Annotated in this window: 54 protein-coding genes and 2 pseudogenes (2 of these 56 only partly in view); 27 read left to right on the top strand and 29 right to left on the bottom strand. The window is 73.4% G+C overall.

The features are described from left to right. A protein-coding gene (locus LG395_RS22215; protein ID WP_225810958.1) for a DUF8017 domain-containing protein crosses the window boundary here: on the top strand, window positions 1–430 show its 3' portion. 656 nt of this gene lie to the left of the window's left edge; only the last 430 of its 1,086 coding nucleotides appear in the window; the start codon falls outside the window, past its left edge; the stop codon is at window positions 428–430. A gap of 81 nt (window positions 431–511) precedes the next feature. Continuing rightward, window positions 512–1,801: pseudogene (locus tag LG395_RS22220) on the top strand (MFS transporter); the annotation flags it as partial. A 282-nt stretch (window positions 1,802–2,083) separates the two neighbouring features. On the opposite strand, the gene LG395_RS22225 reads toward LG395_RS22220, so the two are convergent. After that, window positions 2,084–2,929, bottom strand: a complete 846-nt coding sequence (locus tag LG395_RS22225) for a spermidine synthase (RefSeq protein ID WP_225810959.1) — start codon at window positions 2,927–2,929, stop codon at window positions 2,084–2,086. Between the two features lie 32 nt (window positions 2,930–2,961). Continuing rightward, a complete protein-coding gene (tuf, locus tag LG395_RS22230; protein WP_225810960.1) occupies window positions 2,962–4,131 on the bottom strand; it encodes an elongation factor Tu in 1,170 nt (389 codons plus the stop codon). Between the two features lie 376 nt (window positions 4,132–4,507). On the opposite strand from tuf, the gene LG395_RS22235 reads away from it, so the two are divergent. From LG395_RS22235 to kilB, 3 genes are all read left to right on the top strand, one after another. Next, window positions 4,508–5,659 carry a glutathione-independent formaldehyde dehydrogenase gene (locus LG395_RS22235; RefSeq protein ID WP_225810961.1) on the top strand — a complete coding sequence of 384 codons (1,152 nt, stop codon included), beginning with the start codon at window positions 4,508–4,510 and terminating at the stop codon, window positions 5,657–5,659. A 198-nt stretch (window positions 5,660–5,857) separates the two neighbouring features. Next, the gene (locus LG395_RS22240; protein WP_171158404.1) at window positions 5,858–6,625 is read left to right on the top strand and encodes a TVP38/TMEM64 family protein; all 768 of its coding nucleotides are present in this window, start codon (window positions 5,858–5,860) and stop codon (window positions 6,623–6,625) included. Window positions 6,626–6,658: 33 nt separating this feature from the next. Continuing rightward, complete coding sequence (gene kilB, locus LG395_RS22245) at window positions 6,659–7,102, top strand: plasmid transfer protein KilB (protein ID WP_225810962.1); 444 nt, start codon at window positions 6,659–6,661, stop codon at window positions 7,100–7,102. A gap of 52 nt (window positions 7,103–7,154) precedes the next feature. Here kilB and LG395_RS22250 read toward each other — a convergent pair whose 3' ends face one another. Further along, entirely contained in the window at window positions 7,155–8,324 is a 1,170-nt protein-coding gene (locus LG395_RS22250) for a thiolase family protein (protein WP_225810963.1), read from the bottom strand. Between the two features lie 106 nt (window positions 8,325–8,430). Here LG395_RS22250 and LG395_RS22255 point away from each other — a divergent pair, with 106 nt between their 5' ends. The 3 genes from LG395_RS22255 to LG395_RS22265 all read left to right on the top strand — a co-directional run bounded on the left by LG395_RS22255 (window position 8,431) and on the right by LG395_RS22265 (window position 10,271). Further along, window positions 8,431–8,901: a winged helix-turn-helix transcriptional regulator gene (locus LG395_RS22255; RefSeq protein WP_171158398.1), complete on the top strand. Its 471-nt coding sequence runs from the start codon at window positions 8,431–8,433 to the stop codon at window positions 8,899–8,901. A 118-nt stretch (window positions 8,902–9,019) separates the two neighbouring features. Beyond that, complete coding sequence (locus LG395_RS22260; RefSeq protein WP_225810964.1) at window positions 9,020–9,895, top strand: undecaprenyl-diphosphate phosphatase; 876 nt, start codon at window positions 9,020–9,022, stop codon at window positions 9,893–9,895. A gap of 196 nt (window positions 9,896–10,091) precedes the next feature. Continuing rightward, window positions 10,092–10,271, top strand: coding sequence for a hypothetical protein (locus LG395_RS22265; RefSeq protein WP_171158395.1), 180 nt, complete (start codon window positions 10,092–10,094; stop codon window positions 10,269–10,271). A gap of 57 nt (window positions 10,272–10,328) precedes the next feature. Here LG395_RS22265 and LG395_RS22270 read toward each other — a convergent pair whose 3' ends face one another. Further along, window positions 10,329–10,949 (bottom strand): DUF4291 domain-containing protein, encoded by a 621-nt coding sequence (locus LG395_RS22270; protein WP_171158393.1) that lies wholly within the window; start codon window positions 10,947–10,949, stop codon window positions 10,329–10,331. Window positions 10,950–11,044: 95 nt separating this feature from the next. On the opposite strand from LG395_RS22270, the gene LG395_RS22275 reads away from it, so the two are divergent. Together LG395_RS22275 and lnt are read left to right on the top strand one after the other, a co-directional pair. Then, window positions 11,045–11,509, top strand: a complete 465-nt coding sequence (locus LG395_RS22275) for a nuclear transport factor 2 family protein (protein ID WP_225810965.1) — start codon at window positions 11,045–11,047, stop codon at window positions 11,507–11,509. A gap of 158 nt (window positions 11,510–11,667) precedes the next feature. Next, window positions 11,668–13,242, top strand: a complete 1,575-nt coding sequence (gene lnt, locus LG395_RS22280; protein ID WP_225810966.1) for an apolipoprotein N-acyltransferase — start codon at window positions 11,668–11,670, stop codon at window positions 13,240–13,242. Here the strand turns inward: lnt and LG395_RS22285 are convergent. The 11 genes from LG395_RS22285 to LG395_RS22340 all read right to left on the bottom strand — a co-directional run bounded on the left by LG395_RS22285 (window position 13,160) and on the right by LG395_RS22340 (window position 24,340). Then, window positions 13,160–14,071, bottom strand: a complete 912-nt coding sequence (locus tag LG395_RS22285; RefSeq protein WP_225810967.1) for a Gfo/Idh/MocA family protein — start codon at window positions 14,069–14,071, stop codon at window positions 13,160–13,162. The genes lnt and LG395_RS22285 overlap by 83 nt on opposite strands. Window positions 14,072–15,002: 931 nt before the next feature. Further along, window positions 15,003–15,515 carry a hypothetical protein gene (locus LG395_RS22295; protein WP_225810969.1) on the bottom strand — a complete coding sequence of 171 codons (513 nt, stop codon included), beginning with the start codon at window positions 15,513–15,515 and terminating at the stop codon, window positions 15,003–15,005. Window positions 15,516–15,678: 163 nt separating this feature from the next. Continuing rightward, window positions 15,679–16,362 (bottom strand): uracil-DNA glycosylase, encoded by a 684-nt coding sequence (gene ung, locus LG395_RS22300; protein WP_103817045.1) that lies wholly within the window; start codon window positions 16,360–16,362, stop codon window positions 15,679–15,681. Window positions 16,363–16,482: 120 nt separating this feature from the next. Next, window positions 16,483–18,060, bottom strand: coding sequence for an ABC transporter substrate-binding protein (locus tag LG395_RS22305; protein ID WP_225810970.1), 1,578 nt, complete (start codon window positions 18,058–18,060; stop codon window positions 16,483–16,485). Between the two features lie 193 nt (window positions 18,061–18,253). Continuing rightward, window positions 18,254–19,015, bottom strand: coding sequence for an SDR family oxidoreductase (locus LG395_RS22310; RefSeq protein ID WP_171158381.1), 762 nt, complete (start codon window positions 19,013–19,015; stop codon window positions 18,254–18,256). Window positions 19,016–19,036: 21 nt separating this feature from the next. Next, entirely contained in the window at window positions 19,037–19,798 is a 762-nt protein-coding gene (fabG, locus tag LG395_RS22315) for a 3-oxoacyl-ACP reductase FabG (RefSeq protein WP_225810971.1), read from the bottom strand. Between the two features lie 148 nt (window positions 19,799–19,946). After that, a complete protein-coding gene (locus tag LG395_RS22320) occupies window positions 19,947–20,375 on the bottom strand; it encodes a DUF3037 domain-containing protein (protein ID WP_225811013.1) in 429 nt (142 codons plus the stop codon). A gap of 17 nt (window positions 20,376–20,392) precedes the next feature. Then, the gene (locus tag LG395_RS22325) at window positions 20,393–21,181 is read right to left on the bottom strand and encodes a HipA family kinase (RefSeq protein ID WP_171160171.1); all 789 of its coding nucleotides are present in this window, start codon (window positions 21,179–21,181) and stop codon (window positions 20,393–20,395) included. Window positions 21,182–21,314: 133 nt separating this feature from the next. Next, window positions 21,315–22,289, bottom strand: coding sequence for a magnesium transporter CorA family protein (locus LG395_RS22330; protein ID WP_225810972.1), 975 nt, complete (start codon window positions 22,287–22,289; stop codon window positions 21,315–21,317). A 43-nt stretch (window positions 22,290–22,332) separates the two neighbouring features. Next, window positions 22,333–22,758 (bottom strand): DUF7144 family membrane protein, encoded by a 426-nt coding sequence (locus tag LG395_RS22335; RefSeq protein WP_225810973.1) that lies wholly within the window; start codon window positions 22,756–22,758, stop codon window positions 22,333–22,335. A 235-nt stretch (window positions 22,759–22,993) separates the two neighbouring features. Further along, window positions 22,994–24,340 carry a hypothetical protein gene (locus tag LG395_RS22340; protein WP_225810974.1) on the bottom strand — a complete coding sequence of 449 codons (1,347 nt, stop codon included), beginning with the start codon at window positions 24,338–24,340 and terminating at the stop codon, window positions 22,994–22,996. 589 nt (window positions 24,341–24,929) lie between these two features. On the opposite strand from LG395_RS22340, the gene LG395_RS22345 reads away from it, so the two are divergent. Next, a complete protein-coding gene (locus tag LG395_RS22345; protein ID WP_225810975.1) occupies window positions 24,930–25,505 on the top strand; it encodes an ion channel in 576 nt (191 codons plus the stop codon). 13 nt (window positions 25,506–25,518) lie between these two features. Here LG395_RS22345 and LG395_RS22350 read toward each other — a convergent pair whose 3' ends face one another. The 3 genes from LG395_RS22350 to LG395_RS22360 form a co-directional block, all read right to left on the bottom strand. Then, window positions 25,519–25,716, bottom strand: coding sequence for a DUF8691 family protein (locus tag LG395_RS22350; RefSeq protein WP_225810976.1), 198 nt, complete (start codon window positions 25,714–25,716; stop codon window positions 25,519–25,521). A gap of 160 nt (window positions 25,717–25,876) precedes the next feature. Continuing rightward, window positions 25,877–28,555, bottom strand: a complete 2,679-nt coding sequence (locus LG395_RS22355; protein ID WP_225810977.1) for a winged helix-turn-helix domain-containing protein — start codon at window positions 28,553–28,555, stop codon at window positions 25,877–25,879. 138 nt (window positions 28,556–28,693) lie between these two features. Continuing rightward, window positions 28,694–29,257, bottom strand: a complete 564-nt coding sequence (locus tag LG395_RS22360) for a hypothetical protein (RefSeq protein WP_225810978.1) — start codon at window positions 29,255–29,257, stop codon at window positions 28,694–28,696. A gap of 363 nt (window positions 29,258–29,620) precedes the next feature. Between LG395_RS22360 and LG395_RS22365 the strand changes: the two genes are divergently transcribed. Together LG395_RS22365 and LG395_RS22370 are read left to right on the top strand one after the other, a co-directional pair. Further along, on the top strand, window positions 29,621–30,199 hold the full coding sequence (locus LG395_RS22365; protein ID WP_308071291.1) for a fasciclin domain-containing protein: 579 nt from the start codon (window positions 29,621–29,623) through the stop codon (window positions 30,197–30,199). Between the two features lie 184 nt (window positions 30,200–30,383). Beyond that, complete coding sequence (locus LG395_RS22370) at window positions 30,384–30,854, top strand: Rieske (2Fe-2S) protein (protein ID WP_171158366.1); 471 nt, start codon at window positions 30,384–30,386, stop codon at window positions 30,852–30,854. A gap of 60 nt (window positions 30,855–30,914) precedes the next feature. On the opposite strand, the pseudogene LG395_RS22375 reads toward LG395_RS22370, so the two are convergent. Then, window positions 30,915–31,140 (bottom strand): annotated as a pseudogene (locus tag LG395_RS22375) (hypothetical protein); the annotation flags it as partial. A 107-nt stretch (window positions 31,141–31,247) separates the two neighbouring features. Between LG395_RS22375 and LG395_RS22380 the strand changes: the two are divergent. After that, window positions 31,248–31,718 (top strand): pyridoxamine 5'-phosphate oxidase family protein, encoded by a 471-nt coding sequence (locus LG395_RS22380; RefSeq protein ID WP_225810980.1) that lies wholly within the window; start codon window positions 31,248–31,250, stop codon window positions 31,716–31,718. Window positions 31,719–31,736: 18 nt separating this feature from the next. On the opposite strand, the gene LG395_RS22385 is transcribed toward LG395_RS22380, so the two are convergent. Further along, window positions 31,737–32,639 carry a LysR family transcriptional regulator gene (locus LG395_RS22385; RefSeq protein WP_171158362.1) on the bottom strand — a complete coding sequence of 301 codons (903 nt, stop codon included), beginning with the start codon at window positions 32,637–32,639 and terminating at the stop codon, window positions 31,737–31,739. 74 nt (window positions 32,640–32,713) lie between these two features. Here LG395_RS22385 and LG395_RS22390 point away from each other — a divergent pair, with 74 nt between their 5' ends. Then, window positions 32,714–33,655, top strand: coding sequence for a DMT family transporter (locus LG395_RS22390; RefSeq protein ID WP_225810981.1), 942 nt, complete (start codon window positions 32,714–32,716; stop codon window positions 33,653–33,655). 662 nt (window positions 33,656–34,317) lie between these two features. Here the strand turns inward: LG395_RS22390 and LG395_RS22395 are convergent. Next, entirely contained in the window at window positions 34,318–35,649 is a 1,332-nt protein-coding gene (locus tag LG395_RS22395) for an aminotransferase class I/II-fold pyridoxal phosphate-dependent enzyme (protein WP_225810982.1), read from the bottom strand. A gap of 49 nt (window positions 35,650–35,698) precedes the next feature. Here LG395_RS22395 and LG395_RS22400 point away from each other — a divergent pair, with 49 nt between their 5' ends. Beyond that, window positions 35,699–36,379: a pyridoxamine 5'-phosphate oxidase family protein gene (locus tag LG395_RS22400; protein ID WP_225810983.1), complete on the top strand. Its 681-nt coding sequence runs from the start codon at window positions 35,699–35,701 to the stop codon at window positions 36,377–36,379. A gap of 10 nt (window positions 36,380–36,389) precedes the next feature. Here LG395_RS22400 and LG395_RS22405 read toward each other — a convergent pair whose 3' ends face one another. From LG395_RS22405 to LG395_RS22420, 4 genes are all read right to left on the bottom strand, one after another. Continuing rightward, the gene (locus tag LG395_RS22405) at window positions 36,390–37,337 is read right to left on the bottom strand and encodes a DMT family transporter (RefSeq protein WP_171160163.1); all 948 of its coding nucleotides are present in this window, start codon (window positions 37,335–37,337) and stop codon (window positions 36,390–36,392) included. A gap of 200 nt (window positions 37,338–37,537) precedes the next feature. Beyond that, on the bottom strand, window positions 37,538–38,542 hold the full coding sequence (locus tag LG395_RS22410) for an EamA family transporter (RefSeq protein WP_171158357.1): 1,005 nt from the start codon (window positions 38,540–38,542) through the stop codon (window positions 37,538–37,540). A gap of 83 nt (window positions 38,543–38,625) precedes the next feature. Beyond that, window positions 38,626–39,237 carry a Clp protease N-terminal domain-containing protein gene (locus LG395_RS22415; RefSeq protein WP_225810984.1) on the bottom strand — a complete coding sequence of 204 codons (612 nt, stop codon included), beginning with the start codon at window positions 39,235–39,237 and terminating at the stop codon, window positions 38,626–38,628. Window positions 39,238–39,606: 369 nt separating this feature from the next. Next, window positions 39,607–40,242 carry a PadR family transcriptional regulator gene (locus LG395_RS22420; protein ID WP_225810985.1) on the bottom strand — a complete coding sequence of 212 codons (636 nt, stop codon included), beginning with the start codon at window positions 40,240–40,242 and terminating at the stop codon, window positions 39,607–39,609. A gap of 228 nt (window positions 40,243–40,470) precedes the next feature. Here LG395_RS22420 and LG395_RS22425 point away from each other — a divergent pair, with 228 nt between their 5' ends. Further along, window positions 40,471–41,283, top strand: coding sequence for a PhzF family phenazine biosynthesis protein (locus LG395_RS22425; RefSeq protein ID WP_225810986.1), 813 nt, complete (start codon window positions 40,471–40,473; stop codon window positions 41,281–41,283). A 7-nt stretch (window positions 41,284–41,290) separates the two neighbouring features. Here the strand turns inward: LG395_RS22425 and LG395_RS22430 are convergent, their stop codons facing one another. Together LG395_RS22430 and LG395_RS22435 are read right to left on the bottom strand one after the other, a co-directional pair. After that, window positions 41,291–42,091, bottom strand: a complete 801-nt coding sequence (locus LG395_RS22430) for a CPBP family intramembrane glutamic endopeptidase (protein ID WP_171160159.1) — start codon at window positions 42,089–42,091, stop codon at window positions 41,291–41,293. 581 nt (window positions 42,092–42,672) lie between these two features. Further along, window positions 42,673–44,190: a glutamate-cysteine ligase family protein gene (locus tag LG395_RS22435; protein WP_225810987.1), complete on the bottom strand. Its 1,518-nt coding sequence runs from the start codon at window positions 44,188–44,190 to the stop codon at window positions 42,673–42,675. 569 nt (window positions 44,191–44,759) lie between these two features. Between LG395_RS22435 and LG395_RS22440 the strand changes: the two genes are divergently transcribed. Together LG395_RS22440 and LG395_RS22445 are read left to right on the top strand one after the other, a co-directional pair. Next, complete coding sequence (locus LG395_RS22440) at window positions 44,760–45,344, top strand: hypothetical protein (RefSeq protein ID WP_030656400.1); 585 nt, start codon at window positions 44,760–44,762, stop codon at window positions 45,342–45,344. 286 nt (window positions 45,345–45,630) lie between these two features. Then, a complete protein-coding gene (locus tag LG395_RS22445; protein ID WP_041665012.1) occupies window positions 45,631–45,837 on the top strand; it encodes a DUF5999 family protein in 207 nt (68 codons plus the stop codon). 193 nt (window positions 45,838–46,030) lie between these two features. Here LG395_RS22445 and LG395_RS22450 read toward each other — a convergent pair whose 3' ends face one another. After that, entirely contained in the window at window positions 46,031–47,506 is a 1,476-nt protein-coding gene (locus tag LG395_RS22450; RefSeq protein WP_225810988.1) for a glycoside hydrolase family 43 protein, read from the bottom strand. Window positions 47,507–47,727: 221 nt separating this feature from the next. On the opposite strand from LG395_RS22450, the gene LG395_RS22455 reads away from it, so the two are divergent. The 8 genes from LG395_RS22455 (at window position 47,728) to LG395_RS22490 (ending at window position 55,314) form a co-directional block, all read left to right on the top strand. Continuing rightward, window positions 47,728–48,258, top strand: coding sequence for a universal stress protein (locus LG395_RS22455; protein ID WP_171158345.1), 531 nt, complete (start codon window positions 47,728–47,730; stop codon window positions 48,256–48,258). Window positions 48,259–48,416: 158 nt separating this feature from the next. Next, window positions 48,417–48,974 (top strand): hypothetical protein, encoded by a 558-nt coding sequence (locus tag LG395_RS22460; RefSeq protein WP_225810989.1) that lies wholly within the window; start codon window positions 48,417–48,419, stop codon window positions 48,972–48,974. 237 nt (window positions 48,975–49,211) lie between these two features. Continuing rightward, window positions 49,212–51,170, top strand: coding sequence for an APC family permease (locus LG395_RS22465; RefSeq protein WP_171158341.1), 1,959 nt, complete (start codon window positions 49,212–49,214; stop codon window positions 51,168–51,170). A 193-nt stretch (window positions 51,171–51,363) separates the two neighbouring features. Further along, window positions 51,364–51,759, top strand: a complete 396-nt coding sequence (locus LG395_RS22470) for a TOBE domain-containing protein (RefSeq protein ID WP_171158339.1) — start codon at window positions 51,364–51,366, stop codon at window positions 51,757–51,759. A 193-nt stretch (window positions 51,760–51,952) separates the two neighbouring features. After that, window positions 51,953–52,783, top strand: a complete 831-nt coding sequence (modA, locus tag LG395_RS22475) for a molybdate ABC transporter substrate-binding protein (RefSeq protein ID WP_171158337.1) — start codon at window positions 51,953–51,955, stop codon at window positions 52,781–52,783. Continuing rightward, a complete protein-coding gene (gene modB / locus LG395_RS22480) occupies window positions 52,780–53,640 on the top strand; it encodes a molybdate ABC transporter permease subunit (protein WP_225810990.1) in 861 nt (286 codons plus the stop codon). The genes modA and modB overlap by 4 nt, the downstream gene beginning before the upstream one ends. Continuing rightward, window positions 53,637–54,866: an ABC transporter ATP-binding protein gene (locus LG395_RS22485; protein WP_225810991.1), complete on the top strand. Its 1,230-nt coding sequence runs from the start codon at window positions 53,637–53,639 to the stop codon at window positions 54,864–54,866. Before modB ends, LG395_RS22485 begins: the two co-directional genes overlap by 4 nt. Before the next feature lie 28 nt (window positions 54,867–54,894). Beyond that, the gene (locus LG395_RS22490; protein WP_225810992.1) at window positions 54,895–55,314 is read left to right on the top strand and encodes a TOBE domain-containing protein; all 420 of its coding nucleotides are present in this window, start codon (window positions 54,895–54,897) and stop codon (window positions 55,312–55,314) included. A gap of 54 nt (window positions 55,315–55,368) precedes the next feature. Here the strand turns inward: LG395_RS22490 and gcvP are convergent, their stop codons facing one another. Then, window positions 55,369–55,612 carry the 3' end of an aminomethyl-transferring glycine dehydrogenase gene (gene gcvP / locus LG395_RS22495; RefSeq protein WP_171158332.1) on the bottom strand. It continues 2,642 nt past the right edge of the window, so the window shows 244 of its 2,886 coding nt (coding positions 2,643–2,886); its start codon lies beyond the right edge, outside the window; it ends in the stop codon at window positions 55,369–55,371.

A 55,612-nucleotide genomic window follows, 5' to 3' on the forward strand; every position in this document is an offset into this window, starting at 1 on the left:
CTACTGCACCTCCGAGGACAACGGCACCAAGGAGTCGCACGCGCTCGCGGCCGGCGGCACGAAGGGCGAGAACGGCGCCAAGGACACCGCGAGCATCGCCCGCGGCGACTCGGCCACCTTCGCCTTCGGCGGCTACACCGACCAGTCGGATGCCGCCAAGAAGTACCTGCGGATCGGCAAGGCGAAGTCCTTCACCACGGCGTCGGGCGTGAAGGGCAGCGTCGCGACGTCGTACGTGACCGGCGTGCCGAAGAAGAACAAGTGCGACACCGACGGCAAGGCCACCACGTTCGCCTTCAAGAACTCCACGGGCAGCTTCGTCTCCTGGACGTTCTACGGTGCGAAGGGCGTCAAGGACGAAGTACCCGACGCGACCATGAACAAGATCCTCAGCACGGTGCGGCTGCACGGCGACCCGATCACGGACTGACCCCGACGGGGACCGCGCCCCGCCCACGGTGTCCGCGAAACCGACTTGGCACGGCGGGAGCCGGGCGGGGATAGTCGGCCGGTGACCCAGACCTCCGGCTCCCCCGTCCGTCCCCGTGGCCCCGCCTGGGCGGGGCGCAACTACTCCCTGCTGACCGCGGCCGCCATCGTGACCGGCCTCGGCGCGAACGGCTCGCTGATCGCCGCCGCGTTCGCCGTACTGGAGTCGGGCGGTGACGGCGGGGACGTCGGCCTGGTCGCCGCGTCCCGCACCCTGCCGCTGGTGGTCTTCCTGCTCATCGGCGGCGCGGTCGCGGACCGGCTCCCCCGGCACCGGGTGATGGTCGCCGCCAACACGCTCAACTGCCTCTCCCAGGCGGCGTTCGCGGCCCTCGTCCTCGCCGGTGAGCCCAGGCTGTGGCAGATGATGCTGCTCACCGCGCTCGGCGGCACCGGTCAGGCGTTCTTCGGCCCCGCCGCGGAGGGCATGCTGATGTCCTGTGTGCAGGGCGAACAGGCGGGCCGGGCGTTCGCCGTCTTCCGCATGGCCACCCAGGGCGCGGCGCTCGGCGGCGCGGCACTGGGCGGCGCCCTGGTCGCGGCCGCCGGCCCCGGCTGGGTGCTCGCCCTCGACGCGGCGGCCTTCGCCGTCGCCGCCGCACTGCGCTCCTTCCTCGACGTCGGCCACATCCCGCCGCGCGCGCCGGGCGGGAGCCTGCCGGCCGACCTCCGCGAGGGATGGCGGGAGTTCACCGGCCGGCCCTGGCTGTGGGGGATCGTCGTGCAGTTCTCGATCGCCAACGCGGTGGTCGGCGCGGCCGACGCGGTCTACGGCCCCCTCGTCGCTCGGGACAGCCTGGGCGGCGCGGGGCCGTGGGGCCTGGCGCTCGCCGCGTTCGGCGCGGGCACGGTGGCCGGCGCCTTGCTGATGACCCGCTGGAAGCCCCGCCGGCTGCTGCTCGCCGGCACGCTGTGCGTCTTCCCGCTGGCCCTGCCGGGGGCCGCGCTGGCCGTGCCGGCGCCGGCGAGCCTGCTGTACGGGGCGATGTTCGTCGCGGGCACGACGGTGGAGGTGTTCGGCGTCTCCTGGATGACCGCGCTGCACCAGGAGATCCCCGAGGACAAGCTCTCCCGGGTCTCGGCCTACGACTGGTTCGGCTCGGTCTCGCTCATGCCGCTCGCCACGGCCCTGGCCGGCCCGGCCGAGGCCGCCGTCGGCCGCACGGCCGCCCTGTGGGGCTGCGCCGGCCTGGTGGTCCTGGTCACCGCCCTGGTGCTGCTGGTCCCGGACGTCCGCCGTCTCACCCGCCGCACGCACCCGGTCCCCGGCTCCCCGGCGCCCTCGGCCGACGCCGGACGCCCCGCCGGGGGCCCGGATGACGACGCACCCTGTTCACCCGCGCCGGAAGGGCGCCGCGGTGCCCAGCGGCCGGTGCGAGGCGACGACCACCGCGTCCCCGAACCGCCGCCCACGCGGCACGGCCCGTCCCCGGCGCCCTCAGCCGATGCCGAACGCCCCGTCGGGGGCCCGGATGACGACGCACCCTGTTCACCCGCGCCGGAAGGGCGCCGCGGTGCCCAGCGGCCGGTGCGAGGCGACGACCACCGCGTCCCCGAACCGCCGCCCACGCGGCACGGCCCGTCCCCGGCGCCCTCAGCCGATGCCGAACGCCCCGTCGGGGGGCTCGGGTGACGGTACGGCGTCCGCGTCCTCCACCGGTCGCGCCGCACCGATGAACTCCCGTACCGCCGCACCGTGTTCCACCCGCGCCGGAAAGACGTCCGCCGCGGCTCGCCGGGCCGTCGTCGCGGTGTCCAGCGGCCGGTGCGAGGCGACGACCACCCCGTTCCCGAACCGCCGCCCGCGCAGCACGGCCGGCTCCGCGATCAGCGCCAGCTCCTCGAACACGGACGCCAGCGCGGCCAGTTGGGACCGCAGGAACGCGAACGGCGCCGCGTCCGCGAGGTTGGCCAGGTACACCCCGTCGGCCCGCAGCACCCGCTCGGCCTCACGGACGTAGGCGAGCGTGGTCAGGTGCGCCGGCACCCGGGACCCGCCGAACACGTCGGCGACCAGCACGTCGGCGTGGTCGTCCGGCGCGCCCTCCAGCCAGGCCCGGGCATCGGCCGCGTGCAGCGTGATGCCCGAGCCCTCCGGCAGCGGCAGCCGCTCGGTGACCAGCTCCAGCAGGCCCCGGTCGGCCTCGACGACGTCCTGCCGGGAGCCGGGGCGGGTGGCGGCGAGGTAGCGGGGAAGCGTGAGCGCTCCCCCGCCCAGGTGCACCGCGTCCACCGCCCGCCCGGCCTCGGCCACGGTGTCCAGGACGTACCCCAGCCGCCGCGCGTACTCGAACTCCAGGTACTCCGGGTCGTCGAGGTCGACGTACGACTGCGGCGCCCCGTCGACCGTGAGCAGCCAGGCCCGCTCACGGTCGACGTCGGGCATCAGCTTGGCGGTGCCGTGATCGGTGGTGCGGGTGACGGGTATCGATGCGTTCACCCGACCATTGTCGGCGCCGCGTCCCCGGCCCCTCACCCCACGGCGACGACCGTCCCCGCTCCCACGGTCCGTCCGCCCTCACGGATCGCGAAGCCGAGCCCCGGCTCCAACGGCACCTCCCGTCCCAGCTCGACGCTCATCCCGACCGTGTCCCCGGGCCGGGCCACGGCCACCTCGCCGAGGTCCACGGAGCCCACGACGTCCGCCGTCCTGATGTAGAACTGCGGGCGGTACCCGCTGACGACCGGCGTCGTGCGGCCCCCCTCACGCGCGGACAGCACGTACACCCGCGCCGTGAACCGCCGGCTCGGCGCCACGCTGCCAGGCGCCGCGACTACGTGCCCGCGCCGGACGGCGTCCCGGGGCACCCCGCGCAGCAGCAGCGCCACGTTGTCGCCGGCCTGCGCCTCCTTCATCGGCTTGCCGAAGGTCTCGATGCCGGTGACCACGGTCTCGGTGTCCGCGCCCAGCACCGTCACCCGCTCGCCCAGCCGGAGGGTCCCGCGCTCCACGGCCCCGGTCACGACCGTGCCGCGCCCGGTGATGGTCAGCACGTTCTCGACCGGCAGCAGGAACGGCGCGTCCAGGTACCGCTCCGGCACCGGCACGTAGGTGTCCACCGCGTCGAGCAGCGCCTCGACGGACGCCGTCCAGCGCGGGTCGCCCTCCAGGGCCCTCAGCCCGGAGACGCGCACGACGGGTACGGCCTCGCCCGGGTACCCCTGGGCGGTGAGCAGGTCGCGGACCTCCAGTTCGACCAGGTCGGTCAGCTCCTCGTCGCCCGCGTCGGCCTTGTTCAGCGCGACCACGATGTGGTCGACGCCGACCTGCCGGGCGAGCAGGACGTGTTCGGCGGTCTGCGGCATGATCCCGTCGAGCGCGGAGACGACCAGGACGGCCCCGTCGAGCTGGGCGGCGCCGGTGACCATGTTCTTCACGTAGTCGGCGTGGCCCGGCATGTCGACGTGGGCGTAGTGCCGGGTGTCGGTCTCGTACTCGACGTGGGCGATGTTGATGGTGATGCCGCGGGCGGCCTCCTCCGGGGCCCGGTCGATGCGGTCGAACGGGACGAAGGTGCCGCTGCCGCGCTCCGCGAGGACCTTGGTGATGGCGGCGGTCAGGGTGGTCTTGCCGTGGTCGACGTGACCCATGGTGCCGATGTTCAGGTGCGGCTTGGTGCGCACGTAGGCCGTTTTGGACATGGCTGTACCTCGAAGCCTCTCAGCCGTGACAGAAGACGCGGGACCCCCGGGGACCGGCCGACCCTCCCCCTGCGGGGTCCGCCGGACGATCCGGGGAGGGTCAGCTTCGGGCGCCGTCGACGGCGGCCGCGAGGTGCGGGACGGCAGCCTTCGGAGCGTCCGCGACGGCGGATGCTGCGACGTGGAAGGCGTACCGGAACATGCCGTCGATCATCGCCGACCGCACGTGCGGCGTCGAATGGTTTTCGGGGCTCGTTCGCTCCCGCGAGTCCGATGGTCGGTACATCGATCCTTCACGGCGTGGCTTGCGACCCCCTCCGTACGGGCGTTCCCTGGAAGACAGGGGGAGGTGACGCTCGACGCGGAGGTGACAGACGTGAAAGCCGTCGTCTACGAAAAGCCCTTCAACGTGGTGGTGAAGGAGGTCCAGGACCCTCGGATCCAGCACCCCAACGACGTCCTCGTACGGGTCACGTCGACCGCCATCTGCGGGTCGGACCTGCACATGTACGAGGGCCGCACGGCGGCCGAGGCGGGCATCGTCTTCGGACACGAGAACCTGGGCATCGTCGAGGAGGTCGGCGACGGGGTGACCTCCCTGTCCGAGGGTGACCGCGTCGTGATGCCCTTCAACGTCGCCTGCGGGTTCTGCAAGAACTGTCTCGCCGGGAAGACCGGGTTCTGCCTGACGGTCAACCCCGGATTCGCCGGCGGGGCCTACGGCTACGTGGCGATGGGGCCGTTCACCGGCGGGCAGGCCGAGCTGCTGCGGGTGCCGTACGCCGACTTCAACTGCCTGAAGCTGCCGCCGGGCGAGGAGTTCGAGACGGACTTCGTGCTGCTCGCGGACATCTTCCCGACCGGCTATCACGGTTGCGAACTCGCCCAGGTGTCCCCCGGTGAGTCCGTGGCCGTCTACGGTGCCGGACCGGTGGGCCTGATGGCCGCCTACTCGGCGCTGCTGCGCGGTGCGGCGAAGGTCTTCTCCGTCGACCGGGTGCCCGAGCGGCTGGCCAAGGCGGAGGAGATGGGAGCCATCCCCATCGACTTCACCCAGGGCGACCCGGCGGAGCAGATCAGGGAACAGACCGGGGGTGAGGGCACCGACAAGGGCGTCGACGCCGTCGGCTACCAGGCCCAGAGCCACGACGCCAGCCACGAGGAACCCGCCATCGTCCTCAACGAGTTGGTCGAGACGGTACGGCCGACGGGCATGCTCGGCGTACCGGGTCTGTACGTGCCCTCGGACCCCGGCGGCCCGGACGAGCACGCCAAGAAGGGCCAGCTGCTGGTCTCCATCGGCCGGATGTTCGAGAAGGGCCAGCAGATGGGCACCGGTCAGTGCAACGTCAAGCGGTACAACCGCCAGCTGCGCGACATGATCATCGCCGGGCGGGCCAAGCCCAGTTTCGTGGTCTCCCACGAGCTGCCGCTGGACCAGGCACCGCAGGCGTACGAGAAGTTCGACAAGCGGATCGAGGGCTACACCAAGGTGGTCCTGCACCCCGGTCACGCCCTGGCCGCATGACGCACGCGGTCGGGCTCACCGCGTGAGGTCCGGGCGTCCTCGCCCGCGTGAGACACGGGTCCAGGCGTTCCGAACGCCTGGACCCCTTCTCGTTCACCCCTCCGTCGCCGGCGTCCCGGGGAGCGCCGGTGCCCTGCTGTGACGGTCCCGGGACACGGCTGACGGCGATCACACACGTTCGTCGGCTAATGTCATCGGATGCTCGATGCCAACCGCTCTGGCACCGCCACGGCCTCTCCCCGGGCCGCCGCCCAGGAGCTCGCCGTCCCCGTTCTCCCCCTGCGCCCCGCGGGGTTGGCCGCCCGCTGCACCCGCGCGCTGCTGTCCCCGTACGCGCGGCTGTCGCTGTTGGTCGCCCTGCTCGTGGGTGCCGCCGCGTGCGTGCTGCTCTTCGAGCCGCAGCGGCTGCTGACGCACGGCTGGCCGCCACAGCTCGGCGGGGCCGCGGCGGCCGTCGTGTTCGCGGCGGCGTACGGGCTGTGCACCGTGGCGTTCGTGCCGCGCCCCCTGCTGAACCTGGCCGCCGGCGCGCTGTTCGGCTCGCAGCTCGGGCTGGCGACCGCGCTGACGGGCACGGTGCTCGGGGCCGGGGTGGCCTTCGGGCTGGGCCGGCTGCTCGGACAGGACGCGCTGCGCCCGCTGCTGCGGGGACGCTGGCTGCGCGCGGCCGACGGTCAGCTCAGCCGGCACGGGTTCCGGTCCATGCTGGCCCTGCGGCTCTTCCCGGGGGTGCCGTTCTGGGCGGCGAACTACTGCGCGGCCGTCTCCCGCATGGGCTGGCTGCCCTTCCTGCTGGCCACCGGTCTGGGCTCGGTCCCCAACACCGCCGCCTACGCCGTCGCCGGCGCCCGCGCCTCGGCACCGACCTCCCCGGCCTTCCTGATCGCGATGGCCTGCATCGCCGTACCGGCGCTGGCGGGCACGGTGGTCGCCTGGCGCAAGCGCCACCAGTTGCGCGGCCGGTGAGCGGCGGCGCCCGTCCGCCGGGGAGGGCCTTGCATGTGGTCCAGCGTCATCGCCGTGGCCGGCACGCTGCTCGGCGGCGCGTTCACCGCACTGCTCCAGTCCCGGCGTGAGCGGGCCGCCCGCGCCGAGCGGCGGGCCGAGGCCCTGCGCGTGGCGCTGGGCGAACTGGTGGCGGCCCTGGGCGACCACCGGCGAGCCCTGTGGCACCGCGAGGACCTTCGCCTGAGCGGCGCGGGCCCGGACGCCACCGAGGCGGCACGGGCCGCGTCCCACGCCACCCGCTCCGCCGTCACCGCTCCCTTGGTCACGGTTTCCGTTATCGAACCGTCGCTGGCGCCGGCGGCCCCCCAGGCGGCCCTGGCCGCGTTCGGCCTGCGCGGCGCCGCCGACCACACCGTGCTGGCCGCGCGCCGGGAGGCGGCCATCGCCGCGACGGACGAGCTGGTGGCCGCCGCCGGGCGGACCATGGCCTGGTGACCGGCGGCCCGGCGCCGTCCCGGCCGGTCGGGTCCCCTGCCGGAACCCTGGCTCAGACGCCTTCGAGGATCATCGCGTTGGCGAGCCCGCCCGCCTCGCACATGGTCTGCAGGGCGTAGCGGGCGCCGCGTTCGCGCATGGCGTGGACCAGGGTCGTGGTCAGGCGGGTGCCGCTGGCGCCGAGGGGGTGGCCGAGGGCGATGGCGCCGCCGTGCACGTTGACCTTGGCGAGGTCGGCGCCGGTCTCCTGCTGCCAGGCGAGCACTACGCTGGAGAACGCCTCGTTGACCTCGAACAGGTCGATGTCGTCCAGCTTCAGTCCCGCCCGGCGCAGCACCTTCTCGGTGGCCGGGACGACCCCGGTGAGCATGAGCAGCGGGTCGGATCCGGTCACGGCGAAGCTGTGGAGGCGGGCCAGCGGGCGCAGGCCGAGCCGGGCAGCGGTGTCGCTGGAGGTGATCAGGACCGCCGAGGCGCCGTCATTGACGGGGCTCGCGTTGCCCGCGGTGACGTTCCACTCGATCTGCGGGAAGCGCTCGGCGAAGCCGGGGTCGTAGTAGGCGGGCTTGAGCCCGGCGAGGATCTCGACGGTGCTGTCCGGGCGGACGCACTCGTCGCGGGCGACGCCGTCGAGCGGGGCGACCTCGGCGTCGAAGAGTCCGGCCCGCCAGGCCGCGGCGGCCTTGTGGTGCGAGGAGACCGCGAACTCGTCCATCCGCGCGCGCGTGAGGGACCACTTGGCGGCGATGAGTTCGGCGCTGATCCCCTGCGGGACCAGGCCGTCCGGGTAGCGCTCGGCGACCCCGGGCCCGAACGGGTCCTTGCCGGCGGGCACGTTGGACCACATCGGCACCCGGCTCATCGACTCCACACCGCAGGCGACCACGAGGTCGTACGCGCCCGAGAGCACGCCCTGCGCGGCGAAGTGGACGGCCTGCTGTGAGGAGCCGCACTGGCGGTCGACGGTGGTCGCCGGGACGGACTCGGGCAGGCCGGCGGCGAGCACGGCGTACCGGGTGGTGTTCATGGCCTGCTCGCCGACCTGGTCGACGCTGCCGCCGATCACGTCGTCGATCAGCGCCGGGTCGACGCCGGAGCGCTCGACCAGGGTGCGCAGGGTGTGGGCGAGGAGTTGCACGGGGTGGACGTGGGCGAGGGAGCCGTTCGGCTTGCCCTTGCCGACGGGGGTGCGTACGGCTTCGACGATGACCGCGTCTCGCATGGCGCCGGCCTCCAGCTTGATCGGACGAGCTACCGGTGAGTAGGAAATCTGAACTCACCATAGCCCCTGGAGTTGGAAATTCAAACCCTCCTCTAGACTGGGGCGCATGGCCGCCACGAAGGACTCGCGCCCCTGCTCCATCGCCGACGCCCTCGCGGTCGTCGGCGAGAAGTACTCCCTGCTCGTCCTGCGGGAGGTGTGCCTGGGCAACGGCCGCTTCGACCAGCTCGTGCGCAACATCGGCGCCCCGCGCGACATCCTGTCCACCCGGCTGCGCCGCCTGGTGGAGGCCGGCATCCTCACCAAGCGCCTCTACAGCGAGCGCCCCCAGCGCTTCGAGTACCGGCCCACGCAGGCCGGGCTCGAGCTGGAGCCCGTCCTGATGACCCTCAAGGAGTGGGGCGACCGACACCTTCGCAAGGGCGTCGATCTGCCCATGGTCGTCGAGCACAGCTGCGGCGAGGAACTGGTGCCGGTGGTCACCTGCCGGGCCTGCGGCGATCCCGTGCGCCACGAGGACCTGACGGCCCGTCCGCAGACCCCGGGCTGGACCGTCACCGGGCCGTCGGCCGCCTAGGGTCCCGTTCGGCAGCCTCCGGGAGGGACCTCGCCGCCGCGCTGCCGGCGGGGCCCGCTACGCTTCCTCCGTCACATGATCACCTCATCATCCCTCAGCGCTTGGACGCCATACCTTCATGTCTTGGTTTGAATCCCTCGTCCTCGGACTCGTCCAGGGGCTGACCGAGTTCCTGCCCGTCTCCTCCAGCGCGCACCTGCGGCTGACCGCGGCGTTCTCGGGCTGGAAGGACCCGGGGGCGGCCTTCACGGCCATCACGCAGATCGGCACGGAGACCGCGGTCCTCATCTACTTCCGCAAGGACATCGGCAGGATCGTCTCCGCCTGGTTCCGCTCGCTGTTCGACAAGGCGATGCGGCGCGACCACGACGCGCAGATGGGCTGGCTGGTGATCGTCGGCTCCATCCCGATCGGGCTGCTCGGCGTGACACTGAAGGACCAGATCGAGGGGCCGTTCCGCGATCTGCGGATCACCGCCACCATGCTCATCGTCGTCGGCGTGATCATCGGCATCGCCGACCGGCTGGCGGCCCGCGACGAGACCGGTGGCCGGCACCGCGCGCCCAAGCAGCGCAAGACGCTGGAGAACCTCGGTGTCAAGGACGGCCTGATCTTCGGCCTCTGCCAGGCCTGCGCCCTCATCCCCGGCGTCTCCCGCTCCGGCGCGACCATCAGCGGCGGCCTGTTCATGGGCTACCGGCGCGAGGCCGCGGCCCGCTACTCCTTCCTGCTCGCCATCCCGGCCGTCCTCGCCTCCGGCGCCTTCGAGGTGAAGGACTCGCTGGGCGAGGGCCACGTGGACTGGCCGCCCACCCTGTTCGCGACGGTGATCGCGTTCGCCTCGGGATACGCCGTCATCGCGTGGTTCATGAAGTGGATCTCCAACAAGAGCTTCATGCCGTTCGTCTGGTACCGCGTCGCCCTCGGCGTCGTGATCATCGCCCTGGTCAGCGCCGGCGTGCTCAGCCCGCACGCGGCGGAGCCGGCGGGCTGATCCGACCGGCCCACCCTCTCTGTTTCGGACATCTTCGCGCCCGCGGCGGCCCGCCCACGACCTGGGCAACGCCCCGCGGGCGCCGCCCTGTTCGCCGCCACGGACGGATGACCGGCCGCGGCCGGTGACCAACCCCATACCTTCTGCGTAGCCACCCGGTAGCGCACGGTCAGCCCTTGCCCCTAGGCTGGTCGCCATGTCCCCCGAATCCCCGCCCCCTGGTTCCGTGCGCTCCGCTGCCGAGGTGAACGAGCAGATCCGGGCGCTGTGGCTGCGTGCGGGCGGCACCCTGTCGGCCCAGGAGCGCGCGGAGTACGAGCTGTTGGTGATCGAGTGGGCCGAGGCGATCCGCGCTCAGGTCTTCGAGGCGGCCTGACCCGGCCCGGCGCGCCCCGACCGGCACCCGCCGTCCCCGCGGACCTCCCACTGCCCCCTACGCCCGCAGGTGGGCCAGCACCTCGTCGGCCACCGGATACGGCCGCTCCTCCGGCAGCAGCGCCCCCGCCCGCTCCAGCTGCCCCGCCCGCACCAGCCCGTGGATCTCCGTGGCCAGCGGCGTGACGTCCTCGATGCCGACGATCCACTCGTCGGCGTACCGGGCCGCCGCCCGACCGGCGAGGCCGAGCTGCAACGACCGGTGCGGCAGTGGGTTCAGGTGCAGATCCCGCTCCGGGTCCCACTGCACCCGGGCGGGGCAGCGCGCCAACTCCGCCTTCCAGGCGGCCTGGTCCGTGTGGAGCGCGGGCACGTAGTGGGACAGGCAGGCGTGGCGCAGGGCCCACTCGAAGCCGTCCCGGCAGATCTCGACGGCCAGGACGGTCTCCTGGTCCTCCTTGGTGCCCCAGCCGCAGCGGTACATCATCCACAGGAACGACGGCTTGATCCAGGTCATCCGGTCCCGCTTCCAGGCGGACGGAAAGCGTCCGGTGCGGGCGGCGGCCCGGCCGATCCGCGGGCTGTAGGCCTGGTAGACGGTGACCGTGCTCTCGGTGTGCCGGGCGCGGACGCGGAACCGGGGCTCCGTGCCGGCGAGTTGTGCGCTCTGTTCGTTCACCGGGACAGGTTCGGCCGCGCGACCCGCCCGGCACCACCGAATATTCACCCCGCACACCTCTTGGCTGCGCGCCCGCCGTGCCCAACACTGTGCCGATGACCCAGCGTGCGGAGTTCGCGACCGTGAGGGACCGCCTGGCCGTGGACGACCTCGTCACCGCGTACGCGGTGGCGGTGGACGACGGCGACTGGACGGCGTACCGAGGGCTGTTCACGGCGGACGGACGCGCCGACTACCGCTCGGCGGGCGGTGTCGAGGGCGACGCCGGCCGGGTCGCCGCCTGGCTCGCCGGGGACCTGGCCCGGTTCGCCGTGCGCCAGCACCTGATCGTCAACCGCCAGGTCCGCTTCGGTGTCCTGGACCAGGACACCGGTGACACCGCCCGGGTCCGCGCCGACTACCTCAGCCCCATGGGCGTCACCGACCCCGGCGGCCTGGCCGCCCCGGACCTGGTGTGCGGCGGCCGCTACGACTTCGGGCTGCTGCGCACCGCCGAGGGCTGGCGCCTGAGCCAGGTCGTCGTACACGAGAAGTGGCGCCGCGGGCCCGGAGCCCCGTAACGGCGCGGGCCCGGAGCCCCGAACGGCGCGGGGGCCGTACCGGCGTGCGGAGCCGCACGTCCCCCGGACGCCGTACGGCCGCCGCGGACCGGCCGGAAGGCGCACGGACTTCCCCTCACCGCGCACACTGGACGCATCGCTGGGTAGGGAGGCTCCCTATGAGGACGATCAACCGCTGGCTGACCTCCCCCTGGCGCCGCTCGGCCGCCGCCGCCCTCGCCGGTGCCCTGCCGGTGCTGTCGTTCCCGGCCCCCTCGCTGTGGTGGTTCGCGTACATCGCGCTGGTGCCGTGGATCCTGCTCGCCCGCGCCGCGCCGACCGGGCGACGGGCCGCCTACGACGGCTGGTGGGGCGGCGTCGGCTTCCTGACGGCCGTCCACCACTGGCTGCTGCCGAGCCTGCACGTGTTCATCTTCCTGATCGCCGCCCTGCTGGGCCTGCTCTGGGCGCCCTGGGGCCTGCTGGTGCGCCGGTTCCTCGGCGGGGCTCCGTCGGCGGGCCGGTGCGCCGCCGCGCTGGTGGTGCTGCCCTCGGCCTGGCTGGCGGTGGAACTGGTCCGGTCCTGGCAGGGGCTCGGGGGGCCGTGGGGCATGCTCGGCGCCAGCCAGTGGCAGGTGGGCCCGGCGCTGCGGCTGGCCTCGGTGGGCGGGGTCTGGCTGCTCAGCTTCCTGGTGGTGGCCGTCAACGTCGCCGTGGCCGTGCTGGTCGCCGTCCGCGCGTCGCGGGTGCCGGCCGTGGCCTCGCTGGTCGCCACGGCCGCCGTGACCACGGCCGCGTGGGCCTGGGCACCGCGCCCGGACGTCGACGGGCGGGTGCGGATCGCCGTCGTCCAGCCGGGGATCGTGGCCGGAAAGGACAGCGGCGACAAGCGGTTCGACCAGGAGGAGCGGCTGACCCGGCGGCTCGCCGGGCAGGGCGCCGACCTGGTCGTGTGGGGCGAGTCCAGTGTCGGTTTCGACCTGGACGACCGCCCCGACCTGGCCCGGCGGCTCGCCGCGCTGTCCCGCGAGACCGGTGCCGACGTACTGGTCAACGTGGACGCCCGCCGCTCCGACCGGCCCGGCATCTACAAGAGTTCGGTGCTGGTCGGCCCGGACGGCCCGACCGGCGACCGCTACGACAAGATGCGGCTGGTCCCGTTCGGCGAGTACATACCGGCCCGTTCACTGCTCGGCTGGGCCACCTCGGTCGGCCGGGCCGCCGGCGAGGACCGGCACCGCGGCTCGGAACAGACCGTGATGAACGTCGGGCACGGGCTGCGCATCGGCCCGCTGATCTGCTTCGAGACCGCTTTCCCCGACATGAGCCGGCACCTCGCCGAGGACGGTGCGGACATCCTCCTCGGCCAGTCGTCCACCTCGTCCTTCCAGCACAGCTGGGCACCGGAGCAGCACGCCTCGCTGGCCGCGCTGCGCGCCGCGGAGACCGGCCGCCCGATGGTGCACGCCACCCTCACCGGCGTCTCGGCGGTGTACGGCCCGGACGGGCAGCGCCTCGGCCCCTGGCTCGGCACCGGCGCGAGCACCGCGCGCGTGTACGAGGTCCCGCTCGCGCACGGCGTCACACCGTACGTCCGCTACGGTGACTGGCCGGTGGACGCGGCGCTGCTGGTGCTGGCCACGCTGTGCGTGACCGAGGGGGCGCGGGCGCTCAGGCTGCGCCGCAGCGGTCCTGAACCGCTCGCACCACCCGCTCGCACAGTTCATGGGTCGCCAGCGCGTCCCTGGCGCTGAGCGGCTTCCCGGCCCGCACGGCGTCGAGGAACGCGAGGGCCGCCTGCTCGATGCCGCGCTGGCGGGCCACCGGAACCCAGTCGCCGCGCCGGCGCACGGTCGGCTGCCCCTTGTGGTCGATCACGTCGGCGAGGTTGACCACCTGACGCTTGGTGTCCTGTCCGGACACCTCCAGGATCTCCTCGGTGGAGCCGCTGAGCCGGTTCATCACGCCGAGCGCGGTGAAGCCGTCGCCGCCGAGCTGGAGCACGACGTGGTGCAGCAGCCCGCCCTCGGCGCGGGCGCGCACGGTGACGTCGTCGACCGGGCCCGGCACCAGGAAGCGCAGGGTGTCGACGACGTGGATGAAGTCGTCCAGGATCATCGAGCGCGGTTCCTCGGGCAGCCCGACCCGGTTCTTCTGCATGAGGATCAGCTCGCGCGGGTGGTCCAGGCACTGGGCGTACCCGGGGGCGTACCGGCGGTTGAAGCCGACGGACAGCGGGACGCCCCGCCGCTCGGCGAGACCCACGAGGCGTTCGGAGTCGGCGAGTTCGTAGGCGAGGGGCTTGTCCACGTACGTCGGCACACCGGCCTCCAGCAGCCGGGTGACGATCTCGGGGTGGACGGCGGTGGGGGCGTGCACGAAGGCCGCGTCGAGACCGGCGGCGAGCAGCGAGTCCAGGGTGGTGTGCCGCTGCTCCCGGGGCAGGTGCAGGCTGTCGCCGACCCGCTCCAGGGTGGCGGGCGTGCGGGTCTGCAGGTGCAGGTCGACCCCCGGCTGCGTGCCGAGCACCGGCAGATACGCCTTCTGCGCGATGTCCCCGAGTCCGATGCAGCCGACCTTCACGTGCTCTCCCCTACGGCTTGCCTGCGCGTTTCCTGCCGGAAGCATACGGGGGCCGTCGTCGGGCGATGGCGCCGAAGTCCGCGGGAGGAGCGCGGGCCCGGCCGTTCCCGGTACGGCGACGGCGGTCGTGCGCGGGCGCCGGCCGGCGGTGCGGGCGGACAGGGGCCCGCGAGGAGCCGTAGTCCCGGATTCCGCGGCGACCGCACGGGCGCCGGCGGGCGGCGGGACGTCAGCTTCGGTACGACGCGTCGCCCGGTGGGGGCATGCGGTCACCCGTACGGGGCACCGGATGCGGCGTCCCCGGTGCCAAGCCGGCCGCGGGCCCAGCAGAGTTGCGCGGGTGCATCGAACGACGACCACCGCAGCGCTTCTGGTCACCGTGGCCGTCACGGCCCTCTCCGGCTGTGTGACGGTGCGGCACGCGGAGCCGGCGGCGCCGCCGCCGGACAGCGCGCCCTCGCAGCCCGCGGTGCCCCGGCCGGACGGCAGCCCGGAGCCCCGGGTGGTGCAGGCACCGGTCCGCGAGGCGCTGGAGAGGACCGGCCCGTCCCGGCGTCCGGAGCGCTCCGCGCCGCCCGCCCGGCACCCGGCTCCGGCCGCGCCCGAGGTCACCCGCCGCCCGCCGGCCCCGCCCGGGCCCCCGCTCCCGGCCCCCTCCCGCCGGCCGCACACCCCCGCGTCCCTCCCACCCCCGGCGGTGACCGGTCCTTGGGACGTCTGCGCCCTGGGCAGGACATACGGCGGCTGGCAGCGGGACAGTCCGCAAGCGCGGATCTGCGCACAGGCCTACGGCCGCCGGCCGGCGCCCCGAACGCGGTGAACCCCGCCCTGGCGCCGGCCCTCCCCAGGCCCTGTCGTCGAGGTCCCGTCTCCGCCCGGAGGGCGGGCCGCGCGGCGTCGGGTGCGTGCCCTGGCCTCGTACCGGATGTAGCTAGCCCTGACGTGGTGGTTGCCAGCCCTCGTCGCCCAGGGGGCCGTCCTCCCCCAGCCGCAGTGCCAGACGGCTGATCTCGGACCGGACGCCCGCGCCGTAGCCGTCGTCGGCGAGGCAGCGCGCGGCGCTGCGCGCCCGGCGCAGATGGCTGCGGGCGGCCTCGGCGCGGCCCAGCTTGGCGTAGTCGGCGGCCAGGTTGAGGTGCAGGGAGGGGAAGAAGCCGCGCACGCTCGCCGGGTCCGCGCCCAGGCGGCCGTCGGCGATCTCCTCCGCGGCCGACAGTGCCCGCAGGTCCCAGGCGAGTTCGTCCGCCGGGTCGTCCTGGGTGTCGGCGAGGTAGTGGGCCAGGGTGCAGCGGTGCAGCGGGTCGCCGTCCTCGCCGACCTCCGCCCACAGATGCAGGAGGCGGCTGCGGGCCTCTTCGCGGTCGCCTCCGTGGTGCAGCATCACGACCTGCCCGATCCGCGTCGGCACGGCGTCCGGCGCCGCCTGTTCCTGTCGCTCCGCCACGGGGTCCCTCCGGGCCGTCGGCAATGGTCCGCTGCTGACGCTAACCGGCGCGCAGCGGATTCCCGGACAGGCGGCGCCGTCGTGCCGACGGCCGGTGGGCGACCGCGGGCCCGCGGTGGCCGGTCGTGGGCCCGCCGCGCGTTGCCCCCGGCCCCGGCCGCCGTCAGCCCAGGTTCGGGATGCGCCAGTCGACCGGCTCGTGCCCCTGCGCGGCGATCGCCTCGTTGATCTGCGTGAACGGACGGGAGCCGAAGAACTTCTTCGCGGACAGCGGCGAGGGGTGCGCGCCCTTGACCACGACGTGCCGGGTCTCGTCGATCAGCGGGAGCTTCTTCTGCGCGTAGTTGCCCCACAGGACGAAGACGGCCGGGTCGGGCCGGGAGGCCACCGCTCGGATCACCGCGTCCGTGAACTTCTCCCAGCCCTTGCCCTTGTGCGAGTTGGCCTCGCCGGCCCGGACCGTGAGGACCGCGTTGAGCAGCAGCACGCCCTGGCGGGCCCACGGCATCAGGTAGCCGTTGTCGGGGACGGGCAGGCCCAGCTCCTCCTGCATCTCCTTGTAGATGTTCCGCAGGGAGGGCGGGGTCTTCACACCGGGCCGGACCGAGAAGCACAGACCGTGGCCCTGGCCCTCGCCGTGGTACGGGTCCTGGCCGAGGATCAGGACCTTCACCCGCTCGTACGGCGTGGCGTCCAGCGCGGCGAAGACCTCCTCGCGCGGCGGGTAGACCGGTCCCCTCGCCCGCTCCTCCTCGACGAACTCGGTCAGCTCCTTGAAGTAGGGCTGCTGAAGCTCGTCGCCCAGAACCCCGCGCCAGGACTCGGGCAGCATGGCGATGTCGGTCACGTCAACGTCCTCACGATGTCGATCAACTACGGCGTGCGGTCACTTCCAGGTCTGAGAACCTACAGGCGACCACTGACAACCGGTGCCGCGAGGGCCGTCCGCGGGGCCCGGCAGCCGGGCTCACCAGCTGGTCTTGCGGTGCAGCATCCACATCATCATGATCGTCGAGGGGTCCAGGGCCTGCTCGCCGCCGGAGATGTCCACGCTGGCCGCGAGGAACTGCCGGCCTTGCCACAGCGGGATCAGCCGGGCGTCGTCCACCATGATCCGCTGGGCCGCCTCCACGTCCTTGACGGTCTGGGCGCGGTCGCTCTCCGCGCGCGCGTGGGGCAGCAGCCGGCCGGTGATCTCCTTGGCCGGGTAGGGCGTGCCGAGCGCGTTGTGCTCGCCGACGAACGGGGCGATGAAGTTGTCGGCGTCCGGGAAGTCGGGGAACCAGCCGCGTCCGAACACCGGGTACTCGCCGTTCTGGTAGCCGACCACGTAGCTCTTCCAGGGGCGGCTCCTGAGGGTGATGCTGAACAGGCCCGAGCCGTCCAGCTGCCGCTTCAGCTCCCGGAACATCAGGGCCGTCTCGGAGCCGTAGCGGTCGGTGGTGTACCAGAGGGTGAGCGGGACGGGCCGGGTGATGCCGGCGTCGGAGAGGATCGCGCGGGCCTTGGCGACGCTCGGTTCGCCGTAGTCGTCGAAGAACGGGGTGGCGTGGCCGGTCAGCCCCTTGGGGACCATCGAGTACAGCGGGTCGACCGTGTCCTTGTAGACCTTGTGCGCGATGGCGCCCCGGTCCACGATCTGGGCGATGGCCTTGCGCACGGCGGGCTGCCTGGCCCAGGGGTCCTTGGGGTTGAACACCAGGTAGCTGATGTCGGTGCCGGCTCCGTCGACCAGTTGCAGGTCCTCGCTGTCGTGTTCCTGGAGGGCGAGGATGTCGTCGGCGGCGAGGCCGCGGTAGGTGACGTCGATCTGCTTGTCCCGCAGCGCCTTGACCATGCCGGCGGAGTCCTTGAAGTAGCGGATGGTCACCGCGTCGTTCTGCCGTTTGGCGAAGCCCTGGTACTTGTCGTTGCGCACCAGGACGGCCTTGCCGCCCTCCTCGTAGGACTGGAGCCGGTACGGGCCGGAGCCGTGGACCGTGGCGTCCTTGCGCAGGGAGTTGGCGGGGTAGTCGTCCGGGTCGACGATCGACATGGCAGGTGTGGCCAGCACGAACGGGAAGGTCGCGTCGGGCTGGTTGAGGTGGAAGACGATCTCGCGGTCGCCGTTGGCCCGGACGCGGTCCAGGCTGCCGAGCAGTCCGGCGGGACCGCCGGGGGCGTCGATGGTGCGGATGCGGTCGATGGAGTGCCGGACGGCCTCGGCGGTCAGCGGGTCGCCGTCGGCGAACGTCAGGCCGGGGCGCAGCCTGCAGCGGTAGGTGCGGCTCGTGGAGTCGGTGAAGGAGCAGCTCTCGGCGGCGTCGGGCTGGGGGGTGGTGGCGCCGTTCGGGTAGGCGAGGAGCGTCTGGAAGATGTTCCGGTACAGCTCCCAGGAACCGTCCCAGGCGCCGGCCGGGTCCAGGGTGCTGGGGGCGCTGGTGGTACCCACGACGATCGGACCCTGGCTGTCGGGGTCGCCGTCGGACAGCAGAGTGCATCCGGCCACCAGCGATATGGACGCGATCGCCGCGACTCTCCGCAGGAATCGGTTCCGGTTGAACACGCGCACGCTCCTCGATCTGCCGTACCAAGGGTCGGCAGACCATACCGCAGCGTTCGGGGCCCTGAACCTGCCCGATTTCAGGCCGTGTTGATCGACTGAGCGGTGACGACGTTGTCATTCCGCTGTGCGGACGCCGTACGGCCTCCCGGGCGCCGATCCGTCCGAAAATCGACGCCCGGAAGAGATGCGCGGCTCAGCCCACGCCGGCGTTGAGGAAGATGCCGCCGTCCACGACGAGGGTCTGACCGGTGATCCAGTCGGACTGCTCGGAGGTGAGGAACGCGGCGGCCCCGCCGATGTCGGAGGGCACACCGAGCCGGCCGAGCGGGTAGGCCGCGGCCGCCTCCTCCTCGCGGTTCTCGTACAGGGCCTGGGCGAACTTGGTCTTCACGACGGCCGGGGCGATCGCGTTGACCCGCACCCTGGGCGCGAACTCGTGCGCGAGCTGCTGTGTCAGGTTGATCATCGCGGCCTTGCTGACGCCGTAGGCGCCGATGAAGGGCGAGGGCGCGAGGCCCGCGATGGAGGCGATGTTGACGATCGCGCCGCCGTTGTCCTTCTGCCAGGCGTGCCAGGTCTTCTGGGCGAAGCCGAGCGCGGAGATCACGTTGGTCTCGAAGACCTTGCGGGCGACGTTCAGGTCGAGGTCGGCGATCGGGCCGAACACCGGGTTGGTGCCCGCGTTGTTGACGAGGAAGTCGACCCGGCCGAAGGCCTCCATGGTGCGGTCGACGACCTCGCTCTGGTGGTCGAGGTCGTGGGCCTTGCCTGCGACGCCGATGACGCGCTCGGCGCCGAGCTTCTCGACGGCCTCCTTCAGGGCGTCCTCGCCCCGGCCGGTGATGCACACGCGGTCGCCGCGCGCGATCAGCGCCTCGGCGACGCCGTAGCCGATACCGCGGCTGGCGCCGGTGACGATCGCGACCCTGCCGGAGGGCTCCGGGAGTTCAGTCATGTCCGTGTTACCCCTGGATCCTTAGTTGAGTGGTCCGCCGGCGACGTACAGCACCTGGCCCGAGACGAAGCCGGCCGCCTCGCCGGTGAAGAACGCGATGGCGTTGGCGATGTCCTCGGGCTCACCGACGCGCTGCACCGGGATCTGGGTGGCGGCGGCCTTCTTGAAGTCGTCGAAGCCCATGCCGACCCGGTCGGCGGTGGCCTTGGTCATCTCGGTGGCGATGAAGCCGGGGGCGACGGCGTTGGCGGTGATGCCGAACTTGCCCAGCTCGATGGCGAGGGTCTTGGTGAAGCCCTGCAGACCCGCCTTGGCGGCCGAGTAGTTGACCTGACCGCGGTTGCCGAGCGCCGAGGAGGAGGAGAGGTTGACGACGCGGCCCCAGCCGGCGTCGACCATGTGCTTCTGGACGGCCTTGGTCATCAGGAACGAGCCGCGCAGGTGCACGTTCATGACCGTGTCCCAGTCGGAGGCGCTCATCTTGAACAGCAGGTTGTCGCGCAGCACGCCCGCGTTGTTGACCAGGATCGTCGGGGCGCCCAGCTCCTCCACGATCCGGGCGACGGCCGCCTCGACCTGCGCCTCGTCGGAGACGTCCGCGCCGACCGCGACGGCCTTGCCGCCGGCCGCGGTGATCTTCTCGACGGTGTCCTTGCAGGCGGCCTCGTCCAGGTCGATCACGGCGACCGCGCGGCCCTCGGCCGCCAGTCGTACGGCGGTTGCGGCGCCGATGCCGCGCGCCGCGCCGGTGACGACCGCGACCCGCTGTTCAGTGGTGGACATTGCTGTGTCTCCTCGCCCTTGAGAGAACCTGTCGGGTCCTCGGAGAGGACCCCCTGGTGCGGTGAGCGACCGCTTAGTACCTTCAGCACCCGTGACGCTAGAAGCACTGGCACCCGGTGTCAACGGCACGTCGGCCCGGTGTGATCCATTACCTCACCAGGAGGTCCAGCAACCGCTCCGTCTCGGCCGCCGGGTCAACCGTCAGACCGGTGTGCACCGGGCCGGGCTGGACCACGGTGGAACGGGGCGCGATCACCCACCGGTAGCGGCGCCCCGCGTCGTCGCCCGCCGCCTGCCCGGCCTGGTCGCCGCCCGCGCAGTGCCGCTCGATCGCACGCAGCGCGGCGCGCACCCCGGGGACGTCGGCGGCCGGGTCCAGCGCGAGCAGCCGGGCCTCGTCCAGATGGGTGGCGGCACCGACGTAGCCCCGGGCGCGGCAGTACACGACCACGCCCGCGTTGATGCACTCCCCGCGCTCCACCCGGGGCACGACCCGCAGCAGCGCGTACTCGAACACGTCCCGGTCGCCGCCCTGGCCCGCCCGGGTGATGTGCCGCTCGGTCACATGGCCGGCCATGTGGATGTGGCGCTCGCTCACTTGCCCTCCCCCGTTACGGATCCGCTGGTGGTGCCGATGCCGGTGATCCGCCCGGCGATGACGGCCGCCCGCGCGAGCAGCGGCCGAGCGTAGGCCCGGCGCAGGTCGTCCGGTGTGCCGAAGCCGGGCTCGCCGTCGAGCCAGACGTCGGGGATCTCGGCGGTGACCTCGGCCAGCAGGTCCTCGGTGACCCGGGGGGCCAGCTCGGCCGCGGCGGCCGTGACGTCCGGGGCGAAACCGGCGAGGGCGTGGTCCGAGGCGTCGTAGGGACGGGCCGCCGAGGCCTCGGCGCCGGGCCAGTTGTGGTGCCAGATCATGGTGGCGCCGTGGTCGATGAGCCACAGTTCGCCCCGGTGCACGAGCAGGTTGGGGTTGCGCCAGGACCGGTCGACGTTGTTGATCAGGGCGTCGAACCAGACGATCCGGCCGGCCTCCTCGGGGCTCACCGGGAAGGCGAGCGGGTCGTAGCCGAGGGCGCCGGACAGGAAGTCCATGCCGAGGTTGGTGCCGCCACTGCCCCGGAGCAGGTCCTGTACCTGCTGCTCGGGCTCGCCGAGCCCGAGGACCGGGTCCAGGTGGACGGTGACCAGGCGGGGCATGCGGAAGCCGAGGCGCCGGGCGAGTTCGCCGCACACCACCTCGGCGACCAGCGTCTTGCGGCCCTGTCCGGCACCGGCGAACTTCATGACGTACGTGCCGAAGTCGTCGGCCTCGACGAGCCCCGGCAGCGAACCCCCTTCACGCAACGGCGTGATGTAGCGGGTCGCGGTGACCTTCTTCAGCACTTCCCGGGCCATCCATCTCTTCAGCCTCCGGCATGAAGAGAGCATAGTAACCGAGAGTGATCGTGGACGCGGAGGGCCCGGGTCACGGCTCCGGCGCCGCCCCGCGACGCGGGGATTCCGGACGGCGGGGGCCTCAGGTCTCGTCCCGCAGCCTCCGCCAGGCGCGGGTGCGGTGCAGTACGTAGAGGGAGACGAGCAGGACGGCCGCCTGAAGCCCTATGGCCAGCAGCCAGAAGACCACCCTGCTCTCCAACTCGTCGGTCATGAAGGCGAAGTTCATGCCGAAGAAGCCCGTCAGGAACGACAGCGGCAGGAAGATCACCGACACGATGGCCAACCGGTTGATCACACCGTTCTGTTCGCCCGCGACCAGGGACCCGTAACTGGCGAAGGCCCGGCGGGTGGCCTCCTGCGAGGACTCGATGTCCGCGAGGACCAGTCGGGCCGCGCGCTGGAACTCCTGGGCGAGCCGTTGCCGCTCCACCGGGAAGTCGCTGCTCATCATCCTGCGGGTGATCATCTCCTCGACCACCTGGAGGTACGGCAGCAGCGAGTGGTGCAGCAGGGCGGCTCGGCGGCGCAGGTGGGACAGGCGGTAGATCTGCTCGGGACGCCGCTGCGCGAACATGTCGTCCTCCAGCTCCTCCGCCTGGAGCAGGGCGGCGACCGCGGCACGGCGGAACGTCGCCAGCGCCTCCTGGAGCACCAGGAACAGCGTGGCCACGGCATCGTGCGGATTCTCCCGCCGCAGGTGCGCGGTCAGCTCCTCCGCGAAACGGGCCCGGCCCCGGTGGGAGACGACCAGGTAGCGTTCACCGGCCAGGACGTGGAGATGGGCGATCCGGCCGCCCTGGACCACCGGAACGACGAAACCGGCGAGGTCGCCCAGGAACTCGGCCCGCGCGGACTCCCCTTTCCGGCCGAACCACGCCAGTTCCCTCGCGTCCAGGCCGAGCCGGTGGGCCAGTGACTCGTCCGCCGGGCCCTCCTCCGCGGGCTGCTCGACGTCGAGCAGCAGGAAGGGGTCGAGGGCGAGCCGCCGACGCGCCTCCGCCACGGAGAGGCGCGTGGTGTCCGCCTCCGGCATCGACACCGTCCGTATGATCATCGCCCTCTCCGCGGTCCTCGCCGGCGCCCCGGGCGCCCGGCCCTCAGTCGAACGTGCCGGACGCGCCTTGCCGCCCCACGCACAGGGCCCAGATGACGAACGCGGAGAAGGCCATCAGAACGATCGACCAGACCGGGTAGTACGGCAGGGAGAGGAAGTTGGCGATGATGACCAGCGAGGCGATGGCCACTCCGGCGACGCGGGCCCACAGGGCGCCCCCGAGGAGACCGAAGCCGACCAGCAGCGCGACGGCGCCGAGGATGACATGGATCCAGCCCCAGCCCGTGAGGTCGAACCGGAAGACGTAGCTGCGCGTCGCGAGGAACACGTCGTCGTGCGCGATCGCCATGATGCCGCGGAAGACGTCCAGCATCCCGGAGAGCAGGAGCATGACGGCGGCGAAGGCCGTGAGGCCGGTGGCCCATTGTTGTCTGGCGGTGGGTGTGGACGCGGTGGGTGCGGCGGGCATCGTGCGACCTCGCTTCCGTGCGGTGCGCCGTGTCCGGCGCGCTGTGGCTCAGACGGTTCGCGCGTGCGCGTCACGGGCGGACTCGCGACCCCGTCACCCCCGCTCAGGGTGTCCACCCGGGCGGTGCGGCGGATGCTCTCCGCCTGCGTCCGGATCCGCGTCCGGCGGCCGTCCCGTAGGCCCAGCGTGCGCGGGGCGGGCCGCGGTCGCCTCACCCGGTACGGGTGAACGTCCGTCACGGGACCGGCCGCTCGGCGCGGTCGGCCGTCGGTCCCGTCGCCGCGGACAGCACCGCCGTGACGGCGAGCACGACCACGACCAGGAGCAGGACGAGCGCCACCGCGCCCACCGTGGGGTGGTTCCACAGGACGAGGGCCAGGACACCGGCCCCGATGGTCACCCCGGTGGTCCACGGCCGGTGAGCGGCCAGCCACTGTCCGAAGTGGCCGGTGCGCACCCCGGCGCCGCCGAGCTGCCGTCCCGCCGCCGTGGTGCCCTTCCGCGCCGCGGACCGGGCGGCGCGCGCCGGGCGGCTCGGTCCGTACAGCCAGGCCGCCACCGCGGTGATCAACGAGACGACGAGCAGTGTGCGGACACTGTCGCGCAGGAAACGGACGAAGGTGTCGAAGATCGTCGCCGCCGCGTCGGGGGGCAGCGCGGCCGGCGGGACGGAGTCGAGATAGACCCGCCGCACGACGGCCAGTGCCACGAGCAGTACGGCCATCATGGCGCCCATGCCGAGGGCGGTGACCAGCAGCATCACCCGGTGCCCCGGAGCGGTCCACACGGCCGCGACGGCCGCGGCCAGGGCCAGTACGGGGACCCAGACGCCGAGGATGTCGAGCAGCCGCATCGCGTTCTGGGCCTTGCGCAGCTTCTCGGTGTGGAACAGGGTGATCGAACGGTCGATCCGCGGGATGGCGGAGGCGTGCTTGAAGCCGGCGTCCACCAGGCGCTTCTGCACCTGGTCGATCACCACACCGATGTCGAGCTGGACGGTGTCGCCGTTCGCCCGGAGCGCTCCCTGTCCTTCCCCGGTGAGCATGCCCACCACCGCCGACTGTGCCCGCCGGTTGCCCGCCACCCATGCCTGCGCGAAGACGTCGCTGGTCACGACCCGGTGGACGGTCCGGTGCACGACCGTCCGCAGGGCGGAGCGCAGCGGGCCGGTCAGTTCCCCGGCCGCGTCGACCACCCGGGGCGGCGCTCCCTTGTCCGCCAGGACCTTGGACAGCGAGTCCGTCACGGCCTGGACGTCGACCTGGCTCACCACACGGTCGGTCAGCCGGTTGACGAGGGCGTTCTGGACGGCCGGTTCCGAGGCGAGCGGCGCCACGGTCTGCACGTACCGGTCGGTGTCGGCCACCGTGTCGTGCACCCAGACCGCGACGACGGCCAGCGGGGCGAGCACGAGCGTCAGCACCAGGAGGACCGATGCGCCCAGGCGGCGCAGGCGCCGGTGGCGCAGGCGCGCGGCACGCCGGAGCCGCAGGTACTCCGCGTGCTCAGCGCCGGTCAGGACATGACCGGCCGGTGCGGACGAGTCCGGGCCGGACGGTCCGGAGGCGGTGCCGGAATCCATGGTCCTCCTTCGCGGGGAGTGTGGCCGGCGGCGTCAGGGCCCCGGGCCGTGGCGGGCTCCTCCTCCGGCGGCTCGCGCACGGCCGGGGCCCGGCGTACGCGCCCGGCTCGGGCGGTCGGGTCCGTTCCGCGCGACTCCCCGGGCGACGGCGCGCCCGGCCTGGGCGGGACCGCGCGGAACGACCCGCCGGCCTGGTCCGCGGGCGGGCCGGCGCCGAGGCCCGGGTGCGCGCCGGCGATCATCGCGGCCGGACGAACGCGGTGCGCGCAGGAACGGGAGGCCCGTCACCGGTCCGCCCCCCGGTGGCCCGGATCGGTGACCCTGCCGAAGGCGCCCCGCCGGGCGGCCGCCGGGTTCCGGCGTACGGCGCGGGACCGCGGGAGTCGGTCATGGCTCCTCCTCACGCGATCGGCGGATCCCTTCCGGCCGGCCGACGGAGCCGTCAAGGGCACCTCACCGGGCCAGAGTGCCGCCGACCGGGCGTCCGCGGGTCACCCGCGGCGGGTGATCCGTGCGGCGGACCGCGACGATGGGGTAGGTGCGGTGGGCCGCCGGTCGGCCCGTGGCGGAGCGGACGAAGAGGCACCAGATGACCGACCCAGTGGCTCCCGGCGGGCAGCCGGTCCCGCCGGAGGAAACCGCATGCTCCCGGCCGGGCCCCTGGGCGATGGCCGTCTCGGTCGGCCGCTCGGCCGGTGTCGCGGCCGGCCTCGTCACCGCCTACTACCTGCTGCCGCTGGACTGGCACGGAGAGGACGTCACCGCCCTGGCCCTCGCCGGCGGTCTGCTGGCGACCGGCCTGTTCTTCGGCTGGGAGCTGTGGCTCATCAAGCGCTCACCCTGGCCGCGGCTGAAGGCCGCGGAGGCGGTGGCCGCCACCGTGGCGCTGTACCTGGTCCTCTTCGCGAGCGGCTACTACCTGCTCGAACGCGCTGCGCCCGGGTCCTTCAACGAGCCCCTGAGCAGAACCGACGCGCTGTACTTCACGCTCACCACGTTCACCACCGTCGGCTTCGGCGACATCGTCGCGCTCTCCCAGACCGGGCGGGTGCTGGTGATGTGCCAGATGACGTGCACCCTGCTGATCGTGGGTCTTGCCGTACGGGTGCTCGGGGCCGCGGTCCGCGCCGGTCTCCGGCGGCGGGGGCGGGACACGCCCCGGTGAGCCGGCACCCGCATCAGGACGGCGTCTGGCGCATCTCCAGCACCCTCAGACCCAGTGACTGGCAGCGGGCCAGCAGCCCGTACAGCTGGGCCTCGTCGACGACCGCTCCGAAGAGGATGGTCTGACCGGCCATCAGCACGTGATCCAGCTCGGGGAACGCCTTGACCAGCGTCTCGGTCATCCGTCCGTCGACGCGAATCTCGTAGCGCATGAGCTGCTCTCCCCACGTCCGCCCGAGGGGGCTGCCGGACCCCGTCCGTGCGATCCTCCGGCTCCGTGCGTCGCCCCGCTTCGCCCGTGGGAGGTGATACCGGCTGCCGCCGGGGCGCTGCGACCGCATCGGTGCGGCGCGCCCGCTGACCGGCGTGCCGTCACAGGAGTCCCAGTTCCCGCGCGCGGCGCACCGCGTCGTGACGCCGGTTCACGGCCAGCTTCCGGTAGGCACTCTTGAGGTGGGTCTTGACCGTGTTCACCGACACGTACAGGTCGGCGGCGATCTCCTCGGTGGACATCATCTGCGCCAGCCCGCGGACGACGTCGCGTTCCCGTCCGCTCAGCTCCTCGACCACCGGCGGCGCCGCTCGCTGTCCGCCGCGCGCCGGGGCGGCGCGTCGCGGAGGTCCGGTGGGGAGCCGGCCCCCGGCCGGCGCGTCCAGCGGCAGTGCGGGCAGCCACGGCCCCGCGTCCACGAAGGGACGCCACAGCCGCTCGCGGCGGGCTTCGCGCAGCGCCCGCGAGACGAGCCCTCGCTGGGCTGTGTGGTCTCCGCGCTCGCCTGCCAGCCGGGCCCTGAGCAGGGCGGCCCGGACGGTGACGGCGGGGCCGATGCCGGCCTGTGACCGCAGTCTGCCGAGCAGTTCGGCCGCGGCCTCGGGCCTGCCCGCGGCCAGTTCCGCCTGTGCGGCCCCCAGGAGGCGCACCGGCTCGTCACGGGGCACGTCGTGCAGCAGTCCGACGGCCGTCTCCGGCCGGTTCTCGGCGAGGTGGGCGGCGGCGGCCACGGACGCCGTGTGCGCCGCGGCCCAGGGTGACGCCACGTCGGCCACGACGGTCCGGTCCGCTGCTTCCAGCGCGGCCTGCGTGTCGCCGCGGGCCAGCGCGATCCGCCCGGTGACGATGGCCCGCCCCGCTTGCGTCACCGGGTCCGGCGACGGGTGCCGCGCGTCCACCGCCACGTCGAGGAGCGCCTCGGCCCGGTCCAGTTCGTCGCGCTCGACGGCCACCGCGGCCAGGACCAGCGATGCCAGCCCCGGCCCGGGGGCGGGGGGCGGGCCGCCCGGGTCCACCGGAGCGACGGTGGCCAACGCGGTGCGCTCGGCTCTGCCCGGCCAGCCCTGCAGATAGTCGATCAGCGCCAGGTGGCCGAGGCACTCCCGGCGCGCCTGCGCCGTCGCTGCCGGCCCGCCGGCGTCGACCACCGTGGTCAGGGCCGCTCGGGCGGCCCGTACACGGCCCGCCCACAGTCGTGCCGAGCCGAGGTGGGTGAGCAGGAGTGCCATCAGCTCGGGGTGCGCCTCGAGAAGCGTGCCCGGCACCTCGCGCCGCACCTGCTCGGCGAGCCGTGCCGCCCTCTCCGCCCGTCCCGGCGCCCCGGTCAGGCGCGCCACCAGAGTTTCCAGCAAGGCGCAGCTCAGCCGGGTCGCGGCCAGGTCGGCCGGATCGCCCTCCGCCGATCCGTCCCGCGCCGGCAGGGCCTGTACCGCCCGTCGAAGGCGGGAGGAGCCCCGCGCGACCTCGCAGCGGGACAGGGCGCAGGCCGCGCGGACGAGGTCCGTGGCCGGACCGGTGGGCTCGGGCCCCATACGGGAGAACAGCCGGGCCAGATCTTCGCAGTGCAGGCCGGTGAAGAGCTCCCCCAGGGCGAGGTCGCCGACGAGCGCGCCCGCGGCGCTCTCCCAGTCGTCCGCGGCGGCCGCGTGGCCGATTGCTTCGCCGAGCGAGCCCGAGCGCCGCAGCCAGCGTGCCGCGCGGCGGTGCAGCTCGCCTTCCAGTTCCGGGGAGCGCACCCGCAGGTGGGCGCGGAGGATCTCCCCGAACAGCGGGTGCAGACGGAACCAGGCGTGCCCGAGGTACTCGACGAAGGCGTTCTGGCGGTGCAGGGCGGTCAGGACGCCTTCGGCGTCGGTGCGTCCGGTGAGGGCGTCGGCGAGGCCGGGGCAGAAGCGTTCGAGGACGCTGACCCGCAGCAGCAGGTCCTGCGTCCCGGCCGGCTGCCGTTTGAGCACCTCGGCGAGGAGGAAGTCGGCGATCGTGGTGCGGTCGGCCTCGAACTCCTTGAGGAACGTCCGCGGATCCGTCTCCTCCCGCGCGGCCAGGGCACACAGCCGCAGCCCGGCCGCCCAGCCGCGGGTGCGCTCCACCAGGGCGCCCACGTCGTCGGCCGGCAGACGCAGGCCGTGCAGCGCCAGCAGGGCGGCGGCCTCGTCGGGGGTGAGGGCCAGCTCGGCGTTCCTGATCTCCGTGATGGTGCCGGCCGCCCGGTAGCGGTGCAGTGGCAGGAGGGGCTCGGTGCGCGTGACGAGGACCAGGCGCATGCCGTGGCCCGTCTGGTGGAGGACGAATTCCAGCTGGTCCGCGATCTCCGGATCGGTCACCCGGTCGTATTCGTCGATGGCGAGGATCACCGGGGTGTTCCGGGTGCTCAGTTCGGCGGCGAGCCGCGTGAGCAGCCTGTCGTCCGCGCGGCCCGCGGAGGCGGGGAGGCCGACGTCGGCGGACATCGTCACGCCAGCCAGGCGCAGGGCCTCCAGCAGGTACGCCCAGAAGGTGCCGCCTCCCCTGTCCGCCACCTGCGCGGTGAGCCAGGCGACGGGTTCGTGCCGGGTCGAGACCCAGTCGGCGGTCAGCAGGGTCTTGCCCGCTCCGGCGGCTCCGTGGACCACCGTCAGCGGCGTCAGCAGGGCCTCGTCGAGGTGGACCAGCAGCCGGTCGCGCCGCAGGTACGTGACGGGACGCGCCGGTATGGCGAACCGCGTCCGCAGGAACGGGTCCCCTCGGGGATCGGCGTGTGGTGGGTCCGGCGCCCGTCCGGTCCCGCCCGGTACGGCCATGCTCCTCACCACCTCGGTCGTCGCCCGGTGGACGACGCGGGAAGGGGAGAACTGCCCTGGGTACAGCGGGGACCGGGGGGCTCGCCGGCGCCGGCTGTGACGAGCGCCGGCGGACAGTGCGGACGGCGCCCTTCCGTTTCAGCTTACCCTTCCGGATCGCCGTGGCTCGTGGTGGCCGCCGGCCTCGTCTCCCCTTCGAAGGCGTGTCAGTTGGAAGGACCGTTCGCCGAGACGGGTGGTCAGCCGGTGCTTCGCGGCCGCCGCCAGTTCGTCGAGGCGCTGCTGAAGCCCGCTCAGGTCCGCGGAGGGGGCGCCCTTCGCCACCCGGCCCAGGGCGGCGGCGACTTCCCTGTCGAGGGCGGTCATGGCCGCGCGGACCTCGTCGCTGTCGACGTCCGCCTGGGCGGTGTCCCAGACGGCGTGGCACTCCTCGCCGTGCCGGAGCGCTTCCGCCCTGATCCGGTGACGGTTCCCGGGTGAGTCCGCCGCGCCGGTCGTCTCCGGCAGCCCGGCCACCCAGTCCCTTGCCGCGCACACCTGCCTGAACTGCTTGTGGACGGCTTGCCGCTGGGCCAGCAGTCCCGACTGCTCGTCCCTGTGGCGCTGTCCCAGGGTTCTGACCACGTAGTGGGCCGTCGCCCCGAGGAAGCCTCCGCCGAGGGCCCCGCCGATGCCTGCGAGCGCCGTACCAAGCCTGATCACACCTCTCAGTCAACGTCTTGCGGGGGTGGCCACGGCGGTCCACGCCGCACACGTCACCCGTTGTGCCCGCAGACAGGCACGCGGTCGGTCGAGCGGTGCGAAGTCCCCGACGGCCCGGCGGAGGACCGCAGTTCGTCCGGCACGGTGCACGGCCGCGACCGGCGTGTTCCCGCGAGCCGGGGCGGTCACGGGGCCCGTGCCTCGAGATGCGGTCATCGGCGCCCGCTGGTTACGCTCGCTGAGTGGCCGGGTGGAACGGCCCATGGCCTGGCGCGGCACGCGTCCCGCCCCGCCCGGCGGAACCGAGGAGTTCCGCGGTCCGCACCGTCGCAGTGCTCACACCTCCACGGGAGGAAGGTCGCGATGAGGTTCACCCGCATGCGTACAGCGAGGGCCACCGGGGCGGCTCTGGCCGCCGTTCCGCTCGCGCTCGGAGGTCTGGCGTCGCAGAGCCACGCCCAGGGCGCGTCCCCCAGCCCGTCGGGAACGTTCGGTCCCGGCTGCTCGTCGCTCTCCCAGAAGGCCGACACCGCCAGGGACAAGGTCGTGGAGGCGGCGGCCGCCTACCCGGAGCTCAGCCAGCTGGTGGCGGCGACGGTCCGGGCGAGGCTGAGCAGCGCCCTCGACGGGAAGTCCGGCATCACCGTCTTCGCCCCCGACAACCAGGCCTTCAAGAAGGTGTCCGCGTCGCAGCTCGCCGCGCTGCTGAAGAACGAGGGGCAGCTGAAGAAGGTGCTGGGCTACCACGTGGTCGGCCAGCGGATCACCCCGGATCAGCTCTCCAAGGGCTCCTTCACGACGGTGGAGGGCGGCAAGCTGACGACGTCGGGCTCGGGCACCCACTTCAAGGTCAACGGCAAGGCGAACATCGTCTGCGGCAACGTCAAGGCCGCCAACGCCACCATCTACGTCATCGACGCGGTTCTCAAGCCCCCGTCCTGACTCGGCGCTCCTGCTCCCGGCCCTCGGGTGCCCCCCGAGGGCCGGGAAGGGGAGACCCACAGCCGCGCCTCACGGTCCCTTCGTCGCCGGGCTGCAAGGATCCGGGTATCCGTCTGAACGGCCGCCGTCCGCCGGCCGTACCCCATGACGGACCAGGAGAAGCTCCGCGGAAGGGAACCCCCAGATGACCAGCCCATCCCTGCACCCCGCTGTGGGACCGGCCCGCCGTACCGTCATGGCGGCGGCCGGAGCGGCGGGGCTCGCCGCCGCGCTGACCGCCTGCGGTTCGGACGACGACTCGTCCGCCACCGCCGACACCGGCTCGGGGTCGGGCGGTTCCGCGCAGAACGGCGCCGACACCGCCGGTCGCACCGCGCTCGCCAAGACCGCCGACATCCCGGAGGGCGGCGGCAAGATCTTCAAGGACCAGGGCGTCGTGGTCACCCAGCCGTCGGCCGGCACCTACAAGGCGTTCTCCTCCAAGTGCACCCATCAGGGCTGCGCGGTGGGCAGCGTGGCGAACGGCGTGATCGTCTGCCCGTGCCACAACAGCGAGTTCTCCGTGACGGACGGCAGCGTGAAGAAGGGGCCCGCGACGCAGCCGCTGCCCGCGGCGAAGATCAGCGTCTCCGGCGACGAGATCACACTGGCCTGAGCGGGCCGGACGCCGTCCGCGTGCCCTCCTGAAGGAGCCAGGCAGTTCCCGCTGGTCACCACTGGCGACCAGGCCGAGGGTGTCGCGGATCAGCGCGGGGGTGTGGTCGGTTGACACCCCCGCGACGGCGTCGGCGTCGATCGGCGGCGCGACGCGGACCTCCGTGCTGCCGGTCGGCCGCTGCGCGGGAAGCCGTTCGGCGGCGCGGAACGGGCGCGCGTCGCGGTTCGGGCCCCGGGCCGTCGGGGCGGCGCTCGGCGACCGCGCGGCTCACCCGCATACCGGTCCCGTAGCACGGCGGCGCCCCCTTGGGGACGACGGCTTCTCTTTTCTGACGTGATATCAGAAGATCATCGTGGTTTTCTGACACGACGTGGGAGAAGAGGGGGCCGCATGACCGTCACACAGCAGCGCCGGGGCCGGAAGATCATGATGACGCCCGGTGAGCTGGACGAGTTCCTCACCGCCCAGCGCACCTGCCGGGTGGCGACCGTCTCGGCCGACGGGGGGCCGCACGTCAGTGCGCTGTGGTTCGCCTGGGACGGCACGTCGCTGTGGCTGTACTCGGTGGTGCGCAGCCGGCGCTGGGCGCAGTTGCGCCGCGACCCCCGGGTGGCCGTCGTGGTGGACTCCGGCGAGGAGTACGACCAGTTGCGCGGGGTCGAGCTGTCCGGCCGGGTGGAGTTCGTCGGCGAGGTGCCGCGCCGGGGTGAGCTCTGCGCCGAACTGGACACGGCCGAGACGCTGTTCGCGCGTAAGAACTTCGGCCTGGACGAGATGCCGCACGACGGCCGGCACGCCTGGGCCCGGCTGACTCCGGACAAGATAGTGTCGTGGGACTTCCGGAAGCTGGGCGGGGCGTAGCCGGGACGACCGTGACGCTCAGCCCAGTTCCCGGGCCGCCGTCCGCAGTGCCCCGACGGCCGCGCGGATGGAGGGGCGGCGGTCGGCGTCCGCCCGCCAGACCACGTACACATGGCGGCGCACGCGCTGCCTGAGCGGCACCAGGACCACACCCTCGGGCACCGGGTGCCGGCCCAGCAGCGGCGCGATGCACACGCCCAGCCCCGCCGCGACGAGACCGAGCTGGGTGTGGGTCTCGCCCGCGCGGTGGCCGACGATCGGCTCCACACCCTTGGACCGCAGAGTGAACATCAGCCACTCGTGGCAGAACTCGCCCTCTCCCCAGGTGATCCACTCGTCCTCGGCGAACTCGGTGAGGTCCACCTCGTCCCGGTCGGCCAGGCGGTGCGTCGCGGGCATGGCGACCTCGGCCGGATCGTCCAGCAGGGGCGCCTTGACCAGGCCGTCGGGCACGGGCATCGGCTTGTTGTACCAGTCGAGGACCACCGCGAGGTCGAGATCGCCGCGCACCACCCCGGCGATGCCCGCTTCCGGCTCCAGCTCGCTGGAGCGCACGCGCAGTCCCGGGTGCTCGACGCGCAGGGCGCCGAGCGCGGCGGGGAACAGGCCCCGGGCGGCGGTCGGGAACGCCGACAGCCTCAGTTCGCCCACGACCTGGCCGCGGTGCGCCTCCAGGTCGGACTGGGCCAGTTCGACCTGCGACAGGATGCGCGCCGCGTGCTCCGACAGCAGCCGGCCGGCGTCCGTGAGGCGTACGCCCCGGCCGTTCTTGGCGAGGAGCTGCTGGCCGACCTCCCGCTCCAGCTTGCCGAGCTGCTGCGAGACCGCGGACGTGGTGACGTGCAGTGCGTCGGCGGCGGCACTGACCGAGCCGTGCCGGGACAGGGCGTCGAGGGTGCGCAGGCGCTCCAGGTTCAACATGTAAGCGATTCTAAGAGGTACCAGGTGGAAGTTCTCGATTGTGCTACGAGGTTGTCTCCAGCATCGTGGAGACCATGAGCACGGTCACCGCTTCGACCCGAACCAGGTCCCAGTCCCCCGCCCCCTCCCGGCCGCGCGCCCGCCTCGACTGGCGGCTCCGCTTCGGCGTCCTGTCCCTGATCTGGGGCTTCAGCTTCCTGTTGATCAAGGTTGGGACCGGCGGGTACGCGCCCTTCCAGGTCACCCTCGGACGGCTGGTGTTCGGTACGGCGGTACTGGTGGCGGCGATGGCGGTCAAGCGGGAGCGGCTGCCGCGCGGGGCGCGCCTGTGGGGGCACATGGCGGTCGCCGCGTTCCTGCTGAACGCCCTGCCGTTCTCGCTGTTCGCCTACTCCGAGCTGACGATCCCGTCCACCCTGGCCGGCATCTGCAACGCCACGTCCCCCCTGTGGGGCATGGCCCTGTCCCTGGTCGCCCTGTCCGAGGACCGGCCGACCCGGGTGCGCGTCGCCGGACTCGGCCTGGGCTTCCTGGGCGTCCTCACCGTGCTCGGCGCCTGGCAGGGCTTCCACGGGCTGGACGCCACGGGCACGGCGATGGCCCTGCTCGCCTCGCTGAGCTACCCGGTCGGCTGGATCTACGTGCGACGGACGCTGACCGGCACGGGGAACTCCCATCTGTCCATGACCGGGGGCCAGTTGCTGCTGGCGACCGTGCAACTGGCGGTCGTGACACCGCTGTTCACCAGCGTCCCGGAGCACTTCGCCGTCGTCCCGCTGCTGGCCGTCGCCGCCCTGGGCGCGTTGGGGACCGGGCTGGCGGTACTGATCCAGTACGGCCTGGTCGCCGAGGTCGGGCCCACCACCGCCCAGATGGTCACCTACTTCATCCCCGTCATCGCCACGGCCGCGGGGGTGGCGATCCTCGGGGAGTCCCTGCGATGGACGACGCCGGTGGGAGCGGTGATCGTCCTGGCAGGGGCCGCGCTCACACAGATACGGGGCAAGGGCGCGTGACGTGACGGGGCACGGGGGCGCGGCCCTGTCGCGACGCGGCGGGGGCGCGGGGACACGGTGCGCGTGACGCGGCGAGGCACGAAAGCACCGACCCGCCGAACGCAATCACACAGGCCCGTTGTGACGCGGTGGGACACGCGAGTGCGGACGCGCCGGGACACCTCGGGGCGGGGGCGTGGGGACACAGGCCCGCCATGACGCGAGGAGGCGAGACAGCGCGGACCCGCCGGAACACCGCCGGGCGCGGGGGCACGCACCCGCCCTGACCCGGCAGGCGCGGTGGCGCGGACCCGCCACGGCCCAGCCGGGCGCCACAGCACGGGCCCGCCGGACCAGGCGGACGCGGGGGCACACCCGATGGGACTCGACAGGGCGCAGGGGCGCGGACCCGCCTGGACCCAGGCGGGCGCGGTGGCGCGGACCCGCCGCGTCCCAGCAGAGCGCGGTGGCGCGGATCCGCCGGTACTCGGCAGAGCGCGGGGCGCGGCCCCCCTCGGCCCAGCCGGGCGCGACAGCGCGAACCCGCACGCACGCCGCCGGACATGGGGGGAACACACCCGCCGTAACTCAGCAGCGCGCGCCCGCGCGCACCCGCGTGGACCCGCCGCGGAACGACCCGCCTCGGTCCGGCCTCGCTTCGGCGTGCCCATTCTCCGTCGCCGTCAGCCGTAGACGCGGGCCGGGGACGGCCGTACCGCCGCCGCCACCGCGTCGGCCAGCGGAGCGATGTCGTCCTCGGTGAGCGGTGAGATCGTGATGCGGACCGCCTGTGGCGAGGCCAGGCGGAAGCGGGCACCCGGGGCGACCGCCCAGCCCCGGTGGAGCAGGCGGGCGATGGCGCCCGTCTCGTCGGGGACCGGGACCCAGACGTTCATGCCGCTGCGGCCGTGCGCGACGATCCCCCGCTCCGCCAGCGCGTCGACCAGGCCGGTCCTGCGGGCCCGGTACGCCTCCGCCACCGCCGCCCGGTCGACGGCGCCCTCGGTCCACAGATGGGCCACGGTCCGTTGCAGGAGGAGGCTCACCCAGCCGGGGCCCAGACGCTGGCGGCCGCGGACCCGGTCCACGGTGACGGGGTCCCCGGTGAGGACGGCGAGGCGCAGGTCGGGGCCGTAGGCCTTGGCCGCGGAGCGGACGAGGGCCCAGTGACGGGTGACGCCCGCGAGGGGGTGCAGCGGCAGGTCGACGATGCCGTGGCCGTGGTCGTCCTCGATGAGCAGGGTCCCCGGGTGCTCCCGCAGCACCGCGCGCAGGGCACGCGCGCGCGTGGCGGTGACCGAGGCTCCGGTCGGGTTCTGGGCCCGGTCGGTGACGATGAGGGCGCGGGCACCGGACTCCAGGGCGCGGCGCAGGTCGTCGGCGCGCGGTCCGTCGTCGTCCACGCCGACCGGCGCCGTGTGCAGGCCCAGCGCGGGGACGAGGTCGAGGAGGCTGCCCCAGCCGGGGTCCTCGACGGCGACGGTGTCGCCGGGCCTGAGGTGCGCGGTGAGGACGCGTTCGACGGCGTCGAGGGAGCCCGAGGTCACGGTCAGCGGACCCGCCGGGACGCCGTCGGCGTCGAGTTCGGCGCGGGCCAGGCGGGCGAGGTCGGCGTCCAGGGGGTCGTCGCCGTAGCGCACGGGCCGGCGGTCACCCTGCTCCGCCGCCGCGGCGAGGGCCGGGGCCAGGCGGGGCAGCAGGGCCGGGTCGGGATTGCCCGTGGAGAGGTCCCGTCCTCCGGGGGGCACCTCCACGCGCAACTGCTCGCGGCCGGTGGTGGCCGGCTTGGGACGGACCCGGCTGCCCCGGCGGCCGGCCGTCTCGATCACCCCGCGTTCGCGCAGGATGCGGTAGGCGGCGGCCACCGTGTTCGCGTTCACTCCCAGCCGGCCCGCCAACTCCCGCATAGAGGGCAGGGCTTCGCCCGGTCGCAGCTCGCCGGTGCCGACCGCCTGCTCGACGCCGGCCGCGATCTCGGCTGCGCCGCGCCCGGTGATCCGATATTCTCCTAGCACAAACAGCATTATGCACTAGTGCAAAACCGCCGCCACTGGAGGGGACGCCATGCAGGGCACGACCGAGGACACGCGGGCCGCCGCCTACACACCGACCGACCGGACCGTGCCCACGCGCTCCGCCGAGCGGGCGTCCTACGACAAGGAGCTGGTGCACGCGATCCTGGACGAGGGGTACGTCTGCCACCTCGGCTTCGTCCGGGACGGCGCCCCGGTGGTGCTGCCGACGCTGTACGGCAGGGTCGGCGAGCGGCTCTACGTGCACGGCTCGACCGGCTCCCGGCCGCTGCGGATGACCGGTCAGGCCGACCCCGGCCTGCCGGTGTGCCTGACGGTCACCCACGTCGACGGGCTGGTGCTGGCCCGCTCCGCCTTCCACCACTCGATCAACTATCGCTCGGTCGTGGTGCACGGCACGGCGTACGAGGTCACCGACCCCGAGGAGCGGCGGCTGGCCCTGGACGCGCTCGTCGACCACGTCGTGCCGGGCCGGGCCGCCGACTCCCGGCCCGGGAACAAGAAGGAGCTGGCCGCCACCGCGGTCATCCGCCTGGACCTGGAGGAGGTCTCGGCGAAGGTCCGCACCGGCGGCGCCGACGACGAGCCCGAGGACATGGACCTGCCCCACTGGGCCGGGGTCGTCCCGCTCCGCAAGGGCTACGAGACCCCGGTCCGCAACGCCGACCTGGCGCCCGGCGTCGAGCTGCCGGACTACCTGGCGGCGCTGTAGCCGCGGCGGCTCACACCGGGGCGGGTTCCCGCCGGCCGGCCCCGCGGGCCTCGCCCACCGCAAGGCCCGCGACCGCGCCGAGCATCAGCAGCGTGCCGGCGGCCGTGGTCACCGTGAGCCGCTCGCCGAGCAGGACGACGGCGAGCACGGCCGCGGTCACCGGCTCCAGCAGCATGATCACGGAGACGGTCGCGGACCGGACGACGGCGGCTGCGGCGAAGTAGAACGCGTACGCGAGGGCCGTGGGCACGGCGGCGATGTACAACAGCAGCCACAGCAGCCGGGCCGGGTGGGCGGTGTGCGGGAGCAGCCCTTCACCCGCCGCGAACGGCAGCAGGAACAGGCTGGTCACGGCGAAGGCCACCACCGTGGTGCCGGCGGCGTCGGTGCCGCCGCCCCTGCCCCACCAGCGGGTGAGCAGGGTCATCAGGGCGTAGCCCGCCGCCGAGGCCAGGGCCAGCAGCACGCCCGCCGGGCGTACGGTCGTGGCCGAGCCGCCGAAGGTGAGCACGGCCAGCCCGGCGAGCGCGCCGGCGACCGCCGCGGCGCCCCCCGCGCCCAGCCGTTCGCCGAGCAGCAGCCGGGCGCCGAGCGCGATGAGCACGGGGCCCGCGCCGAGGGTGACGACGGTGGCCACGGCGAGCCCGGTCGACGCCACGGCCGCGAAGTACGCGGTCTGGAAGACGGCCAGACCGAGCCCGGTGGCCAGCGCCCTGGCGAGTGTGCGGCGCACGGACCGGACGGGCGCCGTACGGCGGGCCCGCGGCCTCAGCAGCCGGCCGGCCAGCAGCAGGGCGAGCCCCAGCGCACAGCGCCAGAAGGAAAGGGCGAAGGCGCCCATGTCGCTGGTCCGGTAGACCAGCGAGGCGGCGGCGCCCGCGGTGCCCCAGGCGGCACCGGTGACGATCAGGTAGAGCAGGCCACGCCCGACGGGCAGGCCTGAAGCGGGGTGCGACAAGGTCGACAAGGCAGTCTCTCCGCAGAAGCGCACGTGAAGGTGCGGAAGTTCGGGAGCGTCCCGCTCGGGCGGGACGCACGGACTTCGTCTGCGGGCAGCACCGTCCGGCCCGGCGCGCAGCGCGCCGGGCGGGACCCGGAGGCCCGCCTCAGGCGGCCGGGGGTGAGAGGACGAGTGCGTGGTGCGCCATGACCCGGACTCTAGGCGGCCGTGCCGCGCGCGGACAACTCCCTTTCCGCGCCCCCCGAGGCGACCGGCTCCGACGGGCCCCCGCCCGGGGTGGCGGACTGCGCGATGAACGCGCCGACCAGGACGACCGCGCCCCCGGCGACCTGCGGTGCGGACAGGTGCTCGCCGAGCAGCACCCAGGCCAGCACGGTCGCGATGACCGCCTCGAGGCAGGCGACGACCCCGGCGACCTGCGGTGACAGCCGGCGCACGGACAGCACGCCGGTGACGTACGCGATCACCGTGGCGACCAGCACGATCCAGGCGAGCAGGGCGACCGCGGGTACGGCGGTGCCGTTCAGGCGCGCGGAGCCGCCCAGCACCGACCAGTCCATGCCCCAGGGGCGGGCCACCACGGTCAGCACGGCGGCACCGGCCAGCAGCCCGTAGGCGATGACGCCCAGCGGGTCCGGCGCCGCGTCACCCGCGTCGCTGCCCTGGTCGGACAGCACGAAGTAGCCGACCTGGCAGCAGGCGGCGCCGAGCGCGAACACCAGGCCCAGGGCGTCGAAGCTCAGGCCGGACCAGACCTCGACCACGCAGGCGAGGCCGCCGGCGGCGAGGACCACGCCGAGCGCGGCGGCGCGGCTGACGGGCCGTCGCTGCACGAACCGCACCCAGCCGAGCACCAGGGCGGGAGCGAGGTACTCGATGAGCAGGGCCACGCCGACCGGGATGCGGGAGAGCGCGGCGAAGTAACAGGCCTGGACGCCGGCGACGGCGAGCAGGCCGAACCCGGCGAGCAGCGCGGGCCGGCGGCGCGGCAGGGCCCGGTGCCGGACCGCGAGCGGCAGCATCACCAGGGCGGCGCCCGCCACCCGCAGCCACACCACGTGGAGCGGGTCGAGTCCCGCCTCGATCAGTGGCTTGGCGGCCACTCCCGACCCGCCGAAGGCCAGCGCCGAGCCGAGCGCGAGCCCGAGCCCGGCTCCCTTGCCGGGACTGTCCTGACTGCTCACAGACGTATGCACCGGCACATGATGACAGGCGACGACAGGAGCGTCGCCCCCTGTGACACCTGTCTCAACCAGTGGACGGCGTCTGGAGGGCGACCGGAGGCTCAGCGGGCGGCCCCGCCGTCGTCGGTGCGCACGTCCGCTCCCGCCTCGATCCGCGCGGACAGTTCGCGGGCGGGGATGCCGGCGCGTTCGAGGACCTCGACGGCCCGGGACCGGGGGTCCGCGGCGAGCGCCGCGAGCAGGTCCGTGCCGCCGACCCGGGGAGCGCCCCGCCGCCGGGCACGCGCGCGGGCGTCGGTGAGCGCGGCCGACGCGGCCGGGGACCAGCCCTCGGCCTCCTTGCCGGGACCGCCCGTACCCACGGCGGGACCCGCGGCGTCGGCGGGACCGGCCGGGGCGGGGACGCGGGGCATCGCGGCGGAGTCCTCCACACTGCTCTGCCAGCGCAGCCCGTACCCGATGCTGCGCTGCACGAGGTAGCCGAGGACCCGGGCGAGCCGTTGCGGGTCCCCGACGGCGGCACGGGCCTCGGGGTCGTGTTCCAGCAGGGCGTGCAGCAGATGGGCGGTGTCGGTGTGCCGGTCCCTGTCCCGGACGGCCCTCCGGCGGGCAGCGGCGACCACCGCCGCGAGCTCGGCACCGAGCCCGGCAGCGCCGTCCGGGTGCGGAACCGCTTCGTCGTCGGCGGTCCGGTGGGCTGTACGGGGATGCACGTCCCCCACCTCATCAGCCGCACCGGGACGGGGCATCCACGAGGGGAACCATTTTCGCGTCCCACGCGGAGAGGACATCGCCGCCCCGGATCTCATCCTCGCGGAGGAGATCTGACCGGTCCCACGCACGGACGGCGCTCTCTTCCACGGTGTCTGACGGTTCATCAGTACGGAGTGTTCCGGCGGAGGCCGACTGGACCGTCGAGGAACCGTGCCGCTGACGGCAGGCAGGCTCGGGGACTCGGCGACGGCCGCCCTGAACGCGTCACTGCGCAAGCCGGACGGCCTGGTGGTCCGGGCCGGGACGGGCGAAGGCGCCTCGCGCGGACAGCGCGGGGCGCCACGGCCGGCGGCTCTCGCCCAGGAGGCTCAGTGCTCGTCGGCGAGGATGAGGTACAGCTTCTTGCGGGCGTCGTTGATGACGGCGAGCGCCTTCTCGCGTTGCTCCTTGCTGCCGGTCTTCCACACCTGGCCGAAGGCTTCCATCAGCCCGAAGCCGGCCTGCCGGATCTCGGCGAGGGCCTCCCAGTCGACTCCGCGCGAGGCCTCCTCCCAGGGGGCGTCCGGCCCCTCGTCGGCGGCGGTCCGCCCGCTGTCGGTCAGGGCGAACAGCTTCTTGCCGCCCTCGCTCTCGCTGGCGATCAGACCCTCGTCCTCCAGCAGCTGGAGGGTGGGGTAGACCGAACCGGGACTGGGCTTCCACGCACCGCCGCTGCGCTCGGCGATCTCCTGGATCATCTCGTAGCCGTGCATGGGCCGGTCCTTGAGCAGGGCCAGGATCGAGGCGCGTACGTCACCGCGCCGGGCCCGCCCGCGCGGGCCGCCCCGTCCGCGCGGCCCCCAGGGGCCCGGACCGAACCCGGGCCCACCGGGACCGAAGCCCGGACCGCCCGGGCCGAAGGGCCCGAAGGCGGCCCGCCGCCCGTCGAAGCCACCGAAACCGCCCATGCCCCGTCGTCCGGGGCCCTCGTGCCGGTGTCCACGCTCGAAACCGTGGGTGCGCATCGCGATCACTCCAGTCCATCGTTGATCTGTCACCTAGATATCGCATACCGTTCGCGATGCCTCAACGATATATCGGGACGGGTCGCGTGACAACCCCCTTGCCGAGCGGGCGGGGACATGACGACCAGAGCACGCCCGCCGTTCAGGGCCGGGCCGGGCGGCCATCAGTCCGGGGCCGCCGGATCGGCTCTTGGTACGAGGACCGGCGCAGCCGCTAGCGTCAGCGCCATGCGCATTCGAATCGTCGACGCCTTCACCGACCGCCCCTTCGCCGGCAACCCGGCAGGAGTCCTGCTCCTGGACGACGTCTTCCCGGACGACGACTGGCTCCAGAACGTCGCCATGGAGGTCAACCACGCCGAGACCGCGTTCACGCACCGGCTGCCCGAGGGCGGCGAGGCGGACTGGGCACTGCGGTGGTTCACTCCGGTCACCGAGGTCGCGATGTGCGGCCACGCCACCCTCGCCACGGCCCACGTCCTGCACACCACCGGCGCTCACGAGGGCCCGGTGCGGTTCGCCACCCGCAGCGGCGTACTGATCGCCACGCCCGGCGCGGACGGCTCGCTCACCCTGGACTTCCCGACCGCCCCGCTCACCCCGGTGGACGTCCCGGCCGGGGTCGCCGAGGCCCTCGGGTCGGCGCCGGTCGCCGCGTTCGACACCGGCCCGGACGTCGGCGACCTGCTGGTGGAACTCGCCGACGAGAAGACCGTGCTGACCCTCTCCCCCGACCACCGGGCCCTCGGCGCCTACTCCGCGCGCGGCGTCATCGCCACCGCCCGCGCCGACGACCCGTCCCGTGGCTACGACTTCGTCTCCCGCTGCTTCTTCCCGAACGTCGGCATCGACGAGGACCCGGTGACCGGCAGCGCCCACACCGCGCTCGCCCCGCACTGGTCCGCCCGCCTCGGCCGCGACGACCTCACCGGGCTCCAGGCCTCCCGCCGCACCGGGCTGGTCCGCACCGGGCTGCGGGGCGAGCGCACCCTGCTCACCGGCTTCGCCGTGACGGTCGTCGACGGCGAACTGCGCGCCTGAGAGCGGCTCAGGCGGTCGGCAGCCAGCCCACCTTGCCCGCGAGGAGGGCGTAGCCGACGAACGCGCCGATGTCGAGCAGGGAGTGGGCGACGACCAGTGGGCCGACCCGGCCCCAGCGCCGGTACAGGCAGACGAACACCACGCCCATGACCATGTTGCCGAGGAAGCCGCCGATGCCCTGGTAGAGGTGGTACGAACCGCGCAGGACCGCGCTGGCCACCAGTGCGGTCCCCGGGGTCCAGCCCAGCTGCCCCAGCCTGCGCAGCAGGTAGCCGACGACGATGACCTCCTCGAGGATCGCGTTCTGCAGCGCGGACAGGATCAGCACCGGGTACTTCCACCACACGTCCGGCAGTGCTTCGGGGACGACGGTGAGGTTGAAGCCGAGACCGCGGGCGGCGAGGTAGAAGGCGATGCCGGTGCTGCCGATCACGGCCGCGATGCCGGCACCCCGGGCGAGGTCGGGCCAGGGGCGGGTGCGGTCGAAGCCGAGGGTGCGCAGATGCGCGCCCTCGCGCAGCAGCAGGTGGGCGACGAGCGCCACGGGCACCAGCGCGGTGGCGATGCCGAAGAGCTGCCAGGCCAGGTCCAGCCAGGGACGGCCGGGTGCGGCGGAGGCGTTGAGGGTGGCCGCCTGGTCCTTGAGCCCGCCCGGCTTGGTGACCGAGCCGATGAAGCTGATCAGCGCGGACACCCCGCTCGCCCCGAGCGAGAGCGCGAGCACGAGCAGCGTCTCGTCCCGCAGTATCCGTCGCGGGTCGCGCTCCCGCGCCCCGGAATCGGCCACCGAGTCAGCCTCCACCTGCACCCCTGCCTCCAGCCGGCTCACGGGCCCCTGGCCCACCTTTCGCCTGGCAAGGATCGCAGAAGCGGCTGTGCGGGGCGCGGGATGCCCCGGTAGTCCGGCTCTGCGGACGGCCTCACGACAGCCCGCCGACCGGCCTCACGACAGCCCACTTGCCGGCTTCCCGACGGGTCACCCGCGTCGGCGACCGGCTCCCCGGCCACGCCCCCTCATTGACCGGAGCCCCCGCCGACTCCGCCACGCGCCCCGCCGCCCGCCTCGATCCACCGCCCCCTGTCCCCGCCGCACCGGCGCTCAGCCCCCGGACCGAGGCCCGCCGGTCTGCGCGGCGCTCATCCTGCCCAGGAGCCCGGCAAACCCCGGCCCTGCCCGGCGCTCACCCTGTCCAAGGGCCCGGCAGGCCCCGACCCTCAACCCGCCCGGTGCCTCCGAAGCCAGGGGCCCGCCCGGGTCCAGCACCCCGGCGGACCCCGGCGCGCTCAGCCCGCGCGGCACCCCCGCGGACCGGCGGAGCGCTGTGCTCAGCCCGCGCGGCATCCCGACGCAGCCCGGTACCCGGACCGCGGACCGGCGGAGCGCTGTGCTCAGCCCAGCGGCACCGGTTCCGGCAGGCCCACCGGCCAGGTGTGCACCGGCTCCCCCACGTGCATCAGCTCGGCGTACCGCCGCGTCGTCGCCGCCAGGGCCGCCTGCCGTGACATCCCCTGCTCCAGGGCCCGGTGGAAGGTGGCCGCCTGCCAGGACGCCCCGTTGACCCGGCGCCGGCAGCGTTCCTCGATCACGCCCAGGTAGAGGTCCCGGTCGGCGGCCTCCACACCCCACGCGTCCAGCCCGGCCGCGGCGAGCGGCAGCAGCTCGTCACGGACCAGCGTGACCGCGTCGACCTCGCCCGTGCCGCCGTACCGCCCCCGACGGGGCCAGACGAAGCGCGCGTCGATGCCGTACCGGCACGCCGCGTCGAAGTTCGCCTCGGCCGCGGCGAACGGCAGCCGCGTCCACACCGGCCGCGACTCCTCGGCGAGGGCGCGGACGAGACCGTAGTAGAAGGCCGCGTTGGCGATCACGTCGGTGATGGTGGGCCCGGCCGGCAGCACGCGGTTCTCCACCCGCAGGTGCGGGACGCCGTCGGCGATGCCGTACACCGGCCGGTTCCAGCGGTAGATCGTGCCGTTGTGCAGTACGAGTTCGGCGAGTTTGGGCACCCCGCCGGCCTCGACGACCTCCAGCGGCTCCTCGTCGTCGCAGATCGGCAGCAGGGCCGGGAAGTAGCGCAGGTTCTCCTCGAACAGGTCGTGCGCGGAGGTGATCCACCGCTCGCCGAACCAGGTGCGCGGCCGGACGCCCTGGGCCTGGAGCTCGGGCGGCCGGGTGTCGGTGGACTGCAGGAACAGCGGGGGACGGGACTCGCGCCACAGCTCGTGCCCGAAGAGGAACGGCGAGTTGGCGCCGACGGCGATCTGCGCGGCGGAGGCCGCCTGGGCCGCGTTCCACACGTCGGCGAACCGCCCCGGGGTGACCTGCAGGTGCAGTTGCAGGGAGGTGCACGCGGCCTCGGGCACGATCGACTTCGAGGTGCAGACGAGGTGCTCCACGCCCTCGATGTCGAGCCGGAAGTCCTCTCCGCGCGCGGCGACGATCTGGTCGTTGAGGAGCGTGTAGCGGTCGACCTCGGAGAGGTTGGAGGAGACCAGGTCGTCCCGGTCGAGGGTGGGCAGGATGCCGATCATCACGATGCCCGCGTCCACCTCGCCGGCCTTCCGGTCGGCGTAAGCGAGCGACGTGCGCAGTTCTTCGGCGAGCCGGTCGAATACCCGGCCGCCCAGACGGTGTGGGGCTATGTTGACCTCCAGGTTGAACATGGCGAGTTCTGTTTGGAAGTCACGGCTCGCGATGCGCTCCAGTACCTGCCCGTTCAACATTTTCGGCATACCGTCCGACCCGGCGAGATTCAACTCGATCTCGACCCCCATGAGATTCTTGGGTCGATCGAATCGCTTCTCGCGCAGCAGCCGCTCCAGTCCCGTCAGGCACTGCTGGAGCTTTTCACGGTAGCGCTGGCGATCGGACAGGTCGAACTGCCCTGCCACGACCTTCTCCCCCATCGAAGTGTCCCTCCTCGGATGGGCGGGCCGACGATCCGGCCGCCTGGCTCCCGGGTCACGTGGGATGATGCCCAGCCGAAGCGATCGATAACGTCCCGCGCGGGCCCGCCGCCCGCTAGTCTGTCGGAATGTTCCCGGCGGCACATTCACGGGGCATGCCGCGCTCGCACCTTCGGGTGCCCCGGACGCCTCGTGAAAAACGCCGACGACATTCGGCCGACCGTTACCGGCGCGTAAGGCGAGGTCAGCGACGGGGACCCGGTCCGGAAATCGGGATGATTTCCGCAAATCCACGGCCTAATTCCGCCTTGCCCGGCCGATCGGAATCGGATAGCCGAAACACCGGCCGAACACACGTCGTATAAACTTCGTCCACAAGGCAGAAGGTTGGCGCCCTCGGTCCTGGTTTCCGCGGTGTTCCTGCCGTCCCCGTTGACGGGTGGCAGACCGAGCCGCACTCTCTTTCACACCGACCTGGGCCCCCACCTCTCCGGCCTTCCGTGAGCTGACAGCGCCGTCCGCCCCACCCTCCTCGCGCCGCCGCGCCTGTCGAATGAGAGGCGACCCACATGCCGCTGCACGTGCCCCCTGCCCCCGCGCCTGCCCTGCGCTCCGTCCTCACCGCCCTCGGTTCCCCCACCGCGGTCCGTGAGGCGCGCACTCCCTCCCTGCGCGCCGCGCAGGGCCCCGCGACACCGGAACTCCCGTTGCCCGTCCACGTGCTGGACCGGATCACCGCGCAAGGCCTGTCCGCGACCCGGCTGGCCGGCTGGCGCTTCCTGATCCGGTGCGGTGATCGCGCGGTGGCCGCGGCCGAGACCATGCTGACTCCCGACGGCTGGGCCTTCTCGCACTTCTTCGAGGGCCCGTACGTCGCCTCCACCGAACGCGCCCTGCAACAGGCCGAGGCCCTGCAACAGCCGTACCAGGCACGGCTGTTGTCCGTGCCGGGGCTGTACATGCTCACCCTGTGGCTGCACGGCGACTGCTCCGGCGACGGCAGCGAGGGCCATCCCGCCGCCACCGATCTGCTCGTACCGCTGGCACCCGCACCGCCCGGCATTCCGACGCACCGTCCCTTCCCGGTCGCCGAGCTGCTTCCGGTGCTGACCCATCGGGCGACTCCTCTCCCGCTGCTCGGCTCGCCCGCCTGACCGAAGCCCGCGTACCCCGTTGCCCGCGAGGGAAGCGGGGTACGACTGTCTTTCCGACACGCCGCCGCCCGGAGCCATCCGGACTAGTCCCATCCGGCCACTGCGAACCACCCGAAGGGACAGTGCAGTTGGACTGAACCGTCCGCGCGGGTGACGCGTCCTGAACCTGTGAGAAGCGGTGCTGTGAAATCCCTGCGGAACGACGCCCAGAGGACAACACTGGTTTCCGACCGAATCATCATCACGGGGGACGGACATGATCACGACAGAGCGAAAGATCCCGCCCATGTGCCAGCACCAGCCGCCCTGCCCGCCAGCCGAGTCCGCCGACCGGGAGTCCGCCCGCCTCGTGGCGCACCACCCGGAGCAGGGGTGGAGCCTGCTGTGCAACGGCGTCCTGCTCTTCGAGGACACGGGTGAGCTGCTGCCCGACGGCCGCGTCATCGCCCCGCACCGCCCGCTCGGAGCGGAACAGGTGATGACCGCCGCCTGAGGGCGGCACGGTGACCTGACCCGGGCACGGCAGACCGACCTGACCTGAGCAGGGGCGCGTGCCCCGAGGGGCCGGCCGCACACGAGACGTGCGCACCGGCCCCGACGCGTGCCGGGCACACGGAGACGAAACGGCCGCCCCGCCCCACACCCCTGCGAGCATTCCGGGACGCTCCGTGCGTCAGGGGGCCGCCCTACGGCGTAGTGGGCGCGTACTCGAACCAGTCGAAGGCCGCGCGGCCCTCGGTGACGTACATGCCGATGACCCGGCCGGTGAAACCGGCGGCCACCTCCGTGGACAGATAGCGGCCGTCGAGTTCGGCGAGCCGGACGGTTCCCTCGCCGGTGCCCACGGAGAAGACGAGCGTGTCGGGGCCGTGCTGCTTCCCGGGGTCCCTGGTGGCGCGGATCTCGACGGCCAGGGTGACCGCGTCCGCCGGCACCGGGCGTTCGGCGACGCGCTGCCGCAGCGGGCCGATCCGCGCGATCACGGCGGCGACACCCCCGCTCACCTCCAGGTCGTAGTGGTGGGCCTCGTCCAGGCGCACCGACAACCCGGCCCGCGCGGCGCCGGGCTCCAGCGATGCCGCCGCCCGGCAGTCGTGGTGCTGCTGGCGGCGGCCGACGAAGGTATGCCCGGGCCGGTCGAGGCTGTCACCGGTGGCGGTCAGGGTGAGCCGGCCCGGCCGCTCGGTCAGCGACCAGCAGCCCTCGGGGCGGCGGCGCGGGGATATCCAGTGCGGTGCGAGCGCCGGGTCCGCGAAGTCGTCCCGCACCGGCGGCTGCTCCACGGGTGCCCAGGCGGCCGGCGCCGGGTGCCGCTCCTGGACCGGGCCCGTGCGCGGCCAGCCGTCGGCCCACTCCACCGGCACCAGGAACGTCTCCCGGCCGAGGACGTGGAACTCCGGGAACCACCCACAGGGCCGGGTGCCGAGCAGCACCATCCACCACGTGCCGTCGGCCGCCTGCACCAGGTCGCCGTGGCCGGTGCACTGGATGGGCAGGCCGGTGCCGCGGTGGGACACCAGCGGGTTGCCGGGAGCCGGTTCCCAGGGGCCGCGCGGCGAGCGGGCGCGGGCCACCGAGACACCATGCCCCACAGCGGTGCCGCCCTCGGCGAGCAGCAGGTACCACCAGTCGCCGATCCGGTACAGGTGCGGGGCCTCGGGGTCGCGCAGGCCGGTGCCGGACCACATCGGCAGCGGACCCTCCAGCACCCGTCCCGTGCGCGGGTCGATCCGGGCGACGCTGACCCCGGCCATCGCGACCCAGCAGGCACCGTCCTCGTCCCACGCCAGGTCCGGGTCGATGCCGGGCAGATCGATCCACACCGGGTCGGACCAGGGGCCCTCGGGGCGCTCCGCGGTGACGAGGAAGGTGCCGCCTGCGCCCGCGCTGGTGGTGACGACGTGGAAGAGTCCGTCGTGGTGCCGGATCGTCGGCGCGTAAATGCCGGCGGACGCCGGGACGTCGTCGGACAGGTCCAACTGCCCCGGCCGGTCGAGGACGTTGCCGATCTGGCGCCAGTGCACCAGGTCCCGGCTGTGGAACAGCGGAACGCCGGGAAAGTACTCGAAGCTGGAACACACCAGGTAGTAGTCGTCGCCGACCCGGCACACGCTGGGGTCGGGGTGGAAACCCGGGATGACGGGGTTGTCGTACGTTCGCATGCTCGCCTCCTGGAGGCGCTCGAAAGTTTCGTCGTGATTACCGAATGAGCGCCGCATCGTAATGCCCGCAGAGGCGTTCGCGGAGTGTCCCGCCGCCCGGCTGGTCGAATCAACGGCACGGGAGTGGGATGGAAGGAAGCGAGGACCTCGCAGCGGGCACACCGGCGGGTGTCACGGCCGTCACCCCTCAGGTGCCCGTCCGTAACGGTGGAGTCTGAGTCATGTCCGGTGATGACGCCTCGGCGGCCACGCGGGTGGTGGTCGGCGTGAGCGGCTCCCTGAACAGCGTCACGGCCCTGCGCCGGGCCGCCACGCTGGCCCGGCGGCTGCGAGCCCAGCTCTGGCCCGTGCTGGCCTGGGAACCACCGGGCGGTGACTCCGCCGCGCGCCGCTCCCCCGCCGGCGGACTGCTGGTCGAGGAGTGGCAGCGGCTCGCCAAGCAGCGGCTGGCCTCGGTGCTCGAGGAGATCTTCGACGCGAAGGGTCCCGGTGTGCCGATGCAGCCCGTCGTCGTACGGGGCGCCCCCGGCCCGGCGCTGGTGGCGACCGCGAACCGGGAGGACGACGTCCTGGTCGTGGGCGCGGGGCGGCGCGGGCTGCAACGCGCCTTCTCCGGCCGGGTCTCCCGGCACTGCCTGGCCCACGCGGTCTGCCCGGTCCTGGCGGTGCCCCCGTCCCCGCTGGAATCGGAGCTGCTGTCCGTGCACCGTCGCAACACGTGGCACCTGCGCATCGACACCCGCGGGTTGTGACGGGTCGACCGGTCACGCACCGGCGCACGCACCGGCCACCCGGGCAACGCGGGAGGTCACGCCGGGCCCGTTGCCGTCCCGTCAGGAACCGGCCCGCGGCCGTCAGAGCACCGTCAAGGTCAGGCCCGGGCCGCCGGCGACGGACTACCGTTTCCCTCATGGAGCACGGCCACGACACCCGCCCCCAGCCGACCGGCGCCCACCCGTCCGGCACCGGGACGGTGGTGCACGACCGCGGCTGGAGGGACGACGCCCGCACGTCGGCCCGGTGTGCCGGCGCGCTGTTCGGCCTGCTGCTGTGCGTCGACTGGACGGCCGGCTCGCTGACCTGGTGGCGCGGTGGCCTGTGGCTCCTGCTGGCGCTGCTCCTGCTCCTCGTGCTGCTCCCGGTGCGCGTGTCCGCCGGCCGGGGCTGGCTGGCCACCCGCCGCCTGTACCGCACCCGCCGCGTCCGTACCGATCTGCTGACCGCGGTGCGCCCGCTGGACGGCGTCACCCGGCGCCTGGTGCTGCGCGACACCCTCGGCAACCGGGTCGAGATCGACCCCGAGGTACTGATCCGCAACCCGGAGCTGTGGTACCGGCTGGACCAGGGCGCCCGCGCCGCGCAGGCCGCCGGCACCCTGCTGTGCGGTGCCGCGGCGCTGCGCCGCCTGGCCCGCCGCGTGGACCGCGAGACGGCCCTCGGTGTGTTCCGGGCGTCGGGTCTGGAGTGACGCTCGGTGGCCGCCGCGCGCCGGCGCCCCGCTCTCCCCGCTCCCCTCGCTCCGGGGAGAACACCGCCACGGCCTCCCCTTCTTGGTGCGGCTCCGCCTCGCGCGGGCCATTCTTAACGCAAGCTTGACGCCGCCCGAGCCGTGATCCATAGGCCCAGACGTCACTCTCTGCTTACGCTGGTGCCGCCGTCCGCGTGATGGCCGCAAAGAGCTGAGCCGCACATCAGGAGCACGCCGATGGTCACGACCGAGCGCCCTCCCAGTACCAGCCGCGTGCGCGCGTGGATGCTGGAGGGCCTGTCCGACATGGGCAAGGGCGGTGGCCACACCGGACCCCACGCCGCGCCGGAGCCGCCGCACCAAGGACAGCGCTGGTGGCGGGTGATGTGCCTGACCGGTGTCGACTACTTCTCCACCCTCGGCTACCAGCCCGGCATCGCGGCCCTGGCCGCCGGTCTGCTCTCGCCGGTCGCGACCATCGTGCTCGTCGTCGTGACACTGGCCGGCGCGCTGCCGGTCTACCGCCGGGTCGCGCAGGAGAGCCCGCACGGTGAGGGTTCGATCGCGATGCTGGAGCGGCTGCTGTCCTTCTGGCAGGGCAAACTGTTCGTGCTCACGCTGCTCGGCTTCGCGGCGACGGACTTCCTCATCACCATCACGCTGTCCGCCGCGGACGCCTCCACCCACCTGGTGGAGAACCCCCATCTGACGCAGGCCCTGCAGGGCAAGCAGATGCTGATCACCCTCCTCCTGGTGGCCCTGCTCGGCGCGGTCTTCCTCAAGGGCTTCCTGGAGGCGATCGGCGTCGCGGTCGTCCTGGTGGGCGTGTACCTGGGGCTCAACCTCGTCGTCGTCATCACCGGCCTGTGGCACGTCGTGACCGCCGAACACGTGATCACGGACTGGAGCAGCGCGCTGACCACGGAGCACGGGAACGTCTTCGTGATGATCGGCGTCGCCCTGATCGTCTTCCCCAAGCTCGCCCTGGGCCTGTCCGGCTTCGAGACCGGTGTCGCCGTCATGCCGCACGTCAAGGGCGACGCCGGCGACACCGAGGAGCGGCCCGCGGGCCGCATCCGGGACACCAGGAAGCTGCTGACCACCGCCGCGCTGATCATGAGCTGCTTCCTGATCGCCACCAGCTTCATCACCACGCTGCTGATCCCGGAGAAGGAGTTCAAGACGGGCGGCCAGGCCAACGGCCGCGCGCTCGCCTACCTCGCGCACGAGTACCTCGGCAGCGCCTTCGGCACGGTCTACGACGTGTCGACGATCGCCATCCTCTGGTTCGCGGGCGCCTCCGCCATGGCAGGCCTGCTCAACCTGATGCCGCGCTACCTGCCCCGTTACGGCATGGCCCCGCACTGGGCGCGGGCGGTACGGCCGATGGTCATCGTCTTCACCCTGATCGCCTTCCTGGTGACCTGGATCTTCGACGCCGACGTCGACAAGCAGGGCGGCGCCTACGCCACCGGTGTGCTGGTGCTGATCAGCTCCGCCGCGATCGCCGTGACCATCGCCGCGCGCAGGGCTGGACAGCACGGCTGGACCGTCACCTTCGCGGTGATCTCCGTGGTGTTCCTCTACACGACCGTGGTGAACGTCATCGAGCGCCCGGACGGCGTGAAGATCGGTGCCTGTTTCATCGCGGGCATCGTGCTGGTCTCCCTGCTGTCCCGGCTGGCCCGTGCCTTCGAGCTGCGGGTGACCAGCGTGTCGCTCGACCCCATGGCGGAACGGTTCATCCGCGACATGGCCAGCCGCAAGATGCGGTTCATCGCCAACGAGCCGGACCGCCGGGACAAGGCCGAGTACCGCGACAAGATCGAGCAGATCCGCGCCGACAACGACTTGCCCGAGCACGAGGACTTCGTCTTCGCCGAGGTCACGGTCACCGACCCGTCCGAGTTCGAGGCCGGCCTCGTCGTGCGCGGCGAGGTGCTGCACGGCCGCTACCGGGTGCTGACGCTGGAGTCCGCCTCGATCCCGAACGCCCTCGCCGCCCTGCTGCTGCACGTCCGTGACATCACCGGCTGCACCCCGCACATCTACTTCGAGTGGACCGAGGGCAGTCCGTTCGCCAACTTCCTCCGCTTCTTCCTCTTCGGCCAGGGTGAGGTCGCCCCGGTCACCCGCGAGGTACTGCGCGAGGCGGAACCGGACCGCGAACGCCGGCCGCGGGTGCACACCGGCTGATCCGGGCAGGCGCGGCGGCACCCCCGGACCGCCTCGGCACTCCGGGGGTCCGGCACCACGACGGCGGGCGCCCGGTCCCGCGTCCGCCGAACGCGTCCGCCGGAGCCGGGTGCGTGGTACGGCGGAACCGCGGTGCCTCCGACGGCCGACCCGCGTCCGTGGCCCGGGGGCGCGTGGCCCTATGGTGACCGGCATGCAGTCCTACACGATCGGTCAGGCCGCGCGGCTGCTCGGCGTCAGCCCGGACACCGCCCGCCGCTGGGCCGACGCCGGCCGGGTGGCCACGCACCGCGACGAGTCCGGGCGGCGCCTCATCGACGGCAGAGACCTCGCCGCGTTCTCGGTCGAACTGGCCAAGGCGGGCGCCGCCGAGGAGGACGCCTCGTACACCTCGGCCCGCAACGCCTTCCCCGGCATCGTCACCGCGATCAAGCTCGGTGATGTCGCCGCCCAGGTGGAGATCCAGGCCGGCCCGCACCGGCTCGTCTCGCTGCTGACCCGGGAGGCGGTGGAGGAACTGGGCCTGGAGGTCGGCATGGAGGCCACCGCGCGCGTGAAGTCCACCAACGTGCACATCGACCGGGTCTGATCCGGCGTCTACGCTCCCGGCCGGCCGACGCCGTACAAACGCACATGCGAGCCGGACTCCGGCATATCCCGGCTCATGCGATGCCACAGCTGACTCCTCCTTGGCAGATGCGGCAGTATGATCGCCGCACGGCCGGCACCGGGCCGGGCCCGGGCGCGACAGTCGTTCGACAGAACCGAGGAGTAGATCCGTGATGACCCTCTCCGTGCGCCGGACCCGGCGAATACTGCGGCTGGCCGGCGCGGGAGCCGCCGCCATGCTGGCCCTCGGCGCCTGCTCCTCCTCGTCGGACTCCGCCGACTCGTCCAGCCCCTCGGCCCCCTCCGGCACATCGGCGTCCCCGAAGCTGTCCGGCACCGTCACCGTGTTCGCGGCGGCCTCCCTGAAGGAGAGCTTCACGACCCTCGGCAAGGAGTTCGAGAAGCAGCACCAGGGCACGAAGGTCAGCTTCAACTTCGGCGGCAGCGACACCCTCGCCGCCAACATCACCAGCGGCGCCCCGGCGGACGTGTTCGCCGCGGCCAGCCCCAGGACCATGGCCGTCGTGACGGACGCGAAGGACGCGGCCGGCACCCCGGTCACCTTCGTCCGCAACCAGCTGGAGATCGCCACCCTCCCGCGCAACCCGCACAAGGTCGCCTCCCTGAAGGACCTCACCAAGACCGGTCTGAAGGTCGTCCTGTGCGACAAGACCGTCCCGTGCGGTGCCGCTGCCCAGAAGGCCCTCGACGCCGCCGGGCTGAAGCTCACGCCGGTCTCCTACGAGCAGGACGTCAAGAGCGCCCTGACCAAGGTGGAGCTGAAGGAGGCCGACGCGGCGGTGGTGTACAAGACCGACGTGAGGGCGGCGGGTGACAAGGTGGAAGGCGTGGAGTTCCCCGAGTCGGCCCGTGCCGTCAACGACTACCCGATCGCGTTGCTGAAGAACGCGCCGAACACCGAGGCCGCCAAGGCGTTCATCGCCCTCGTCCGCTCCGCGGAGGGCCAGAGGGTGCTGACCGGGGCGGGCTTCCTCAAGCCGTGACCTCGCTCGACAAGCCCGGTGCCGCGACCGGCCCCCGCGCGGGCCGGCCACGGCGACGCCGCGTCGGCACGGCGAACCGGCGCGGGGTGCCGCTGCCGCTGCTGCTGCCGGGCGTGCTGGCCCTGGCGTTCCTGCTGCTGCCGCTGTTCGCGCTGCTCGTCCGCGCGCCGTGGCGCGGGCTGCCGGACCAGCTGACCAGCGCCGAGGTGTGGCAGGCGCTCCAGCTGTCCCTGGTCAGCGCCACCGCGGCGACCGCCGTCAGCCTCGTCCTCGGTGTGCCGCTTGCCTGGCTGCTGGCCCGCACGGAATTTCCCGGCCGGGGCCTGGTACGCGCCCTCGTCACGCTCCCGCTGGTGCTGCCCCCGGTGGTCGGCGGTGTGGCCCTTCTGCTCGCCCTGGGCCGCAACGGCGTCATCGGCCGGTGGCTCGACGCGTGGTTCGGCATCACCCTGCCGTTCACCACCACCGGGGTCGTGATCGCGGAGGCGTTCGTCGCGATGCCGTTCCTGGTGATCAGCGTGGAGGGCACACTGCGCGCCGCCGACCCCCGTTACGAGGAGGCGGCCACCACGCTCGGCGCCTCCCGCTTCACCGCGTTCCGCCGGGTGACCCTGCCGCTGATCGCGCCGGGCATCGCGGCCGGCGCGGTCCTGGCATGGGCCCGCGCGCTCGGCGAGTTCGGCGCGACGATCACGTTCGCGGGCAACTTCCCCGGCCGTACCCAGACCATGCCCCTCGCGGTCTACCTGGCCCTGCAGAACGACCCCGAGGCCGCCATCTCCCTCAGCCTGGTCCTCCTGACCGTGTCGATCGCGGTACTGGCGGGCCTCCGGGACCGCTGGATGACCACGTCATGACGACCCCCCGCCCCGAGTCCACCGACGGCACCGGCCCCTGCCGGTCCCCCGCCGCGACCACCGACGGCACCGAACCCTCCCGTGCCCCGGCCGCAACCACCGACGCCACACACCCCGCACCGCGGCCCGCCGCGACAACCGCCCGCACCGGCCCCGCTCCGCGCCCCACCGCGGACCCGCACCAGCCCTCCGGCCTGGACGCCCACCTCGTGGTCGACCGAGGCGCCTTCCGCCTGGACGTCACCGTGCATGCCGCCCCCGGTGAGGTCCTCGCCCTGCTGGGTCCCAACGGCGCCGGCAAGACCACCGCCCTGCGCGCCCTCGCCGGCCTCACCCCCCTCACCGACGGTCACCTCCGCCTGGACGGCACCCCCCTGGCCCACACGCCCCCGGAGTCCCGCCCGGTCGGCGTCGTCTTCCAGGACTACCTGCTCTTCCCCCACCTGTCGGCCCTGGACAACGTCGCCTTCGGCCCCCGCTGCCAGGGCGTGCGCAAGGCGGAGGCCCGCGCCCAGGCGGCCACCTGGCTGGACCGGATGGGCCTGGCGGCCCACGCGGGTGCCAAGCCCCGCGACCTCTCCGGCGGCCAGGCACAGCGCGTGGCCCTCGCCCGCGCCCTGGCCACCCGCCCCCGGCTGCTGCTCCTCGACGAGCCGCTGGCGGCCCTGGACGCCCGTACCCGCCTGGAGGTCCGCGCGCAGCTGCGCCGCCACCTGGCCGAGTTCGAGGCGGTCTCCGTACTGGTCACCCACGACCCGCTGGACGCCATGGTGCTCGCGGACCGGCTGGTGGTCGTGGAGCACGGCCGGGTCGTCCAGCAGGGCACCCCCGCCGACATCGCCCGCCGTCCCCGCACGGACTACATCGCCCGGCTCGTCGGCCTCAACCTCTACCGCGGACAGGCCGCCGGGCACACCGTACGGCTCGACACCGGCCCCTCGGTCACGACCACGGAGGAGCTGTCGGGCCCGGTCTTCGTGGCGTTCCCGCCGTCCGCCGTGACCCTTTTCCGGGACCGGCCCTCCGGCGCCAGCGCCCGCAACCTGTGGCGTTGCGAGGTCGCCGGCCTGGAGACGCACGGAGACCAGATCCGCGCCGACCTCACCGGCGAGCTGCCGCTCGCGGCGGACCTGACGACGGCCGCCGCCGCCGAGCTGGGCCTGCACCCGGGTGCACCGGTCTGGGCGACGGTCAAAGCGACGCAGACCCACGCATACCCGGACTGAGCGGACCGGCGCTCTACGGTGGGTGCCCATGACCCTGAGCATCCGCAACCAGCTGCCCGGCACCGTCACCGAGGTGCGCGCGGGCGAAGTCATGGCGACCGTCAAGGTCCGGCTCACCGGCGGCCAGGACCTCACCGCCGCCGTCACCCTGGAAGCCGTCGAACAGCTCGGCCTCGCCCCGGGCTCCCCGGTGACCGCCCTGGTGAAGGCGACGGAGGTCTCCCTCGCCGCCAACCGGGTCGAGGCTCTGTCGATCCGCAACCAGCTGCACGGCACGGTCATCCGCCTCTCGCTCGGCGAGGCCATGGCCACCGTCCGGGTCGCCGTGGAAGGCGGCGAGCTCACCGCCGCGATCACGAAGGACGCGGCCGGGGACCTCGGTCTGTTCGTGGGCTCCGACGTCGTCGCCCTGATCAAGGCGACCGAGGTCTCGCTGGCGACGGCGTAGCACGCCCGAAGGCCCCGCCCGGAAACCCGGGCGGGGCCTTCGTCGGCGGTTCGCTCAGTCCTCGTAGGCGTCCAGCGGCGGGCAGGAGCACACCAGGTTGCGGTCGCCGTAGGCCTGGTCGATACGGCGCACCGGCGGCCAGTACTTGTCGGCGGCCGAGACACCGGCCGGGAAGACGGCCTCCTCGCGGCTGTAGGCGTGCGTCCACTCACCGCCGAGCGCGGCGGCGGTGTGCGGGGCGTTGCGCAGCGGGTTGTCCTCGGCGGGCCACACGCCCGAGCCGACCTTGTCGATCTCC

Source organism: Streptomyces spinosus (assembly GCF_020400655.1).
GTDB classification, from domain to species: Bacteria; Actinomycetota; Actinomycetes; order Streptomycetales; family Streptomycetaceae; genus Streptomyces; species Streptomyces argyrophylli.

Excerpts from the sequence above, each read along its gene's own strand:
- tuf (WP_225810960.1), bottom strand. The coding sequence starts at position 4,131 with ATGTCCAAAACGGCCTACGTGCGCACCAAGCCGCACCTGAACATCGGC.
- LG395_RS22240 (WP_171158404.1), top strand. The coding sequence starts at position 5,858 with ATGCTCGATGCCAACCGCTCTGGCACCGCCACGGCCTCTCCCCGGGCC.
- kilB (WP_225810962.1), top strand. The coding sequence starts at position 6,659 with ATGTGGTCCAGCGTCATCGCCGTGGCCGGCACGCTGCTCGGCGGCGCG.
- LG395_RS22250 (WP_225810963.1), bottom strand. The coding sequence starts at position 8,324 with ATGCGAGACGCGGTCATCGTCGAAGCCGTACGCACCCCCGTCGGCAAG.
- LG395_RS22255 (WP_171158398.1), top strand. The coding sequence starts at position 8,431 with ATGGCCGCCACGAAGGACTCGCGCCCCTGCTCCATCGCCGACGCCCTC.
- LG395_RS22260 (WP_225810964.1), top strand. The coding sequence starts at position 9,020 with ATGTCTTGGTTTGAATCCCTCGTCCTCGGACTCGTCCAGGGGCTGACC.
- LG395_RS22265 (WP_171158395.1), top strand. The coding sequence starts at position 10,092 with ATGTCCCCCGAATCCCCGCCCCCTGGTTCCGTGCGCTCCGCTGCCGAG.
- LG395_RS22275 (WP_225810965.1), top strand. The coding sequence starts at position 11,045 with ATGACCCAGCGTGCGGAGTTCGCGACCGTGAGGGACCGCCTGGCCGTG.
- lnt (WP_225810966.1), top strand. The coding sequence starts at position 11,668 with ATGAGGACGATCAACCGCTGGCTGACCTCCCCCTGGCGCCGCTCGGCC.
- LG395_RS22310 (WP_171158381.1), bottom strand. The coding sequence starts at position 19,015 with ATGACTGAACTCCCGGAGCCCTCCGGCAGGGTCGCGATCGTCACCGGC.
- fabG (WP_225810971.1), bottom strand. The coding sequence starts at position 19,798 with ATGTCCACCACTGAACAGCGGGTCGCGGTCGTCACCGGCGCGGCGCGC.
- LG395_RS22320 (WP_225811013.1), bottom strand. The coding sequence starts at position 20,375 with ATGGCCGGCCATGTGACCGAGCGGCACATCACCCGGGCGGGCCAGGGC.
- LG395_RS22330 (WP_225810972.1), bottom strand. The coding sequence starts at position 22,289 with ATGATCATACGGACGGTGTCGATGCCGGAGGCGGACACCACGCGCCTC.
- LG395_RS22335 (WP_225810973.1), bottom strand. The coding sequence starts at position 22,758 with ATGCCCGCCGCACCCACCGCGTCCACACCCACCGCCAGACAACAATGG.
- LG395_RS22340 (WP_225810974.1), bottom strand. The coding sequence starts at position 24,340 with ATGGATTCCGGCACCGCCTCCGGACCGTCCGGCCCGGACTCGTCCGCA.
- LG395_RS22345 (WP_225810975.1), top strand. The coding sequence starts at position 24,930 with ATGACCGACCCAGTGGCTCCCGGCGGGCAGCCGGTCCCGCCGGAGGAA.
- LG395_RS22350 (WP_225810976.1), bottom strand. The coding sequence starts at position 25,716 with ATGCGCTACGAGATTCGCGTCGACGGACGGATGACCGAGACGCTGGTC.
- LG395_RS22355 (WP_225810977.1), bottom strand. The coding sequence starts at position 28,555 with ATGGCCGTACCGGGCGGGACCGGACGGGCGCCGGACCCACCACACGCC.
- LG395_RS22365 (WP_308071291.1), top strand. The coding sequence starts at position 29,621 with ATGAGGTTCACCCGCATGCGTACAGCGAGGGCCACCGGGGCGGCTCTG.
- LG395_RS22370 (WP_171158366.1), top strand. The coding sequence starts at position 30,384 with ATGACCAGCCCATCCCTGCACCCCGCTGTGGGACCGGCCCGCCGTACC.
- LG395_RS22380 (WP_225810980.1), top strand. The coding sequence starts at position 31,248 with ATGACCGTCACACAGCAGCGCCGGGGCCGGAAGATCATGATGACGCCC.
- LG395_RS22385 (WP_171158362.1), bottom strand. The coding sequence starts at position 32,639 with ATGTTGAACCTGGAGCGCCTGCGCACCCTCGACGCCCTGTCCCGGCAC.
- LG395_RS22390 (WP_225810981.1), top strand. The coding sequence starts at position 32,714 with ATGAGCACGGTCACCGCTTCGACCCGAACCAGGTCCCAGTCCCCCGCC.
- LG395_RS22400 (WP_225810983.1), top strand. The coding sequence starts at position 35,699 with ATGCAGGGCACGACCGAGGACACGCGGGCCGCCGCCTACACACCGACC.
- LG395_RS22420 (WP_225810985.1), bottom strand. The coding sequence starts at position 40,242 with ATGCGCACCCACGGTTTCGAGCGTGGACACCGGCACGAGGGCCCCGGA.
- LG395_RS22425 (WP_225810986.1), top strand. The coding sequence starts at position 40,471 with ATGCGCATTCGAATCGTCGACGCCTTCACCGACCGCCCCTTCGCCGGC.
- LG395_RS22435 (WP_225810987.1), bottom strand. The coding sequence starts at position 44,190 with ATGGGGGAGAAGGTCGTGGCAGGGCAGTTCGACCTGTCCGATCGCCAG.
- LG395_RS22440 (WP_030656400.1), top strand. The coding sequence starts at position 44,760 with ATGCCGCTGCACGTGCCCCCTGCCCCCGCGCCTGCCCTGCGCTCCGTC.
- LG395_RS22445 (WP_041665012.1), top strand. The coding sequence starts at position 45,631 with ATGTGCCAGCACCAGCCGCCCTGCCCGCCAGCCGAGTCCGCCGACCGG.
- LG395_RS22450 (WP_225810988.1), bottom strand. The coding sequence starts at position 47,506 with ATGCGAACGTACGACAACCCCGTCATCCCGGGTTTCCACCCCGACCCC.
- LG395_RS22455 (WP_171158345.1), top strand. The coding sequence starts at position 47,728 with ATGTCCGGTGATGACGCCTCGGCGGCCACGCGGGTGGTGGTCGGCGTG.
- LG395_RS22460 (WP_225810989.1), top strand. The coding sequence starts at position 48,417 with ATGGAGCACGGCCACGACACCCGCCCCCAGCCGACCGGCGCCCACCCG.
- LG395_RS22465 (WP_171158341.1), top strand. The coding sequence starts at position 49,212 with ATGGTCACGACCGAGCGCCCTCCCAGTACCAGCCGCGTGCGCGCGTGG.
- LG395_RS22470 (WP_171158339.1), top strand. The coding sequence starts at position 51,364 with ATGCAGTCCTACACGATCGGTCAGGCCGCGCGGCTGCTCGGCGTCAGC.
- modA (WP_171158337.1), top strand. The coding sequence starts at position 51,953 with ATGACCCTCTCCGTGCGCCGGACCCGGCGAATACTGCGGCTGGCCGGC.
- LG395_RS22485 (WP_225810991.1), top strand. The coding sequence starts at position 53,637 with ATGACGACCCCCCGCCCCGAGTCCACCGACGGCACCGGCCCCTGCCGG.
- LG395_RS22490 (WP_225810992.1), top strand. The coding sequence starts at position 54,895 with ATGACCCTGAGCATCCGCAACCAGCTGCCCGGCACCGTCACCGAGGTG.